Annotated in this window: 57 protein-coding genes and 1 pseudogene (2 of these 58 running past the window's edge); 21 read left to right on the forward strand and 37 right to left on the reverse strand. The window is 47.0% G+C overall.

The genetic code is table 11. The features are described 5' to 3' along the window. The 7 genes from B9D94_RS16415 to B9D94_RS31525 form a co-directional block, all read right to left on the reverse strand. A protein-coding gene (locus B9D94_RS16415) for a hypothetical protein (protein ID WP_172963957.1) crosses the window boundary here: on the reverse strand, window positions 1-365 show its 5' portion. The gene continues 136 nt to the left of window position 1, outside the view; the window shows 365 of its 501 coding nt (coding positions 1-365); the start codon lies at window positions 363-365; the stop codon falls past the left edge of the window. 140 nt (window positions 366-505) lie between these two features. Continuing rightward, window positions 506-1,030: a DUF1643 domain-containing protein gene (locus B9D94_RS16420; RefSeq protein WP_172963958.1), complete on the reverse strand. Its 525-nt coding sequence runs from the start codon at window positions 1,028-1,030 to the stop codon at window positions 506-508. 184 nt (window positions 1,031-1,214) lie between these two features. Further along, window positions 1,215-1,910: a GNAT family N-acetyltransferase gene (locus B9D94_RS16425; protein ID WP_148247520.1), complete on the reverse strand. Its 696-nt coding sequence runs from the start codon at window positions 1,908-1,910 to the stop codon at window positions 1,215-1,217. 217 nt (window positions 1,911-2,127) lie between these two features. Beyond that, the gene (locus tag B9D94_RS16430; protein WP_148247521.1) at window positions 2,128-3,027 is read right to left on the reverse strand and encodes a toll/interleukin-1 receptor domain-containing protein; all 900 of its coding nucleotides are present in this window, start codon (window positions 3,025-3,027) and stop codon (window positions 2,128-2,130) included. Between the two features lie 225 nt (window positions 3,028-3,252). Then, window positions 3,253-3,669, reverse strand: coding sequence for a GNAT family N-acetyltransferase (locus B9D94_RS16435; protein WP_063479326.1), 417 nt, complete (start codon window positions 3,667-3,669; stop codon window positions 3,253-3,255). Between the two features lie 130 nt (window positions 3,670-3,799). Further along, window positions 3,800-4,330 (reverse strand): phage lytic cycle repressor MrpR family protein, encoded by a 531-nt coding sequence (locus tag B9D94_RS31520; RefSeq protein ID WP_253805986.1) that lies wholly within the window; start codon window positions 4,328-4,330, stop codon window positions 3,800-3,802. Next, on the reverse strand, window positions 4,327-4,710 hold the full coding sequence (locus B9D94_RS31525) for a phage integrase N-terminal SAM-like domain-containing protein (RefSeq protein WP_367613777.1): 384 nt from the start codon (window positions 4,708-4,710) through the stop codon (window positions 4,327-4,329). The genes B9D94_RS31520 and B9D94_RS31525 overlap by 4 nt, the downstream gene beginning before the upstream one ends. 677 nt (window positions 4,711-5,387) lie before the next feature. On the opposite strand from B9D94_RS31525, the gene mraY reads away from it, so the two are divergent. After that, window positions 5,388-6,338 (forward strand): phospho-N-acetylmuramoyl-pentapeptide-transferase, encoded by a 951-nt coding sequence (mraY, locus tag B9D94_RS16445; protein ID WP_172963959.1) that lies wholly within the window; start codon window positions 5,388-5,390, stop codon window positions 6,336-6,338. A 150-nt stretch (window positions 6,339-6,488) separates the two neighbouring features. Here mraY and B9D94_RS16450 read toward each other — a convergent pair whose 3' ends face one another. Beyond that, window positions 6,489-12,353: an Ig-like domain-containing protein gene (locus B9D94_RS16450; RefSeq protein WP_148247522.1), complete on the reverse strand. Its 5,865-nt coding sequence runs from the start codon at window positions 12,351-12,353 to the stop codon at window positions 6,489-6,491. Window positions 12,354-12,693: 340 nt separating this feature from the next. Between B9D94_RS16450 and B9D94_RS16455 the strand changes: the two genes are divergently transcribed. The 4 genes from B9D94_RS16455 to B9D94_RS16470 are packed head-to-tail and all read left to right on the forward strand — an operon-like array spanning window position 12,694 to window position 14,788. Continuing rightward, entirely contained in the window at window positions 12,694-13,167 is a 474-nt protein-coding gene (locus B9D94_RS16455; RefSeq protein WP_051449125.1) for a GNAT family N-acetyltransferase, read from the forward strand. A 32-nt stretch (window positions 13,168-13,199) separates the two neighbouring features. Next, on the forward strand, window positions 13,200-13,709 hold the full coding sequence (locus tag B9D94_RS16460) for a phage tail protein (RefSeq protein ID WP_148247523.1): 510 nt from the start codon (window positions 13,200-13,202) through the stop codon (window positions 13,707-13,709). Window positions 13,710-13,737: 28 nt separating this feature from the next. Further along, window positions 13,738-14,235, forward strand: coding sequence for a phage tail protein (locus B9D94_RS16465; RefSeq protein WP_006209826.1), 498 nt, complete (start codon window positions 13,738-13,740; stop codon window positions 14,233-14,235). Window positions 14,236-14,251: 16 nt separating this feature from the next. Beyond that, a complete protein-coding gene (locus B9D94_RS16470) occupies window positions 14,252-14,788 on the forward strand; it encodes a phage tail protein (RefSeq protein WP_006209825.1) in 537 nt (178 codons plus the stop codon). 104 nt (window positions 14,789-14,892) lie between these two features. Here B9D94_RS16470 and B9D94_RS16475 read toward each other — a convergent pair whose 3' ends face one another. Both B9D94_RS16475 and B9D94_RS16480 read right to left on the reverse strand, forming a co-directional pair. Then, a complete protein-coding gene (locus B9D94_RS16475) occupies window positions 14,893-17,994 on the reverse strand; it encodes a hypothetical protein (protein WP_148247524.1) in 3,102 nt (1,033 codons plus the stop codon). A 245-nt stretch (window positions 17,995-18,239) separates the two neighbouring features. Next, window positions 18,240-18,554 (reverse strand): DUF1904 family protein, encoded by a 315-nt coding sequence (locus tag B9D94_RS16480; RefSeq protein ID WP_006209822.1) that lies wholly within the window; start codon window positions 18,552-18,554, stop codon window positions 18,240-18,242. A 242-nt stretch (window positions 18,555-18,796) separates the two neighbouring features. Here B9D94_RS16480 and B9D94_RS16485 point away from each other — a divergent pair, with 242 nt between their 5' ends. After that, complete coding sequence (locus tag B9D94_RS16485) at window positions 18,797-19,708, forward strand: aminoglycoside phosphotransferase family protein (RefSeq protein ID WP_148247525.1); 912 nt, start codon at window positions 18,797-18,799, stop codon at window positions 19,706-19,708. 117 nt (window positions 19,709-19,825) lie between these two features. On the opposite strand, the gene B9D94_RS16490 is transcribed toward B9D94_RS16485, so the two are convergent. After that, entirely contained in the window at window positions 19,826-20,239 is a 414-nt protein-coding gene (locus B9D94_RS16490; RefSeq protein WP_148247526.1) for a hypothetical protein, read from the reverse strand. Between the two features lie 261 nt (window positions 20,240-20,500). Between B9D94_RS16490 and B9D94_RS31530 the strand changes: the two genes are divergently transcribed. Beyond that, the gene (locus B9D94_RS31530; RefSeq protein ID WP_253805988.1) at window positions 20,501-20,671 is read left to right on the forward strand and encodes a hypothetical protein; all 171 of its coding nucleotides are present in this window, start codon (window positions 20,501-20,503) and stop codon (window positions 20,669-20,671) included. Window positions 20,672-21,012: 341 nt separating this feature from the next. On the opposite strand, the gene B9D94_RS16500 is transcribed toward B9D94_RS31530, so the two are convergent. The 5 genes from B9D94_RS16500 to B9D94_RS16520 all read right to left on the reverse strand — a co-directional run bounded on the left by B9D94_RS16500 (window position 21,013) and on the right by B9D94_RS16520 (window position 25,569). After that, window positions 21,013-21,555 carry a VanZ family protein gene (locus B9D94_RS16500; protein WP_076152452.1) on the reverse strand — a complete coding sequence of 181 codons (543 nt, stop codon included), beginning with the start codon at window positions 21,553-21,555 and terminating at the stop codon, window positions 21,013-21,015. Continuing rightward, window positions 21,552-22,472, reverse strand: a complete 921-nt coding sequence (locus B9D94_RS16505) for a M15 family metallopeptidase (RefSeq protein ID WP_148247527.1) — start codon at window positions 22,470-22,472, stop codon at window positions 21,552-21,554. The genes B9D94_RS16500 and B9D94_RS16505 overlap by 4 nt, the downstream gene beginning before the upstream one ends. A 611-nt stretch (window positions 22,473-23,083) precedes the next feature. Beyond that, window positions 23,084-23,908 carry a sugar phosphate isomerase/epimerase family protein gene (locus tag B9D94_RS16510; protein ID WP_063479308.1) on the reverse strand — a complete coding sequence of 275 codons (825 nt, stop codon included), beginning with the start codon at window positions 23,906-23,908 and terminating at the stop codon, window positions 23,084-23,086. A 79-nt stretch (window positions 23,909-23,987) separates the two neighbouring features. After that, entirely contained in the window at window positions 23,988-24,839 is an 852-nt protein-coding gene (locus B9D94_RS16515; RefSeq protein WP_148247528.1) for a GNAT family N-acetyltransferase, read from the reverse strand. 109 nt (window positions 24,840-24,948) lie between these two features. After that, a complete protein-coding gene (locus tag B9D94_RS16520) occupies window positions 24,949-25,569 on the reverse strand; it encodes a LysE/ArgO family amino acid transporter (protein WP_148247529.1) in 621 nt (206 codons plus the stop codon). Between the two features lie 134 nt (window positions 25,570-25,703). Here B9D94_RS16520 and B9D94_RS16525 point away from each other — a divergent pair, with 134 nt between their 5' ends. Further along, window positions 25,704-27,149, forward strand: coding sequence for a MocR-like pyridoxine biosynthesis transcription factor PdxR (locus B9D94_RS16525; RefSeq protein WP_148247530.1), 1,446 nt, complete (start codon window positions 25,704-25,706; stop codon window positions 27,147-27,149). 54 nt (window positions 27,150-27,203) lie between these two features. Here the strand turns inward: B9D94_RS16525 and B9D94_RS16530 are convergent, their stop codons facing one another. After that, window positions 27,204-27,431 carry a hypothetical protein gene (locus B9D94_RS16530; protein ID WP_253805989.1) on the reverse strand — a complete coding sequence of 76 codons (228 nt, stop codon included), beginning with the start codon at window positions 27,429-27,431 and terminating at the stop codon, window positions 27,204-27,206. Between the two features lie 79 nt (window positions 27,432-27,510). On the opposite strand from B9D94_RS16530, the gene B9D94_RS16535 reads away from it, so the two are divergent. Then, window positions 27,511-27,759, forward strand: a complete 249-nt coding sequence (locus tag B9D94_RS16535; protein ID WP_172963961.1) for a hypothetical protein — start codon at window positions 27,511-27,513, stop codon at window positions 27,757-27,759. Here the strand turns inward: B9D94_RS16535 and B9D94_RS16540 are convergent. Continuing rightward, a complete protein-coding gene (locus tag B9D94_RS16540) occupies window positions 27,756-28,121 on the reverse strand; it encodes a hypothetical protein (RefSeq protein WP_172963962.1) in 366 nt (121 codons plus the stop codon). The genes B9D94_RS16535 and B9D94_RS16540 overlap by 4 nt on opposite strands. Before the next feature lie 663 nt (window positions 28,122-28,784). On the opposite strand from B9D94_RS16540, the gene qoxA reads away from it, so the two are divergent. The 4 genes from qoxA (at window position 28,785) to qoxD (ending at window position 32,678) form a co-directional block, all read left to right on the forward strand. Then, on the forward strand, window positions 28,785-29,789 hold the full coding sequence (gene qoxA, locus B9D94_RS16545; protein ID WP_006209805.1) for a cytochrome aa3 quinol oxidase subunit II: 1,005 nt from the start codon (window positions 28,785-28,787) through the stop codon (window positions 29,787-29,789). 63 nt (window positions 29,790-29,852) lie between these two features. Then, window positions 29,853-31,796, forward strand: coding sequence for a cytochrome aa3 quinol oxidase subunit I (gene qoxB / locus B9D94_RS16550; protein ID WP_006209803.1), 1,944 nt, complete (start codon window positions 29,853-29,855; stop codon window positions 31,794-31,796). Beyond that, on the forward strand, window positions 31,793-32,389 hold the full coding sequence (qoxC, locus tag B9D94_RS16555) for a cytochrome aa3 quinol oxidase subunit III (RefSeq protein ID WP_006209802.1): 597 nt from the start codon (window positions 31,793-31,795) through the stop codon (window positions 32,387-32,389). The genes qoxB and qoxC overlap by 4 nt, the downstream gene beginning before the upstream one ends. A gap of 1 nt (window position 32,390) precedes the next feature. Next, a complete protein-coding gene (gene qoxD, locus B9D94_RS16560; RefSeq protein WP_006209801.1) occupies window positions 32,391-32,678 on the forward strand; it encodes a cytochrome aa3 quinol oxidase subunit IV in 288 nt (95 codons plus the stop codon). Window positions 32,679-32,880: 202 nt separating this feature from the next. On the opposite strand, the gene B9D94_RS16565 is transcribed toward qoxD, so the two are convergent. The 5 genes from B9D94_RS16565 to B9D94_RS16585 all read right to left on the reverse strand — a co-directional run bounded on the left by B9D94_RS16565 (window position 32,881) and on the right by B9D94_RS16585 (window position 39,286). Beyond that, window positions 32,881-34,044 (reverse strand): cell wall-binding repeat-containing protein, encoded by a 1,164-nt coding sequence (locus B9D94_RS16565; protein WP_228029937.1) that lies wholly within the window; start codon window positions 34,042-34,044, stop codon window positions 32,881-32,883. 80 nt (window positions 34,045-34,124) lie between these two features. Next, complete coding sequence (locus B9D94_RS16570; RefSeq protein ID WP_036638163.1) at window positions 34,125-35,375, reverse strand: DHH family phosphoesterase; 1,251 nt, start codon at window positions 35,373-35,375, stop codon at window positions 34,125-34,127. 282 nt (window positions 35,376-35,657) lie between these two features. Next, on the reverse strand, window positions 35,658-36,047 hold the full coding sequence (locus B9D94_RS16575) for a rhodanese-like domain-containing protein (RefSeq protein WP_036638162.1): 390 nt from the start codon (window positions 36,045-36,047) through the stop codon (window positions 35,658-35,660). 117 nt (window positions 36,048-36,164) lie between these two features. After that, window positions 36,165-37,160: a biotin synthase BioB gene (gene bioB / locus B9D94_RS16580; protein ID WP_148247534.1), complete on the reverse strand. Its 996-nt coding sequence runs from the start codon at window positions 37,158-37,160 to the stop codon at window positions 36,165-36,167. Between the two features lie 200 nt (window positions 37,161-37,360). Continuing rightward, complete coding sequence (locus B9D94_RS16585) at window positions 37,361-39,286, reverse strand: LTA synthase family protein (protein WP_148247535.1); 1,926 nt, start codon at window positions 39,284-39,286, stop codon at window positions 37,361-37,363. A gap of 177 nt (window positions 39,287-39,463) precedes the next feature. On the opposite strand from B9D94_RS16585, the gene B9D94_RS16590 reads away from it, so the two are divergent. After that, a complete protein-coding gene (locus tag B9D94_RS16590) occupies window positions 39,464-40,381 on the forward strand; it encodes an NAD-dependent epimerase/dehydratase family protein (protein ID WP_148247536.1) in 918 nt (305 codons plus the stop codon). Between the two features lie 106 nt (window positions 40,382-40,487). Here B9D94_RS16590 and B9D94_RS16595 read toward each other — a convergent pair whose 3' ends face one another. Beyond that, window positions 40,488-41,555, reverse strand: coding sequence for a glycosyltransferase family 4 protein (locus B9D94_RS16595; protein WP_148247537.1), 1,068 nt, complete (start codon window positions 41,553-41,555; stop codon window positions 40,488-40,490). Window positions 41,556-41,571: 16 nt separating this feature from the next. Beyond that, on the reverse strand, window positions 41,572-41,907 hold the full coding sequence (locus B9D94_RS16600; protein ID WP_148247538.1) for a hypothetical protein: 336 nt from the start codon (window positions 41,905-41,907) through the stop codon (window positions 41,572-41,574). A gap of 192 nt (window positions 41,908-42,099) precedes the next feature. On the opposite strand from B9D94_RS16600, the gene B9D94_RS16605 reads away from it, so the two are divergent. Further along, window positions 42,100-42,726: a DUF1796 family putative cysteine peptidase gene (locus B9D94_RS16605; protein WP_006209789.1), complete on the forward strand. Its 627-nt coding sequence runs from the start codon at window positions 42,100-42,102 to the stop codon at window positions 42,724-42,726. A gap of 94 nt (window positions 42,727-42,820) precedes the next feature. Here the strand turns inward: B9D94_RS16605 and B9D94_RS31025 are convergent, their stop codons facing one another. The 7 genes from B9D94_RS31025 to B9D94_RS16635 all read right to left on the reverse strand — a co-directional run bounded on the left by B9D94_RS31025 (window position 42,821) and on the right by B9D94_RS16635 (window position 48,558). Then, window positions 42,821-42,985: a hypothetical protein gene (locus B9D94_RS31025; RefSeq protein ID WP_160163988.1), complete on the reverse strand. Its 165-nt coding sequence runs from the start codon at window positions 42,983-42,985 to the stop codon at window positions 42,821-42,823. 16 nt (window positions 42,986-43,001) lie between these two features. Further along, on the reverse strand, window positions 43,002-44,231 hold the full coding sequence (locus B9D94_RS16610; protein ID WP_148247539.1) for a glycosyltransferase family 4 protein: 1,230 nt from the start codon (window positions 44,229-44,231) through the stop codon (window positions 43,002-43,004). An 11-nt stretch (window positions 44,232-44,242) separates the two neighbouring features. Beyond that, window positions 44,243-44,956, reverse strand: coding sequence for a glycosyltransferase family 2 protein (locus tag B9D94_RS16615; protein ID WP_006209787.1), 714 nt, complete (start codon window positions 44,954-44,956; stop codon window positions 44,243-44,245). Between the two features lie 222 nt (window positions 44,957-45,178). After that, on the reverse strand, window positions 45,179-45,505 hold the full coding sequence (locus B9D94_RS16620; protein WP_006209786.1) for an AzlD domain-containing protein: 327 nt from the start codon (window positions 45,503-45,505) through the stop codon (window positions 45,179-45,181). Further along, window positions 45,496-46,221, reverse strand: a complete 726-nt coding sequence (locus B9D94_RS16625; RefSeq protein ID WP_148247540.1) for an AzlC family ABC transporter permease — start codon at window positions 46,219-46,221, stop codon at window positions 45,496-45,498. Before B9D94_RS16625 ends, B9D94_RS16620 begins: the two co-directional genes overlap by 10 nt. 164 nt (window positions 46,222-46,385) lie before the next feature. Continuing rightward, a complete protein-coding gene (locus B9D94_RS16630; protein WP_006209784.1) occupies window positions 46,386-47,522 on the reverse strand; it encodes a zinc-dependent alcohol dehydrogenase in 1,137 nt (378 codons plus the stop codon). 118 nt (window positions 47,523-47,640) lie between these two features. Continuing rightward, window positions 47,641-48,558, reverse strand: coding sequence for a DMT family transporter (locus tag B9D94_RS16635; RefSeq protein ID WP_148247541.1), 918 nt, complete (start codon window positions 48,556-48,558; stop codon window positions 47,641-47,643). 79 nt (window positions 48,559-48,637) lie between these two features. Between B9D94_RS16635 and B9D94_RS16640 the strand changes: the two genes are divergently transcribed. Further along, complete coding sequence (locus tag B9D94_RS16640; protein ID WP_006209783.1) at window positions 48,638-49,990, forward strand: TrkH family potassium uptake protein; 1,353 nt, start codon at window positions 48,638-48,640, stop codon at window positions 49,988-49,990. A gap of 123 nt (window positions 49,991-50,113) precedes the next feature. On the opposite strand, the gene B9D94_RS16645 is transcribed toward B9D94_RS16640, so the two are convergent. Continuing rightward, window positions 50,114-50,389: a hypothetical protein gene (locus B9D94_RS16645; RefSeq protein ID WP_006209782.1), complete on the reverse strand. Its 276-nt coding sequence runs from the start codon at window positions 50,387-50,389 to the stop codon at window positions 50,114-50,116. Between the two features lie 143 nt (window positions 50,390-50,532). On the opposite strand from B9D94_RS16645, the gene B9D94_RS16650 reads away from it, so the two are divergent. From B9D94_RS16650 to B9D94_RS16660, 3 genes are all read left to right on the forward strand, one after another. Continuing rightward, window positions 50,533-51,765: an aminopeptidase gene (locus tag B9D94_RS16650; protein WP_006209781.1), complete on the forward strand. Its 1,233-nt coding sequence runs from the start codon at window positions 50,533-50,535 to the stop codon at window positions 51,763-51,765. A 166-nt stretch (window positions 51,766-51,931) separates the two neighbouring features. Continuing rightward, window positions 51,932-53,161: an aminopeptidase gene (locus tag B9D94_RS16655; protein WP_148247542.1), complete on the forward strand. Its 1,230-nt coding sequence runs from the start codon at window positions 51,932-51,934 to the stop codon at window positions 53,159-53,161. A 373-nt stretch (window positions 53,162-53,534) separates the two neighbouring features. Then, complete coding sequence (locus B9D94_RS16660) at window positions 53,535-53,900, forward strand: RNA polymerase sigma factor (protein ID WP_253805990.1); 366 nt, start codon at window positions 53,535-53,537, stop codon at window positions 53,898-53,900. On the opposite strand, the pseudogene B9D94_RS16665 reads toward B9D94_RS16660, so the two are convergent. Continuing rightward, window positions 53,854-54,741 (reverse strand): annotated as a pseudogene (locus B9D94_RS16665) (IS3 family transposase); the annotation flags it as partial. The gene B9D94_RS16660 and the pseudogene B9D94_RS16665 overlap by 47 nt on opposite strands. Then, window positions 54,681-55,034, reverse strand: a complete 354-nt coding sequence (locus B9D94_RS31925) for a transposase (protein WP_367613778.1) — start codon at window positions 55,032-55,034, stop codon at window positions 54,681-54,683. The gene B9D94_RS31925 and the pseudogene B9D94_RS16665, both read right to left, overlap by 61 nt. Before the next feature lie 88 nt (window positions 55,035-55,122). Here B9D94_RS31925 and B9D94_RS16670 point away from each other — a divergent pair, with 88 nt between their 5' ends. Next, window positions 55,123-55,428: an RNA polymerase sigma factor gene (locus B9D94_RS16670; protein WP_253805991.1), complete on the forward strand. Its 306-nt coding sequence runs from the start codon at window positions 55,123-55,125 to the stop codon at window positions 55,426-55,428. Continuing rightward, window positions 55,406-56,224, forward strand: a complete 819-nt coding sequence (locus tag B9D94_RS16675) for a DUF4367 domain-containing protein (RefSeq protein ID WP_148247543.1) — start codon at window positions 55,406-55,408, stop codon at window positions 56,222-56,224. Before B9D94_RS16670 ends, B9D94_RS16675 begins: the two co-directional genes overlap by 23 nt. Window positions 56,225-56,294: 70 nt before the next feature. Here the strand turns inward: B9D94_RS16675 and B9D94_RS16680 are convergent, their stop codons facing one another. Together B9D94_RS16680 and B9D94_RS16685 are read right to left on the reverse strand one after the other, a co-directional pair. Continuing rightward, complete coding sequence (locus tag B9D94_RS16680; protein WP_253805992.1) at window positions 56,295-56,924, reverse strand: hypothetical protein; 630 nt, start codon at window positions 56,922-56,924, stop codon at window positions 56,295-56,297. 30 nt (window positions 56,925-56,954) lie between these two features. Further along, window positions 56,955-57,671, reverse strand: partial view of a hemolysin family protein gene (locus B9D94_RS16685; protein ID WP_148247544.1) — the 3' portion only. The gene runs 603 nt beyond the window's last position; the window shows 717 of its 1,320 coding nt (coding positions 604-1,320); its start codon lies beyond the right edge, outside the window; its stop codon occupies window positions 56,955-56,957.

Here is a 57,671-nt window from a genome sequence, read left to right on the forward strand (position 1 = left end):
ATGTCTAATAATTTCAGTGTTTCTTCATCATCTCCAATAGCACTTCCCTGAATTAACAAGCTAGATATGTATGAAAACATTTGATCCTTTGTAATCTCATTTTTTAGATACTTCAACCTAATTTCATAAAGGATTATAAATAAAGGTGTTCTAAGTTCAAATTTGTTATAGATTAATTTCAGTAAAGAAAGGATTTCATCAAGACCTTTTTCCTGGGACAAAGATAATTCAATGAGTTCATATGGCACTTCATATTTTTCTAAACAATCATCAGCCCAATCGATTACTTGATCTCTTTTAATTAATCCAATAGCAAGTCCAAGATAATAATAAGCAGCACTTATTTTTAATTTTTTACTTTTCAAGAATTTCATCGCCCTTAGTAGAATTTCATCTAACGTTTCTGTATTCACGACGTCCGACGTAGTCGGATGTGTCCGGCTCCTGCCGGACCGAGGACGAATGTCCGATGCGAGAATATTATGTTATGTGATGTAGCGTACTTCTATGAGTAATCTACAAGTTTCAATTCACCTAATCTACTTGGATGTCTTCCCTTACGTTTTTGTTCATCGATAAAGCATTTAATTTGCTTCGGCTTTTCTTTTTTGTTTATGTTTTTGATAATTTTATGTACCTCACATTTTCTTTTTTTATATTTGTTCTCATCAGACCCCCATGCAATTATTAATAGATCGATATTTTTAAATGCTTTTGTAATCCACTTATCATTCCTTCTCCCCGTATTAGCTATCGTGCTAACAAGAGCTGAATGCTTTGGAGCAACAAAAGCAAATAAATTAACTACCCTTAAAGTTGTATAGCCCTTATCAAGAAGCATATTAAAAACTTTCATTATAGATAGATCTAATTTGTATTCATTAGCGTAACTAGGATTCAACATAATGATTGTTGCCGTTTTTTGACGTCCTTCAACTTTATCTACAGCACTCTTTTCTAAATAATATCTGTAGAATCTATTGGCGTCAGAGTAGATCGCTTTTGTTGTTATAGTTCCTATTGCTTTCATTTTTAAAATCTCCCTAAAAGATTTGTATTTCAATGCTATTTCACATAACGTTCCTGTATTCATGAACCCCAAAGGGGTTGTCTGCTGAAATCCATCTCTGAAATACATCTTGCAGACCAAGCTCCGTCAGGAGCGCAGCTTGAATATTATGTTAGACGAAGTACTTGACTTCTTCGATTTGCTTTCAAATTTTCATTTTGTTTACTTGTACTTCCATTAAAATAGATTTACTTCTTTCTTTTGTTACCCTCTTAAAACCACACCGTTTGTAATATCTTGATAGTCCACTTGAACTGTTAAAGTCTAACTGAGATTCTGAAAGCTTTGACTGCATTGGCTTAGCAATTAAGAAAACAATACCTTGAGCATTTCTTAATAAATACTTGAATGTATGGTTAATCAACTTTATTCCGATCTCTTCCCCTCTAAAATTAGGGTGAACATCTAACCGTTGTATATAGTATAAACTTCCAAAATGAAAATGTTCATTGTAAACATCTTCATCAACTATTTGATCTGCCCTTGCACCAATTATAGCGTGATCCCCATCTAGAACATCTAACCAATTAAACCATGATGTTTCCATCTCCTCTTTCCAATCATCTGGAAATTCAGTAATGTTTAAACTTGCAATTATTATTTGATTATCTTCTACATAGTATTTAGCTTTAATTTGATTCTCAATCTCCTCGGTTAAAGAGTATTCCAATTCAATAAGATCAAGTGGATATACAAGTTTTATAGAGTGATATATTGGAGTATATTCATCAAGCTTTATCTCTGGGAATTCGAACAGCCTACCATATGTCACCAATTTAACTTGAGGTGAAATTTCAATTTTCATTAATCCGTTTTCAAATGTTTCAAATTCAATATACATATCGTATTAATCTCCTTATTTTTCAAGTATTTCGGATAACGTTTGGGTATTCACGAACCGAGAGCCTTAAGTGACCGGAGGGAACGGGTCGTCAGACTTAGGCTCGCAGGACTTGTCCGCTGAAACTACTCCCCTGCCAAAATCTCCTGCGGGCCGAGGGCATTAGAACAACGCGTGAATACTTTGTTAGCCGATGTTCTTTTCTTCTTTGCACCACTTACAACTTATCTCCTTTGTACCAATTAAACTTATTAATGATCTCTTTTGCTGCTTCATGGATTTCATTACCTCTTGAAAATCGTTCAGTATGATAATAAGGCTTACCGGTTGGAGTACCATTTTCCGAATTAAAGTCATCTATAAATCTCCATACGTACTCATCACATACGTCAACCGAGTTGCCAATGTATGTATCGAAATCACTTACTTTAATGTTATTAGGATTTGATTCATTCTTAAAACTTACCATATAAGCATTACTTTCTCCAACTAACTTAATTGAGATAGATTTGCTTAAATACGCATTCTCCTGTTTAATAGAGCAATAAAAAGTTATGGAGTATTCATTGGCAGTACCACCAACCCACGCAGACCACTTGTAGTCATACGCTCTATCAACTAATGTTGTTACTAATTGTTCAAATTCTTTAATTTTATATTTTTTCCAATTAACTTTCTTGTTTTTTACAAACTTTCTCCAGTTATCTTGTGTTATTGCTTCTGTTTCTTCAATGCCAAATATAGTAGCTAATTCACTAAAACCACTTTCATAATCACTTCTGAAATCTGCAAATCTGCGATCTGATAAAAAATATGGTATCTGACATTCTCTATAAAAAATCGGCAAGACAAAAACTTTTTTTGTTTGCATTTGCTTTACCCATGCAGCCCCTAGCTCACTCTTAACCCACTCTGAATTAAGCGCCTCTGGTGATAATACTATCCCTAGAAATTCGTTCTCTCTAATTCCCTCTTCAATTTTCCATGTAATAGAATCACCGATTTTTATTTCCCACTTATCAAACCAAACATTAACACCTATTCTTTTTAAATCTCTTGCAAGTTTTTCTACAAATGGCTTGTCAATACTTGTATGACTAAGAAATATACTAGGCATTTTTATTTCTCCTTTTATTTGCAAGAATTTCGGCTAACGTTTGTGTGTTCCCGACGCCTCACCGACTTAAGCCTGAAGAGCGGCCGCGATGCGGTTAGTTGGTGCAGGTGTGTCTGACAGAATCCTCTTCTTCGAAATTCCTCGGGCAGACCAAGGTTCCGTAGGAACCGAAGTGGGAACATGGTGTTATGTGAAGTTCCTGACTTCCTGAATATACTTTCAAAATCATTCCTTATTCAATGTGCATTTAAATCGTTCTACTCCAGGATACTTCTCTCCTAAACTTGTAATGTTAAAACCGATCTTTCTGTAAAAGTTCACTGCATTCTTATCGGTTTCGGCTTCCATTCTTCTTATAAGATTCTCTTCCATAAATTCCATTATTAATTTCTTTCCTAATCCTTTTCTTCTATTGTTAGATTTTATTGCTATATGTTTTAATTCAATTTCATAATCTGTTTGATAAATAATTCCGATAAGTCCGACTAATTCATGATTTTCCATTCTTCCCAGTAATATTCTTGATTTATCATTCTTATATCGTTCATATTCTTGAATTACTCGGTTATTATCTGGATACATACATTCAGCTAGCAAATTCATTATTTCCTTTCGATCTTTATAGTCCATTAGGTTAATCATGGATTTCACCTGATTTCTATGAGTTTAGTTCTTTCAGGAATTTCACATAACATCTTTTTCACGAACTTCGCAAAATTATCATCTCTTGAGATGTTTACGAACTTCGTGAACACACCTTCAACAACCAAGTTTACGACTCCTCTTCCATTTGATCTAACGGACTTTTAATCCTTCTTATGTCCTTCACACTCACATGTGTGTACCTTTCGGTGGTGCGTACACTTTGATGACCGAGCAACTCTTGAATGAAGCGAATGTCAATTCCACCTTCCAATAGATGTGTGGCGAATGAATGGCGTAAGGCGTGAATACTAACCTTTTTCTGGATTCCAGAGGCAGCACGTGCTTGTTCGAACACTTTTTGAACAGTTCGTTCAGTCATATGGCGCTCTGGGTGTTGACCTGGGAACATCCACATCTCAGGCTTTTCTTGTTGTAAATACGGTTGAACAATATCAATAGCTGAATCGGATAACAGCGTAAGACGGTCCTTTCGACCTTTGCCTTGAGAAACTCGAAGTGTCTTTCGCTCGAAATCAATGTCTTGAGTTTTCAAACGGACCACTTCCCCTACCCGTAATCCTGAGGAATAGGTAAGGTATAGGATCGCACGATGTTTTAAATTATGGAGTGCTTTTAAGATTAACATCACTTCGTTCATCGATAACACATTCGGCAACTTCTTTTCTTTCTTAGGGCGAACATAGAGACGGTTTCCTCATGCAATAATACTTTATGAGCGTAGAATTTGATCGCGCTGAGCGCTTGATTAACATAGGAATGGGAACATTTCCTATGAAGCAAGTGCAAGGAATAACTCTGAATCATTTTCTCGTGATCCATCCCATTATTTTGCTGCTGTACAAAAGCATCAAATCGATGGACTTGACTACAATAAGCTTTTATCGTTTTTTTGCTATAACCTCGAAGCTGCAGTGCATGAACGAAAGACCTTTTTATCGACTCATTCCATGAATAGATTGGAATGTGATCCTGCATGTTAACTTCATTCTTAAACAAGCTGCACTCTTTCATCAACATGCTATCAACATGAATCTTCGTTCCTTCAAAAAGTGTATGCAACTGTCGAATGGATTCGGTACATTCTCACCCTCCCATTATAGCAGCAACCTAATTATTGGAAAGCAAAAAGAGCTCACAATCGCCGTAATCGACGTTGTAAGCTCCCGATACTTTCGGTGCTGTCCATCCTTTATGATCCAACCCCATTCAACTCAGTAATATTACATTTAGGGGTTTAAAATGCTTTTAGCCATTAAATAGATTAAACCATAATTAGAGTAGCCATGGCTACTTCATTTCTCACCTTACTTCAAACACGAAGATGCAGTGCAAGCGAAATCTTCGTACTGCACTTTCCGTGTAACATGATAACGAGTAGCGTAGCAAATCGATTTTGATGTTACACGCCGTCTTCGAATAACTCACAACTTAAGATATATATCCATCTGCGTTCAGTGGCATTCTTACCTAAAGAATAGAGTATACGTAATTGTTACTGCAGCTCCTCGTTTCACGAGACCATCTTGTGGTGGATCTTGAAGGGGGATCCCTACACTCCATGGGAAATGACGGCCATGGTATTACAATTGTCCATTGACGTACCCTACCAATTCTAGAAATCAGAAGGAATATTTGTCCATTTCATCGAAATACAATGTACTAATACGAAATCGATAGAAAGTGATGTGTATCTTATGAACGGAATTCTGGGCGTATCCGGACTATCATTCCTGCTGGTGACACTCTTTACGCCACTGCTCATCTGGGCATTACGCACCTTAAAGCTTACACAGCCGATACGGACCGAGCTGCCTCCCGATCATCAGGCCAAACGCGGGACGCCGTTAATGGCTGGGCTTATTCTGCTGGTTGGCGTGGCCATGTCACTGCAGTTTCATCCTGCGCCACTTACGGTTTTTTTGTGCTCATCCTTTCTCTTGTTCAGCTCCATCGGGTTTATGGATGATTTCAAAAAAGCAGCCTGGCAGGACCCCTCCGGTATTTCCGGACGCATGAAACTCGTGCTCCAGTTCCTGTTTACCGGTATACTGCTGTATGTGTTATTCCAGTCCTTCTCGCTGACAAGTGAGATCACGCTATTCCATGGATTTCAGCTTCATCTGCCTGTCAGCGTATACATCATCGTCATGCTATTATTCATTGTAGGGTCGGCTAATGCCATCAACTTTACCGATGGTTTGGACGGGCTGTTAATCAATGTGGCGATACCTACCTACTTTTTCTTCTTTCTGATCTCCGATAAACCCGAGGTGCAGATGTTCTCGCTGGTCATGATTGGCTGTCTGCTCGGCCTGCTGCTCTATAATATTTATCCTGCCCGAGCGTTCATGGGTGATACTGGATCACTGGCCATTGGCGGGTCCCTGTCGTTTCTGGCCGTCATTGAGAAGGTCGAAATTCTGATTCCGCTTCTGTTCTTCATCTATTTGGCTGAACAGCTTTCCGTCATTCTGCAGGTATGGTATTACAAGCGCACCAAGCTGCGGTTGTTCCGGATGACGCCTATCCACTACCACTTCAGTCTCAAGTATGGCTGGAGCGAGAACAAAATCGTGATGGTATTCGGGTTTGTTTCTTGGTTTATGGCTCTGTTCTGTTGGGTGCTTGTAAAGTATGCAATGTAGGGACTCTGAAATAGGGTGAACGTCGGTATAGCATATCGCCATCCGTGTATTGCGATTCATCAGAGACTTGGACAAAACCTCTAGGTTTTGAAGTAATTCACAAAACTAAAGGATCAGACCGCTAGGGCCTGATCCTTTAGTTTTCTTAAATTATTGAATCAAATCCGACTTCCTGAGTAATTTCTGAAGTAGTGTAGCAACTTCAGCACGAGTGATTTTGCTCTTTGGTTGAATGGTATTGGTTGTTCTACCATTTATAATATTCAGGTCTAAACCTGCGGCTATATGATCTCGAGCATAGCTTGAAATCGATGCTGCATCTTTATAGCCATCTAGCAGTCTGTTTACTCGCTCAGGAGATAAGTCAGGATTGATGCCCGTGATATTCATTGCTTTGGCAATGATAGTCATAGCTTGTTCTCGAGTAATCGTGTCCATGGGTGCGAACCGAGAACCACTATAACCCTCAATTAACTGATAATCATGAGCAGTTTGGATATAATCAGCAAACCAATCGGACTTATTTACATCCACAAACGAAATTTCGCCATTTACCGGCATCAAACCAAGTGCCCGTACAACCATAGCCACGAACTCTGCACGCGTAATATCCCTATTCGGTTCGAATAAATTCTGGCCCATCCCAGTAACAATCATTCGTGATCCCATGTCATTGATTGCATGCTGTGCCCAATGATCTGTCACATCAGCAAACTCGACTGGATGCCAGACCAAGGTGTACATACTATTGGTCAAGCTGTTAACCACTGCATAATAACGATTGTCTTTTTTCTGTACATATGTCGGTACATGATGAGTGGAACCATCCAATCCTACAACAATCCCTGTCGTGATTTGATTCGGATCCACTGTCTCTGGAATAGGAATAACCCGTTCAACATAACGAGTGAAGCGATTTAATTCTATTTTTGCACCGTTAAACTCAGCCATTAAGGTAAAATGAACAGGCTCCACTAAAAGTGAAACTCCTTTTCGATTCAACACACTTTGGGCAAGGCTTGTTTCTGATGATAGGGCTTTAGACATCATGATTTCAATCGTCACTTCAGATAACGAAGCATCTGCCCCAAGTTGGTCCGCTATAGCTACAATTGGGAATTGATCCGCATGTATTCTGTAAGAAGCCATTGGGGTAACCAGCTCCAATACGGCTGATTGATCTGCCATCCTTTTAACAACATTAGCTGTCAGCAGTCCCACAATGGAGTCAGATGAAACATCAACTGGAATAGTAACTACGGCATTCTTACCTTCTCTCTCTAACCACTCTATCAGTTTATCTGGGTCAGGAGTAATGGTTGTTATTTTTCGATGGTCAACGACCTTCGTTTCCAGCTTGCCGATATTCTCTGACTTGCCATTGATCATTACAGGCACACCACCTGGATCCGGTTGTGACGGATTCGGAGACGGTGTTCCGCTGCCTTGAGAACCACCAGCGCTACCGTTATTGCCTGAATTTCCTGGATTCTCCCCACCGCCTGAGCTGCTTGGAGGATTTACGGTCAACACCAGGTTAGCAGTTGCTATCTCTCCATTCCCATAAACAGCCGTTATTACTGAAGAATGGGTTCCTGCTGGTAAGCCTGTCACAGGACGTACCGTCCAACTGTCGATACTTTCACCTGCAGCTACAATTCCTCCATTCCCCTCAACGATAAATTTGCCGGGTTCACTGGATGTAAGACTGTTGATCGTAGTATCGACCATCCCTGTATTCCTGATGATCAATTTTTTTGCTGGAGGCTGTTCGTAACCAACTGTTACAGGCGTAAAGGAAGGTGCAACAATACTCAATACAGGCAAACTTTCTGATATATCCTCAAACTCAGCACTAATGGTTACATCCCCACTTGGCATGACAAAGCTTCCATCTGTGATGGGGAAGTCTGTGGAATTGAAAGTGTATTTCAGTGATCCAACTTTCAGTCTCTTACCAAAATCCGGTACAGTGTTCAAGCTGATAACACTACCTGCTGAAGCAACAGAAGGGGTAGCTGTTATATGGCCGCCATTCAAATGGCTTATCGTTACCGTATACACATCAATATCACTGACTACTGTAATCGTAGCGCTGCCGGACTTCGTGCTGTCCACGGTTGAAGTTGCCGTAACCGTATACTGGCCCGGGGCAGTGTTAGGAGCCACACTCACCAATCCATTCCCATCCACGGTCACATTGCCACTCGAGTCACTGCTGGTCCACGTTACTGTTTGGGCCGCGCCGCCGCTGACATTCACTGTTGCAGTCAGCTGTTCCGTTCCTCCCTGCACGACGGTTGCATTGGCCGGACTGACCGTCACGCTGTTTACCACTGGCGCCGCGGTGACTGTAATCGTGGCGCTGCCGGACTTCGTGCTGTCCACGGTCGAAGTTGCCGTAACCGTGTACTGGCCCGGCACGGTGTTAGAAGCCACACTCACCTTTCCGTTCCCATCCACGGTCACATTGCCACTCGAGTCACTACTGCTCCACGTTACCGTTTGCACCGCGCCGCCGCTGACATCCACCGTTGCAGTCAGCTGTTCCGTTCCTCCCTGCACTACGGTTGCACTGGCCGGGCTGACCGTCACGCTGTTTACCACTGGCGCCGCGGTGACTGTAATCGTGGCGCTGCCGGACTTCGTGCTGTCCACGGTTGAAGTTGCCGTAACCGTGTACTGGCCCGGAGTTGTGTTAGAAGCCACACTCACCATTCCATTCCCATCCACGGTCACATTGCCACTCGAGTCACTGCTACCCCACGTTACCGTTTGCGCCGCGCCGCCGCTGACATTCACCGTTGCAGTCAGCTGTTCCGTTCCTCCCTGCACCACAGTTGCATTGGCCGGAGAAACTGTCACGCTGTTTACCACTGGCGCCGCAGTGACTGTAATCGTAGCGCTGCCGGACTTCGTGTTGTCCACGGTTGAGGTTGCCGTAACCGTATACTGGCCCGGGGCAGTGTTAGGAGCCACACTCACCTTTCCATTCCCATCCACGGTCACATTGCCACTCGAGTCACTGCTGCTCCATGTTACCGTTTGGGCTGCGCCGCCGCTGACATCCACTGTTGCAGTCAGCTGTTCCGTTCCTCCCTGCACCACAGTTGCATTGGCCGGAGAAACCGTCACGCTGTTTACCACTGGCGCCGCGGTGACTGTAATCGTGGCGCTGCCGGACTTACTGCTGTCCACGGTTGATGTTGCCGTAACCGTATACTGGCCCGGCGCGGTGTTAGAAGCCACACTCACCAATCCATTTGCATCCACGGTCACATTGCCACTCGAGTCACTGCTGCTCCATGTTACCGTTTGGGCTGCACCGCCGCTGACATCCACCGTTGCAGTCAGCTGTTCCGTTCCTCCCTGCACCACAGTTGCATTGGCCGGAGAAACCGTCACGCTATTTACCACTGGCGCCGCGGTGACTGTAATCGTGGCGCTACCGGACTTACTGCTGTCCACGGTTGATGTTGCCGTAACCGTATACTGGCCCGGCGCGGTGTTAGAAGCCACACTCACCAATCCATTTGCATCCACGGTCACATTGCCGCTCGAGTCACTGCTGCTCCACGTTACCGTTTGCACCGCGCCGCCGCTGACATCCACTGTTGCAGTCAGCTGTTCCGTTCCTCCCTGCACCACAGTTGCACTGGCCGGGCTGACCGTCACGCTGTTTACCACTGGCGCCGCGGTGACTGTAATCGTGGCGCTGCCGAATTTACTGCTGTCCACGGTTGATGTTGCCGTAACCGTGTACTGGCCCGGGGTTGTGTTAGAAGCCACACTCACCTTTCCGTTCGTATCCACGGTCACATTCCCACTCGAGTCACTGCTGCTCCATGTTACTGTTTGGGCCGCGCCGCCGCTGACATTCACTGTTGCAGTCAGCTGTTCCGTTCCTCCCTGCACTACGGTTGCATTGGCCGGACTGACCGTCACGCTGTTTACCACTGGCGCCGCGGTGACTGTAATCGTGGCGCTGCCGGACTTACTGCTGTCCACGGTTGATGTTGCCGTAACCGTATACTGGCCCGGCGCGGTGTTAGAAGCCACACTCACCAATCCATTTGCATCCACGGTCACATTGCCGCTCGAGTCACTGCTGGTCCACGTTACTGTTTGCGCCGCGCCGCCGCTGACATCCACCGTTGCAGTCAGCTGTTCCGTTCCTCCCTGCACCACAGTTGCATTGGCCGGGCTAACCGTCACGCTGTTTACCACTGGCGCCGCGGTGACTGTAATCGTGGCGCTGCCGGACTTCGTGCTGTCCACGGTCGAAGTTGCCGTAACCGTGTACTGACCCGGCACGGTGTTAGGAGCCACACTCACCATTCCATTCCCATCCACGGTCACATTGCCACTCGAGTCACTGCTGCTCCATGTTACCGTTTGGGCTGCACCACCGCTGACATCCACCGTTGCAGTCAGCTGCTCCGTTCCTCCCTGCACGACGGTTGCATTGGCCGGAGAAACTGTCACGCTGTTTACCACTGCCGCCGCGGTGACTGTAATCGTAGCGCTGCCGGACTTCGTGCTGTCCACGGTCGAAGTTGCCGTAACCGTGTACTGGCCCGGCACGGTGTTAGAAGCCACACTCACCATTCCATTCCCATCCACGGTCACATTGCCACTCGAGTCACTGCTGCTCCATGTTACCGTTTGGGCTGCACCGCCGCTGACATCCACCGTTGCAGTCAGCTGCTCCGTTCCTCCCTGCACGACGGTTGCATTGGCCGGAGAAACTGTCACGCTGTTTACCACTGCCGCCGCGGTGACTGTAATCGTGGCACTGCTGGACTTCGTGCTGTCCACGGTCGAAGTTGCCGTAACCGTGTACTGGCCCGGCACGGTGTTAGAAGCCACACTCACCTTTCCGTTCCCATCCACGGTCACATTGCCACTCGAGTCACTGCTGCTCCATGTTACCGTTTGGGCTGCACCGCCGCTGACATCCACCGTTGCAGTCAGCTGTTCCGTTCCTCCCTGCACCACAGTTGCATTGGCCGGGCTGACCGTCACGCTGTTTACCACTGGGACAGGAGCTGATTTAATATGACCGTCATAAGTTAGATTGTCATAGCCTACGGCGACTGCTCGTCCTCCACCTATACCAATGTCAGCAAAATCAATGGACGAGGAAGCCTTACTCCATTCCTCAAGCCAATCAACTCCATTTCGTGAGCTTGCTACTCTTTCATTTGTGCTGACTGTATAAAATTTACCTGCGGCATAGGTCACTGAGGCTAGGCCCATTCCGTTGTAATTCAGAACCGTTGCCTTCGTCCAGGATATGCCATCATTAGACACGTAGGCCTGACCGGCTTCTCCTACCGCTACAAACACATGATTTCCGTACGCAATATCAAAAATCGCTTGGCCTCGATTCGTTGTGTAGACTTGCGCCCAACTTAATCCATCAGTCGATCGATAAATTTTGGTGGCTTCTCCATCCATATAGGTTGTGGCAATATACACCCCATCACCGTACGTTACCCTGTAGAAATTAGGGACTGAATTGTCGGTATACACCACTTCCGGTTTGCTATTTCCTATGAATGAATACAATTTGTCTTGTCCCGCTAATACATAACGATTGGTGTCCGCACTGTAAGCAATATCATTGATATGTGTGTTTTTTAACGTTGCATCCAAAGATGTCCAGGCTGTTACGGGATCATTGGTTTTATAAACCCCATCGGATCCAGTAAGATACCAAGTTGAATTCAGAAATTTGACATTAGAAGGTTCTAATGTCATCCCAAGATTACGATTATCCCATGTCACAGCATCAGTAGACACATGATAGTCTAGATAATAACCCAGCGACATCCATTTACCATTGCCGTACTCCACAAATGTCTGCAGACTACCCGGTACGTGATGCACATTACTCCAATTAGCAGCGTTAACTTTGGAAGAGAAAATCCCACCGCTAATAGAACTAAAAAGCAACATGCCTGCCAACGAACTCTGAATGAAACGATTCAACCCTCTTTTTCTTGAAAACATACCCGCCCCCCATATTTAAGTGTATTTGGCTAGTTCACTCATTGCCTTATTCATTTCCCGATGATGGCTTTGTGAATGAAGGAAATGGAAATTACTTTCATCATAAACGAGACTCTCATTAAGGTAAATATAAAATTAGGGACTTTTCTCACAATGTAAAGACTTTTAGCCCACTTCAATCTACCTTTCATATTCTAATTCCATAATCTCAGAAACATAATTCGCCATTATTCGATATAAAATCACAAAATTTTAATGACAGCCCCTTTCCCATCTGTTATAAACAAATTATGACAACGATGTTGCAGCCCCTACTCTTAAATAAGGGAGAAAATAAACATTGATTGATACAGTTGCAGCAAGACCTGAAGATGAGATCTTTTTGTTTCAATTGTATTCATTGACTCGAGCAGACGAATTACAAAATTGGGGCTGGGGAGTAGAAGAGCAGGAGCAGTTTTTGCGTATGCAATGGAGAGCTCAAACCATGTCTTATGCTTCTTCTTACCCAGATGCCATTCGTATGATCGTCCGTTACAATGGTGCGCCTGTCGGTCAAATATATGTGCTTGATCAGGGAGCAAGATGGGTGCTAATTGATATTTCTCTTCTTCCGGAGTACCGCAATCAAGGCATAGGGACTCGTTTGATCATGGATTTACAACATCGGGCAACTCATGCCAATGCAGCTGTTCGTTTAAGCGTACTTCCTATGAACAGGGCATTGAGTTTGTACCAGAAGCTTGAGTTTGTTCCTGTACACAGCGAGGGTATTCATCAGGTAATGGAATGGCGTGCTTCAAAAACAAAGTAGGTCTGAATCATAATTTGGCGAGGTGAGAACAAATGAGTGAAGCTTTTTTAGGTGAAATTCGTATGTTTGCGGGAAATTTTGCCCCTCAAGGGTGGGCATTGTGTAATGGACAAATACTATCTATTGCTGGAAATGAAGCTCTATACACCCTACTCGGTACGCTTTATGGCGGAGATGGCCAGAACACCTTTGCCTTGCCCGACTTACAGGGCAGAGTTGCCGTTCATCCAAGTACTGCGTATGCAAGGGGACAAAAAGCAGGGGCTCAGGAGGTTACACTAAATTCAAATCAACTTCCGGCACATACGCATCAGGTATACACAGCCTCGGACTCCTCCACGATCTCCTCGACTCCAACGAATGCAACATGGGCTGATTCACCACGCAAAATATATTCCACTGCAACCGGAGTCAGCACAGTGAATATGAATAACACCGCCGTATATTCAACTGGTGGAAATCAGCCTCATAACAACATGATGCCTTCGACTGTCATCTCGTTCATTATCTCTCTAGAAGGCACTTTCCCGCCTCGACCTTAAAACAAAATACAATTCAGGAGGTAAGCGCATGTCAGAACCTTTTTTGGGCGAGATTCGATTGTTCGCCAATAACTACGCCCCCAGAAACTGGGCTTTTTGTGAAGGACAAATACTGTCGATTAACAGCAATCCGGCCCTTTTCTCTTTGCTCGGCACCGTCTACGGGGGAAATGGAGTTTCTACTTTTGCACTTCCTGATTACCGTGGCCGAGTCCCCATTCATGTTTCCCAAACCATCCCGCTGGGCTCTGCCCAAGGTGAAGCTTCACATACGCTAACATCTAATGAGATGCCAATACATACTCACCAAGCCGTTGCTTCTCAAACCAATCCGACGATGGCATCTCCTCTGAACAATGTATGGGCCGCTGTTCCAAACTCATTTGGATCGTCAGTAGGGCAAAATCCAATGAATTCAGGAAGTCTCTCCACAGCGGGTGGCTCACAAGCCCATAACAATATGCAGCCTTACACGGTTTTGAATTACGCTATTGCGATTGAGGGAATTTTTCCTTCTCGCAACTAATAAGGAGGACAATACTATGGCTGAGGCATATATCGGAGAGATCCGAATTTTTGCAGGCAATTTCGCGCCGAAAGGCTGGGCTTTATGTAATGGGCAGTTATTGTCAATAGCCCAAAACACAGCGCTATTCTCTGTGCTGGGCATCCAGTATGGAGGTGATGGGAGGAGCACCTTTGCATTGCCAAATTTAATGGGTTCAGCTGTAATACATCAAGGGACGGGAACGGGTTTGTCGCCGCGGCATGTTGGGGAGAAACTTGGTGAGCCGACGGTCACATTAACACAAACGGAGATTCCCGCTCATACGCACACGCCTCAAGGCATTGTTGCAACTGGGAATCAGAATTCACCTAAAGATGCTTACTGGGCCCAAGCTCCCAAACCTATACCGACTGCACCGCAACCTCCGTTGTATAACAACACTGCTGACACACAGATGGCACCTTTGGCTGTGGGGGTAGCTGGTTCTTCCTTACCTCATAATAATATGCAGCCTTTTATCGCCCAAAATTTTATCATTTGTTTGCAAGGCGAATTTCCTTCTCGTGGCTAAGCTTTAAAGCATTCAATAGATTCAAAAAAGAGGCGTCCATTATGGGCGCCTCTTACATTACAGATCCGTCAGTAGGGATTCAATTGAACAGACGGTTGCAAACTCTACAGTTCTATAACAACCGAATCTGCTTGCACAACTTCAGTTCCATTACCCGGAAGGCCAAACATTTCATGATCCGCAAACGCCTCGGAAATCGGTTTCTTCGCTGCAAAGGAGCTCAATTTTCCGGTGGGGGCCTTTGGAGTGGTATACGCCTCCGCCTTTCCTGCCAAAGTCATTACGATCTTTGTCACCTGACTGAGATCTACGCCTTCGTTAAGCGTAAAACCTCGTCGATCCTCAAGTGGGACCTCAATTGACCAAATCGACAATAAGCCTGGCATAATTCGGCTATTCCCATCACCCACTGCTCCGCCGGACAAATTGCCAATGTACTCTTTAGGTTCTCCAGCATCGCCCGCATCTTCACTTGGTGTCACTTCATATTCAAAGAAACCGTGGCTTTTGTTATGGACAAAGTCAAAACGCTCGCCATACGAATCCAGGAACGTGGAGTGACCGGAGTGTGTATACTCAATGTGAATGCTGCCCGCCGAATGCCGGGCACCCGGCAACTGAATATGACAGTCACTGACCATCATATGAGCTTTGCCTGCAATCTTCTCCCTGATGAGTTTGTTCTCCAGTGTCAAAGGGAAAAAGGCTGTTCGATGGTCTCTGAGTGCTTCGAATTGCTCTGGAAAGGATGCTTCATTCAAAATGAAAGTTACGTTTTTAAACGGCTGCACCGGATTCTCCGATGCGTTCAGCGCATTTTTCAGTTTAATGGTCATATCAGCATGGATACGGGCGAGCTCTGCCACATGACTATCCCGGATAAACGGGAAAAAGTCCTTACTAAGCACCATATAGCGGTACGCTTGGTATTCCTGATACAGAAAATCGGTCAATGCCAATTTCAAACCGTTGTAGAGATCGAGAATATACGTATGGAACAGCGGCAGGCCAGCATCCACCTCATCACCCATCGCCTGCCGGATCCGTTCTTGATCTGCACGGCGCTGTTCCATTTCGGCAAACCATTTTGCCTCTTCAAGATGTTTTGCTTTCACCGATTGTATTTTGCCTTGATATTCTTCGACAACGTTTAGATATTGATTGAAGGCTTTGCGATATCCCTCGACCTTCTCCTCCGGCATCTGCTTATAGATCGGCTTCAGCATGTTTTCGAACTTTTCGCGCGACATCGTAAGCATGGATGAACGATAGCCAAAGGAATCACGCGCCGCATTCATCTGACCGATCAAATCATATAGCTCTGCTCCATCCTTTAATACCGCTAAACCAGAAGAAACGACCGTGGTCACATTTTTGATGGATTTGGAAAGCTCCGCTTCCTTCTTCTTCTTTTCTTTTTCCACCGTTTTTGTGTTTTTGAATGGATCATCAATGACAATGGATTTGCCTGTATTCCAATAATTACTGACCGCCGAAGCGATAGCTCCCCCTGTTTTGAGCGCCGATATGGCCGGAGTTACGTTAGTGACCAGTGCCACACCGTTAACCACCAGATCAAATGTAGCTTTCAGGGAATCCAGGGCGAGCTTCTTCCTGAGCGCTTGTACAAATTCTTCCGCTACTTTCTGGAGATGCTTCTCATTAGACAATATGCTTTCATACAGCTTGTCTGCTTCCGATTCCAAGCGCTCCCGTTCGATGATCGATTTTTGCCTTTGATCATCCAAATCGTTGATCCGGTTTACTGCAATGGATATGGTGTCCTTTAATATTTTCACGCGGCCCCTTTGATCGTTTTCAGCCTTTACATATTCATGATATAAGGTTTCAGCTTGTTGAGCAGCCGTAATTAGATTACCACCAAGATCTTGGTACTTATCTAAAGGCATTAACGGCGTCCAGTTCCAGGGATGGCTGAAATAATCAAGTCCCTGTCCCAACTGTGAAAGGAGAATAATGGACTTGTTGCGTAGTGCCAGCCATTGAATGGACGCATCCAGCATGCTGCCTTGAAAAGCCGAATAATCGCTCAAAGCTCGAACCACGTCAAACCAGGCCTCATCCGGAGTTGTACGCTGCAGCCAATCCAGCAGACTCGCGGATTCTTCGAGCTTCTCCTCACTCCCCGTCAAATAGGCCAATCCAGCCTTATGCAAAGTCAGCATTTGGCGTTCAAGTGAAGCACCTAAGGCCGTTTCCAAATCAATCGGAGAGAATTCTTTGTACAATTCTGTTTTACTTAGCTTCGATCCATAAAATTGATCATATTGTATCTGCACCACGGTGGATTTGGCGGGTTCGCCATTAGCCGCATTAGTTGCGATAAGCCCAGATTTGCCGTCCATGCCGTCCTTCCCGCCAGCATCCCTCTTATTGCTTACCCGGGTGACGGAAGAGGTTCTCCCAACGGTAACAGTCTCTAGCTTATAGCCGCCTATCCCACCCGGAGCTCCCGCTCCCGCTTTTCCCGGTAAGGTAGGTGCCCCGGCGATCCCGACTTGATTTTCCATTGTAATCCTGTGTTCTCCGCTGGAAACCACGTATCCGACAAAAATACATCCGGCATCTCCTCCATTCCCTGAATGACCGGCATGACCGCCGTTACCTCCATCGCCACCGTTACCACCCGGTGTCGAATAATCATTCGCGTAAAACCAGTGCTTCTCGGCGTCTCTTCCATCCTCACCCCGCCGGCCATCCATGCCGTCTCCTCCGTCTTGGCCACGACCTCCGTTGCTGCCATTAGCCACGAGCCTTAATTCCCCTTTTAGATCAAAACGTTCCGCAGCCAGCACCATATGTCCGCCGGACATCCCTGCTCCTCCATCGAGGCCATCCATACCATCTCCACCACGATCCCCATTCTTGATCGCCTTCATTCCCGGATCAGCCTTGGGTTCCTGTACAAAGTCCTGATCCGAAGGGACAGGGGCTCCTGACGTACTAATCGACACATTCCCATCAGAAGAAATGATTCTTGCATTCAGCGTCAGATTACGCCCGGGCAAACTTAACGACCCGATAAGATGAATAGTATCGGCCTGAATCCAATAGTGAGCCGATGAATCGGATAAATAATCCTGCGTTAAATTTAAATCGGTAGCCGTTAGATAGATGTACCCCTCTTTTTTGCCTCGCTGGACACCGGAATATAACGACTGGCTTGTTCTTTCCATAACTTCCATCTGTGGTGGGTCTCCTCCCTAAGTCTCATAAATTGTGTGACAATCCCCCTTCTTTAGGTCCATAAATTCCACAAGATAAACTTCGGAATGGTGATAATTGTCACTATATACCTAATTGTAAGGGGATTTTATCCATAAATATATATTTTTTTCGATGGCTTAACCTCGCAACTTGCATCAAAAAAACAAGGAAACTGCAGCAGTCTCCTTGTTTGGGGTGTACTCATTTTCTATTGTTATTCCTTTTATTCTAATGGCCTTCCTTCTTTATAATAAAGATTCCGATTTAGAATCACAAAGAAAATATGTACGTTTCGGTACCCGTGCTCCGACAGTATGCCATGAATGCTGGCTGCCACCGCATCGTGAACCTCCTGCGCTCTCTGGAACATCAGAATTTCCACGGATAATGGCGTATTCGTAATGATCTGATAAGGAAGAAGCTCGATCTTCACAATCTCTTGCGGAATTTGAACAATACCCGCGAATTCGTCAACAACCTTAGGTGTTATTTCTTCAAGAAATACATCTGGAAAACCTTTAAAGCGTAAATATGGCACTCTAATCCCTTCATTTCGTCAATTTATTGTCTTATAGATGTCTTCTGAGTGACTTTTGTCTCTATCCCTACTATACAATAATGTTATTGTGAAAGGAATCACTATGATTCAGATCCACTCATCGCCTGGTAAAGTTCAGCTATAGCTATCATATAAGTTGCCATGTAAAGATCGAACCTATAGACTGGATGAGTGTAAGCGTTCAATCTACAATCTAACTAAATAAGGAGTTGAAGTTGAGCATGGGTCGTAATCTATGGGATGCAGAATGGGAAGTTACAGAACCGTTAGTGCAGCAGCTGTTAAACCTCCAATTTCCCCACCTAGCCTCTCTGCCGATCCGGGAAATCGGGAACGGATGGGATAACACCGTATATCGTGTAGGCGATGAGTATGTATTTCGCTTTCCCAGACGACAGGTAGCCGTTGATTTATTGAGAACCGAAGCAAGAATTCTACCTAAGCTGGCAGGCTATATTACAGTGCCTTATGCCAAGCCCCTCTTCTTCGGGAAAGAGAGCACCCACTATCCAGCTCCCTTTCTCGGTTACTCCTATATACCGGGTAAATTTCCGATTGGAATATCGGACGATGCACGCGTGCAGTCTGCAGCTGCTCTGGCCAAGTTCCTGAAGAACCTGCACGTTTTCCCTGTGGAAGTCGCACAGCAAGAAGGCATATTGTTTGACCAGCGAAATCTGACGGACCTGGCTGGACGCAAAGAGAGAATGCTGGATTTTCTATCCCGGTTTAACCTTTATATCACGCAAGAGGAACTAGACGAAATCGCAAACTATTTGCAAGGGATCACCCTGGAACGAGTGGAACACCGACAGGTTCTCCTCCATGGCGATCTGCATTTTAAGAACATGTTAGTGGACGATTCAGGCATACTTGCGGGCATTATCGATTGGGGCGACGTGAACATCGGACATCCGGCCTGTGACCTCAGCATCGCGTACAGTTACTTGCCTCCAGCCTCAAGACAGGCTTTTTATGAAATCTATGGTGAAGTGGACGATGAAACGAAGATTCTCGCACGAATGATTGCGGTATACATACCTATGCTACTATTTATGCAGGCTGTGGACGATAAGGATGAAGCCATTGCAGAGGAGGCCAAATCGATTATTCAACGTGCTCTGGCCGATTGATCGATAGTTAGCCGGAACGGCATTCGGTCCCATGCTTAATTCGCAAAAACACGTCGCATAAGAAAGAAGCTTGAACCCCTTCAAGCTTCTTGATCACGGATCTACGAATCGCCGTTATTATATTTTTAACATCCCCATTAATGGCATAATGGTTTTAATGACATTCATTCCCAATTTAATGTGAGGCACGATCTGTCCCAAAAATCCAAAACCTCCACCACCGCCTCCGGCTGCAACAGCCTCTCCTTCCACTGCTCCTTCAGCTACCGGTCCGCTTGGCGGACCTCCGAACAAGGCACTCAAAAAGCCGGAAATTTGCGCTTTATCCCCGCTGCGGGCAATCGAAGCCGGCATCTTGTTGTTGGCGCGGAGCCCTGATAGAGTTACTGCCTGACCTTCGATCTGACTCAGTTCACCAATATAATAACTGCCGTCTTTGAGAACGACCACAACCGGTTGACCTACCCAATGCTGTGACGCAGGTACAGATTTGGGGACAGTCCTGGATTTCCTTACGCGTTTTGAAGACATACGATTATCACCTCGCTTTCCATTCTCATGATTATGACATCATATGCAAATTTGCCTTTTTTTCTTGTGCCTTTATAGGATAGATATATAAATAGATCAAAAACCTAGTTTTACCAAGCTGAATCACTCTGAGTTCCCCTCATATCGAAGCTTTCCTATATAAACGATTCATATTTCGCCTCTGAAAATATTTTGTCACTGTGGCTTTTTGCCTCCCTCCGGTGTCTAATTTACTGTAAGGTCAAGAGGAGGTTCTTACCCATGTCTAGAGCTCATGACAAACTCCCTATTTATCCGGATGATCAGGGAACCAAGCGAACATTTGAGGATACGTATGATGAGTACCGCCAGCGGATTCGCCAATCCATCTCCCTTGATTTTACCAGATATGTTGATATTCGAATCGATATTGGCGCGGCACTCAGGCTGTAGGCGAAACGGATGCACCTGATTGGTTTATGGGCACGTTTGATAACAATACGTTAAAAATCGTCTCGCCCTTGAATCCTGGACCCGAGCATAGGCTCCATACCCAATGGGCGGAAGCCATGTACAATCAACTAAAATAGCATAAAAAGAGCAGTCACGTCATGGGACTGCTCTTTTTTGATAATTGGTACAACTTGTGACACTCGATCTTCATGCACCACCGCAACAGCTCTCTGAACCATAACTGTTCCCTGCGACTCCCAATCAACATGTTTACTATCATTAAAATTGCTCGCGTTATAGTTTCCAATATAAATCCAAGTCACTCATGGATTACGTCTAATTTATGGTTTGGACTTGTTCACCGTATGGAGATCGCCCGGCGTTCCAGCAGAGAATACCGACAGACCTGCATAGATCGACCGGAAGATCACATACAGTCCGTATCCAAGCACACCGCCGGCCGTATTGAGAATTAAATCGTCTACGTCGAAACTACCCATGGAAAACACAATTTGCGAGCATTCCAGTCCCAGGCTTAACCCCAGGGAAATCAGGAACGAACCGAAGAACCCGAGGAATTTGCTTCTGATCATTAAACCAATCCATATGCCATTCGGCATAAATATAGCGATATTACCAAAGAGGTTCATGACATCGTGCGGGCTCGGCAGCCGCTTCATATTTTGATTAATCGATTCAAAAGGCGTAAAGTTGGCAAACTGCAATCGCGCCTGCATATATTCGGGATTATCCATCGCCCGTTGCAGCTGCTGCCACAGAAATGAGATATCCACGGAACCGAATTTGAACAAGATCACCTTGACCAGCACGTATAAATATACGACATACAGCCCTAGAATGATCCATTTATACGGCTGCTTCATTTCCCATCATCCTGACTGAGGTTCACCGTTACAATGACTCCATCGATATTGTTTCCAGATACCTCATACTCGCTTCCTGCCGGAATCTCAAGCGCAATGTCTTTCGTTGTGACGGGCACATACGTTATTTCGTACTTTTTCCCTTCAACGGTTGTTTTGTAGCTGGATGAATTCTTCAGATAATCGAGATATTCCTCCAATGTCAAACCCAGATCGTTCATGATCATGCTGTGCGGCAGTCCTACATAACGAAAATGCCATGGTTCGTACTGGATGCCTGTAATCTCGGTCTTATCCGGGGGATATCTCAAAATAAATCCAAACTCCCACGCATGCTTCTGCAGCCATTTTCCTTCGGGCGCCTGATCGATCGACATCTGCGTCGATCCGATATCCATGGATAAACCAAGGTTATGTTCGCTGTAGCCGGGAGGCAAGGCATAATCCGAACCCTTTTCACGGTAAAGCACCTCCTGCTCTTCGGTGTCCCGGTACCCGCTGCTGATCATGAAATGATGGACTCCGTCTTCACCGGCCGCATCAACCATCTCACGGAATTGCAGCGCAACGCTGCGCGATAACCGGATCGTGTTGTCCAGAAGCACATAACCATTCATCAAATCTTGTTCCTGAAACAACTTCACGATATCCGTCGGAACCGCTCCCTCATCAAGCGGATGTTCCTTGTTAACCAATACCAGATTTCCCCGGGTCACCTGCTCAGCTGTCACATGGATTGTTTGAGTCTCTATATTGGAATCGTTCTCGTCGGAGTGGTTGTCACTTCGAGTGGCGGAATCGGCATTCGCTTCTTGCCCATCTTTGTTCTTCGCATCATTCGCATTAGGGGCGTCCGTTAGAATGGACTCACACCCGACCAGCAGGAATATAACAAGCAATATCAAACCCTTCTTCAACTTCAACATCTCCCTCTAACTTTGTCTATCTAGCTTAAAAAATATAGTTTAAGGAAAAGTAGAGAAAAGTTAAAGTTTTTCTTAAGTAATGTGAGCTTCACAAGCCTCTTTTCCTTTGATAAGGCTGAAGCGGATAGTTTTACTAGGTAACTATTTTGGGAAAACAACCATTATCAACCTCCTCACTCGCTTCTATGAGATTGATTCGGGCCTTGTCACGATGGATGGCATGGAAATGCGGCATAAACTGTACAACAACCCGTTTAAACGGAGCAAGTAAGTCGACTTCAGAGTATCCTCATGCTGTCGGGAGCCGTGAACACAGCAAAGCCGATTCTAAATGGAATCGGCTTTTGGTGATGCCCTAGGCAGGTAGATTATGACTTATGTTCTCGTTCGACCTCCCGCTGAATCTAACGGACCAGACCGCTGCTATAGAGGCCAAAAGAGCACCTTTTACAATCTAACGGACACCCATAACGTTATACGGCGTTATAAACGCGATATCTCCCACTATTCCAATAAATAACGCCCCTCATGTCCGCTGCGTGTTTCAACTCCATTTTTTCCTGCCATATAACGCCCCCTCGGTCCGCCAGCAATCAAGCCTTTCAAGGTTTGCATCTTACCTCATCCACCCTGCTGGCAAGACTCACGATTCGTTTAACGGCACCAATCATCCATTCCATCTCCACATACTGGTTTCCCGGCGCATTGTATTCCACACCCCAGTAACCACGGTATCCACCTGCAAGCAAACTCCGTACCTTGTCCTCCGCATCAGGAAGGAGCACCGTCCTCGCATCAAAATGTGTATGTACCGCCCATGGCGCAACCATCTCATCCCCCGCAGTCTCATCTGCTTTCCATCTGCCAAGATGAAGCAAAAAGCCGAATGCCGGATGATCGACCTCTTCCGCAATCCGTTTCATTTCTCGCGGCAAGAGGGACGCGCCCATATGATTTTCAGGACCGATGAGATACCCCCGTTCCGCAGCACGATCCGCATATTCTTGATAGCGCTTGACGGTATATTCGAATTGTTCGTCCGACATCGGTTCCGATTCCTGATAACTGCCGCCTGTGTCGATCCGCACCGTTTCAGCCCCTAAGATTTCAGCTGCATCCAGATGAACAAGCGCATTTTCATACAGTTTCTGACGGATGTCCGGGTCGGGATCCCATAGATGTGCTCCATCTACAGCAAAATTAACCACCCTCATCTCTTTCTCATCGAGCGCTTCTCTAATTTTACGAATGTAGCTCTCATCAGCAAGTTTGTATACGGGGTCGCTCCGATCGATAAAAAAACCATTCCACAGATCAACCGCATCCATACGATACCGGTACTTCACCGTCTCCAGATAACCGAACACATCCATCTTTCCCTCTAGGAACGTATTGAAAAAAGAATAACCGCCAATCGAAATCTTCATCGCCATACCTCCTTCATCAAAGTTGGACTCAAGCTACCCCTAGTTTACCGTACTTCCAAACCATACCATATATGAATTCTTACTTGAGGGTGTATTTCAAATGGTGATATTCCCCTCCTGAGAGGAAGCCTTTATTCTTATACAATTGCTCAGCTCGATTTCCCGAAGTGACAAAGAGGCGCAGCAGGGGGTGCTGCGGCTCCAGAACGGTTAATGCCCTCTCCAGCATCGCGCCTGCCAAACCTTTGCCTCGATGCTCAGCTGTTACTGCAATGCTGTAGACAAGGGGCAACCCTTCCCATAAGGAAATCAAACATACACCTGCCATTTCTTCAGATGCTCGATCATATATTAGAGAGGATGCCTGCAGCAGCTTGGGATCTATTTGATCAAAATAATGGACTGTATCATTCATATAGACTTCGACTTCCCGTTCGTCCGGACCATTGGCATAAGCTTTCCTAAACACTTCAACCAGTTCAGAGATATCTTTTCTTGCAGGTACTCTCGCAATATAGTTAACATCGAAGGATGCTTCAAGCTGTTCGGTCGGCCGGATCATGCACTGCCTGGATTCAACCTGTACAAAATCCGCTTCCCGAAAAGCAAACTCCTGTTCATCAAGGACATTGTATGCATGAAGATCATGCTCCTCCAAACTCCAAGATTGAAAGGCATGGTTCTTGACCTCTCTGATCAGTTCAGAGGTAATGGAATACGGCGGTATTCCGAATACTAGTCCGATAGATTCGTCGTTCAAATAAACTCCCGCGGCTTTGTCATCGCCTGAAAGTACCCAGTAGCCATCGTCCGAATCCGATAGAATCTTGGCAAACTCCGCCCAGCTCGGTCTAAACCAGATATTTTTGTAATAGGTAGCAAAATATTTCGAGAACGCCGTAGGGTCAGCCTTTACCAACCTGTATTCCATAACCCACCGTCCTTATTCCTTTTTTTTGATAAATCATGACTAGAATTAGGCTCATTATAAAAGTTACGAGATGCCAAGGACAAAGGAATAAACGTCTTTAGAGAAAAAATCACAGCCCGCCCATCAAACCAACCCCCAGATAAACCGCTGTTCCCCACATAATCAATGCCGAAATCTTGTTCATCACGGGTAACAGCTTACCCGACGAATCCAGTCTCCCCGCCGACCTGCCGGCAATACCAAGGCCCAGGAACCACAGCCAGGATACAATAATGCATGCAATGGCAAATATGGCCTTGTCCGTACCTGAATATTGCAGCGAGCTTGTGCCTATAACCCCCATCGTGTCCAGCACGGCATGCGGATTCAGCAGTGATACGGATATGGCAAAAACAATTTGCTTTTTCGTCGTAAACGAACGAGCAGCTTCCTGTTGCTGCTCCGAAGGTTTTGTCTTCCATGTTACGAATCCCATGTAAACCAGGAATCCGATCCCGAAGGAAAACAACACCATTCGGATCCAGTCATATTCCAGAACGATCACGGATACGCCCAAAATGGCTAAGGAAATAAGCAGCGTGTCGCACAGAGCCGCCGTGATGATAACGGGCAGCGCCTTAGCGAAGCGAGGCTGAACCGCTCCCTGATTAAATACGAACACATTTTGCACACCTAATGGAAGAATAAGACCTAGTGCCAGGATGAACCCATGAAGGATAACGCCTATCATATGAAACCTAACCTCCTGCGGATATTTTCACCATTGTAAGGGTCGATCCCAGCAACGTCTCCAACCAATTGGTTGGCACGAAACCCAACCAATGAATTATAATGAACAAAATACGTGGCGAAAGCGAGTTTCCTATGACAGAAGAATGGAAATTAAACAAGACCTCCGACATACCGCTGCATCAGCAGATCTACAATTACATGAAGAACAGAATTATGAACGGGGAATGGCCTGTCGGGACCCGGATTCCGACGCAGAGAGACCTTGCTGCCAAATTTGAGGTAAACCGAAGCACCATCGTTTATGCATTGGGCGAGCTTGCCGCGGACGGCTTGATTCAATCCAAGGTTGGACAAGGGACGGTCATCGCCAACAATACCTGGAGTTTATTAGCCGCCACGCCTCCGCCAGATTGGAATCAGTATGTGAAATCCGGCTCCTACCAGCCAAACATCCATATGATCCAGCAGATCAACCGTTCGGAAACCGATCCGGATATAATCCGGCTCGGTACAGGAGAGCTCTCGCCGGAGCTGCTTCCCACTGGCCAGATGCGGGAGATCTTCAGCGGCAGCATGGCCAGCAAACTCTCTTTGGGATATTCCGAGCCGAAGGGGAGCCTCTACTTAAGAGAAATCATTAGTGACTATCTGAAAAAGAAAGGAATTCATACCACCCCGTCATCCATTCTGATCATCTCCGGTGGACTGCAGGGATTGCAGCTCATCTCATTAGGCTTGCTGTACCAGGGCTCCGCCATCTTTGTAGAGAACCCCTCTTATCTGAACTCGATTCATGTGTTTCAGTCTGCAGGCATGTTTCTGCATGGGATTCCTATGGATCAGCACGGCATTAGAACGGAATCGATCGGGAGACTTAAGCGCCAACACAATGCTGCCCTGCTCTACACGATTCCTACCTTTCATAATCCGACCGGAACGCTGATGTCTTCCAGGCGGCGAACGGAGCTGCTTCAAATATGTGCAAGGGAAAGGCTGCCCATCATAGAGGATGATGTGTACGGGGATTTGTGGTTTGATGCTCCCTCTCCGCCGTCTCTGAAAGCGCTGGACCAGCAGGGGCTTGTGCTCTACATGGGAAGTATGTCCAAGACGCTTGGCCCCGGCCTTCGCATCGGCTGGATTGTGGGTCCCGAGCCGGTAATCGACCGGCTGTCCGATATCAAAATGCAAACCGACTACGGATCCAGCGCACTTTCCCAGCACGCAGTCGCAGAGTGGTTGTCGAGCGGGATGTATGAGTTGCATCTCATGCAGATCCGAGCGGAGCTCAGGAGTCGCAGAGATTTTACGCTCGATATTCTCAAGCAATATTTCCACGATATTGCCCAGTGGAACATACCGCAAGGCGGGTTCTACATCTGGCTTCACGTCACCAAACCTATCTCCATACGTCCTTTATTTGAACAAGCCCTGAAGGAGGGCATCCTGTTGAACCCCGGTAATATCTATGACCGCAGCGACCAGCAGCATCTTCGTCTTTCCTATGCCTATGCCTCCTGCAATCAACTGGAGAGCGGACTCATCAAGCTGGCCGAGCTTATCCGTCTCCATACATAACCATAAGAAAAGGCCCCCTTCCATGGTCATTAACCATGGGAGAAGGCCCTGTATTCACCTGAACGAATTCGTGATTGTGCCTGACGGCATATAGACCCCGCTGATCAGGGGCATGATCGGAATGATTGACGGAAACAGTGTATTAAACTGCTCCGGGGATTGCAGGATACCAACCATGAGCATAGATAAGGCTACGATCGTCAGCGTATAAATCACAACGACCATCAACAGCAAGCTGTAGCCGTCACCTAAATCGAACCCGAAGCCATAACGGAATATCATAAATACCACCATAATTTGCAAAATGCCTATCAAAGAGCTGTACACCAAGCATGCGTAAAGGGGGCATCTGTAAATACGATTGTACATGTTCACGAAACTGCGTTTCATCGGGTGCGGCAGCTGCCGCAGCCTGAAGCTGCAGTTCTCGATTATAGACTGTCCGGACGTGCTGTTCGGCCAGTTGGACAAACCGGTTATCCACGGCTGCAACGATTCTGTAATCGTTACGTATCAGCTTGACGGCGAGATCAGCTCGCCCCTCGCGTACCTTCGTCCTTGCGGCTTTTTCGTCCTGCATTCTGAATTCAAACGAATCGCTTTGATTTAATAATTCAATCCACTTTGAATTCGATTCATCCGGCGTTTCATATTACGATATTCGCTGAGCAGCGTTTCATTCCGAACCGAAGACTCTTCATAACGGGCCCAGACGGTACGGAATAAAGCAAGCCCAATTGCGAGAATAACCGAATATCGAACCAGGAACGGCGATGGAAAGCCGGGGTAGCCTAACAAATCCAGCATGATGGCACCGACAACCAGAACGATACCAATGACGCAGGCCTGAATGGCCGGAAGCCGATAGGCCGCTTTTCCCGCAATAATGGAAAAAACCAGGAGAATATAGGGATTAAAAGCATCTGTGCCGATCGGCCACAGCGAGGCAACGAGCAGTGTGACAAATAGCATTGCAGGCCTTGCCCGGCATAACAGCGCTATAAAATAAGCTGTGAAGAAAATAGAGCTGCTCCCCAATCTCCAAGGCAACGGGTCAGAATTAACATGTTGAACCTCAGGCAGGAAGGCACATACCCAGCTTGATATTAGAAATAAGAACCATATCCAGAACGATCGCACATCATCCCCTCACTTTCGGCCAACGAGTTGAAGGCTTCCAGCAAAAAAACCGGTTCCAATTTTTAGTTATATCATAGCACAGGAACATACATGCCTCTTGGTTAAATAGGTATCCTGGAAACGTAAAATCGCTCCTTTTATCATTGTGAAAAAACATACATACACCTCTAAACCCTTATAAATACTAGGATTTATGCTGTCTCCAGATTGGCTATTAAAGGCAAAAACCAGCCCGGAATTGTGACGAAACTGGTAACACTCGTGAATATTTGAACAAAGTATGAACTGCGCTTAAACCGCACCACTACAATGATTTGCCTCACACACCAATCCTTTTGTAACAAATTGAACACATAAAATTACACACATTGACACGAATGTGGATTTATATGTAAATTATACAATTTTATGTGTTTTGCAAAGCCAATCAGAACTTTCTACTATAGATGTGTTAGAAACATTTGAACGAAGCCGTTTCAAGGAAAGGGGTACATCATGAACAAAAGAGGGCCGTTATTTGCATTGTTATTAAGCTTCACCTTGCTCTTATCGGGATGCAGCTCACTCACGGTATTGGATCCGAAAGGACCGGCTGCCAGAACCCTATCCGATACAATCATATTCTCCATTCTCATGATGGTCGGAATATTGGCCGTAGTTTATGCGCTTTATATCTTCATGCTCACCAAATATCGAGCGAAGAAATCCAACGAAGGTTACGAACCGCCACATGAAGAGGGCAATAAATGGCTGGAAATATTATGGACCGCCATTCCGATCCTGATTGTTGCCGTCCTCTCGGTTGTGACCGTCAAAACGACGGTGGCCGTGGAGAATGTGCCGGAAGGCTATGAAAACCAAGAGCCGCTAGTCATCTACGCTTCCTCTTCGAACTGGAAATGGCACTTCAGCTATCCGGAAGAAGGAATCGAAACGGTGAATTACGTTAACATTCCAACACATCGCCCGATTGAATTCCGTCTTTACTCATTCGGTACAATCTCAAGCTTCTGGATCCCTCAGCTCCATGGCCAGAAATATGCGATGAGCGACATGATTACGAAGCTTAACATGGTTGCGGACGAACCGGGCTCCATGATGGGCCGTAACGCGAACTTCAACGGCGAAGGCTTCGCACACATGGAGTTCGAGGCGCTTGCAATGTCTTCGACCGAGTATGACAAGTGGGTTCAAGATGTCAAGGAAACTGCTCCTGAGCTGAAGGAAGATGAGTTTAAGAAGCTGCTGGAAACCGCGCATGTCGGTCGAATGAGCTTCTCCAACACGCACCTTGAATTCAGCCCGCCGCCTTCCGAAGATCATCACCATGGCGGTGATGTCAATGGCAATGAGGAGCATCAGGACCATAAAGACGTCCACCCGGATCCTGCTACAACGGAAGAAACGGAATTTGACAGCGAAACGAACGTGGATCCGAACGAGCCGCTGCCGAACTTCCCGGCTGAAGAAAGCCCAAATCATCAACATGATGGACATTAAATCGGTGAGTGAAACGTTGTTCACCCGATCTACTTCATACATCCAGAAAGGAGCTAGGCTCTTATGAAATGGGACGAATTTTTCGTTACCGGTGATCCGTTAATTTACGGCGCCATGGTGAGTATTGTTCTCGTCTCGCTTGCAATCCTCTTCGGCTTGACCTATTACAAGAAGTGGGGATATATGTGGCGGGAATGGCTGACCACCGTGGATCACAAAAAAATTGGCGTTATGTATATCATCTGTGCCTTGATCATGCTGTTCCGCGGCGGCGTTGACGCCTTGATGATGCGTGCGCAGACCGCTGCACCGGAAATGAAATTTCTGACGGGTCAGCACTATAATGAAGTATTTACAACTCACGGAGTCATTATGATTCTCTTTATGGCCATGCCGTTTATCTTCGGTCTGATGAATGTTATCATTCCGCTCCAGATCGGTGCCCGTGACGTAGCATTCCCTAAACTGAACGCAATCAGCTTCTGGCTATTCTTCGCCGGTGCGATGCTGTTCAACATCTCCTTTGTCATTGGAGGCTCGCCGGATGCCGGCTGGTCCGCCTATTTCCCGCTGGCCAGTATCGAGTTCAGTCCGACGGTTGGCAACAACTATTACTCTCTGGCGCTGCAGATATCAGGGATTGGTACGCTCCTTACAGGCGTTAACTTTATCGTAACGATCCTGAAGATGCGTGCACCAGGTATGACACTCATGCGCATGCCAATGTTCACATGGTCCGTGCTGATCACTTGTGTCATCATTATCTTTGCTTTCCCGGTACTTACGATTGCGCTATTGCTTATGATGTTCGACCGCGTGTTTGGTTCACAATTCTTCACGATGTCCAACGGCGGTATGGATATGCTCTGGGCCAACCTGTTCTGGGTATGGGGTCACCCTGAGGTATATATCGTTATTCTGCCTGCATTCGGGATATTCAGTGAGATTATATCGACCTTCTCCAAGAAGAACCTGTATGGTTACGGTTCCATGGTCTTCAGTATGGTTATCATCTCAGCTCTGTCCTTCCTGGTCTGGGCCCACCATTTCTATACGATGGGTCAAGGCGCTATGGTCAACGGCTTCTTCTCGATCACAACGATGGCGATTGCCGTGCCGACCGGGGTCAAAATATTCAACTGGCTCTTTACGCTGAGGAAAGGCCGAATAAGCTTTACGACACCGATGCTCTATTCACTGGCATTTATTCCGATCTTTACGATCGGCGGTGTTACCGGCGTTATGCTGGCGATGGCCAGTGCCGACTATCAGTATCATAATACGATGTTCCTGGTTGCCCACTTCCACTATGTGCTCATTCCAGGTGCCGTATTTGCCGTCATTGCCGGTTTCCATTACTGGTTCCCTAAAGTGTTCGGCTTCCGTCTGAATGAAAAACTTGGCAAAATTGCCTTCTGGTTCATTGCCATTTCGTTTAACGTTACCTTCTTCCCGATGTTCTTCCTGGGACTGATGGGTATGACTCGCCGGACGTACACGTACTCAGCTGAAACCGGCTTTGGCCCGCTGAATATGCTGTCGATGGTAGGTGCGGTCGGTCTGGCAATCGGATTTGTTATTCTCGTATATAACATCTACTGGAGTACACGTTACGAGCCGCGCGACAAAACAGGCGATCCATGGGATGCACGCGCTCTGGAATGGTCAACGCCAAGCCCGGTTCCTGTATATAACTTTGCTGTCACACCACAAGTAAAAGGCCGTGATGCCTACTGGTTCTCGAAGAAAAACAACGAACCGCTCTCAGATGAGAAAATCACGAAGATTCACATGCCTAGCAACACCGGAAAACCATTTATACTGGGTATTGCCTTCTTCTTCCTCGGCTTCTTCCTGGTATTCAGCTGGTGGATTCCATCCATCGTGGCTGGTGTCGCGGTGCTGATTATAATGGCTACCATGTCCTTTGACCGTGATCACGGATATTACATTCCGGTTGAAGAGATTGTTCAAACCGAACAGAAACTGCGGGGTGATACGGTATGAAAATAGATGCCACTCAGCCGCTGGAATATGGAACAGAGGAAAACCGCAATCGTATCTTCGGATTCTGGCTGTTCCTCGGAGCTGAAATTGCGCTCTTTGCTACCTTGTTTACCGTCTACTTCGTTCTCGTTAACCGCTTCGCCAGCGGTCCGAGCGGAGCGGAAATCTTTGAAATAACACCGGTTCTACTTGAGACCTTCCTGCTCTTAACGAGCAGCTTCACCATCGGATTGGCTGTTCATGCGATGCGTCTGGGTCTGAAAAAGCAGATGATGATCTTTATGGTCATCACCCTGCTGCTGGGTGCAGGATTCCTTGGTATCGAGATCTTTGAATTCTTCACTTATGTGCATGAAGGAGTTACACTCTCTACCAGCGCATTTGCGTCCAGCCTGTTTACACTGCTTGGGACTCACGGAGCTCACGTTACCTTTGGTCTCCTGTGGGGAACTGCCATTCTGATTCAACTTAAAAAGCATGGATTGGATCATTCCACAGCCAACAAGTCCTTTATCTTCTCGCTCTACTGGCACTTCCTGGACGTTGTGTGGATCTTCATATTCAGCTTTGTATACCTGAAAGGACTGATGTGACATGATTAAGCAGCTGTTTCCTATTAAGCATGTAGCGGGTTATATATCGTCTCTCGTCCTTTCAGCTGTTGCACTCGTGGTTCTGTTGGATATGCCGACAGCTTCGAAATTTGCCATCCTGCTGGTCACCGCGATACTGCAGGCTGCCGTTCAGCTCATGCTGTTCATGCACGTTGGCGAAAGTGATGACAAGAAATCCGTTTATATCAACATTGCGTTCGCTCTGTTTGTTGGACTTGTCACGATCTTCGGAACGCTCTTCATCTTCGTATGGGGATGGTATGCATAACAACCGGCAATAGCCGAGCTACAGATTAACCGATGAACGTATCGCATTGCGCGAACGCTTCATCCACATAGAAGGGGCCGTCCCAAAAGTCACTTGACTCTGGGAGGCCCCTTTGTGTTTTATAAAGACGCTGCGGAATGAAGCATTCCTTCAAACGCGGTTGCCCCCGAATACCCTGAATTCATCTTTAAGGAAGGAATCGCTATGGGGCAGCGTTCTCCAGAATTTCATCGATCTCGCTCTGAAGTTTGGTCGTCAGGGTTTTCTCATCTCCAATAATCCAGGCATGATTATAGGGTGCTTCCATTGGCGAATTGTCATACGCTTGCTGTATTGACTCTACGTACTTCACGATGGAACGGGGAACCCCGTCCCGCTCCGTATATAACAGCGGTGCATGTTTACCCATATGGGACAATGGCGCAGCCGCAATGGACAAGATAGGAGAATCCGGGATGGAGAAGGAGAGGCTGTAGCCCGGTGAGCGTATCCCCCATCCGAACCCCGTTCCGGGATCATGGTACTGTGCGAAGTGAATGGCATTCTCGTATGGATCATCCCCGGCGATTCGAATCACGTTGCCATATTGCCGGAGATTTTCCTCCACGCTGTGGGATACCACCTTCTCCGGGCCGATGATATAGATATGTGCCTGCCCATTTCGCTTCTGAAGCGCCTTCACCGTATCTTCAGGCACGTCCTTCTCACTGACAAACAGTAGTGTCTCCGGCATATGCGCAATCCAGCTTACCGCAGGCAGCGTATAATTCGGGCGCTCCATCGATCCAATGATGACGGAGGTTGGAACGGATCCCGTTACCTTTGCTGCGTATTCGTCAATAGCAGCTGCTGCTTCTGCCGGCTCCGTTGCATCTATGTGGTCGACCTTATAGTCGAGTCCGTTCAGATCCTTCATAACCTTTTCCGATATCGGGCCGACCGTGATAATGTCAATCCCTTTGTTATTCTCCGCTCCCCTTGGCTTCAAGCGGCGCAGCTCCTCCAGCGTTTCCTTGGGAATCCCCTCCTCTTCCACAAACAACAGCGGCCCCTGGCTCAGCTGAGTCAGATCGGCACTGACAGCGGCTATGGGCCACTGGGCCGAATCCACCAGAATAACGCTCTGCGGGCGACTGTGCTCATTCGTGGACAGCCACAGCGTTTTGGAGGTCAGTACCGCCGCACTTACTGGATCAGACGTATTCAATCGGATGGTATTCTTGGTAGCTGACCAAGGCACAGGGGTATCCTTCAGCAGCTCTTTGCTGTGAACAGCGGATGGAATCGAGGGCTCCGAATGATTCACAGTCTGACTCCAAGCGAGAATGCCTGCCGTAAGAAGGGCAAGGGCCCAGCCGGCGATCATTTTCTTCACCGTACATTCCTCCTGTCTGCACACAACGTAACACGCATGCATCTCTGCTATCCTTCATGCGGATTTAGGGGTCACATATCTTCCATTAACTTCTCTTCATCCAAATCCGGCGGCAAACCAGGACGTTCATGGGAACGATTCCGCATCCATTGTTCCTTCAGCATCTTCACAAACACATCGTCCCGGGATAGCCAGACACCATACTGGCGCTTCATGTGCCGCTCTGCCTCGTCAAACGAACGGAATGTAAACGGCAGCGGATCGCCGTTCCACTCCACCACCCATTCTCCTGCGCGGGCATATACAAACAGCATATCCTCGCCCCAGCTTTCGTACAGAACACCGGACTCGGTACCTTTAATGTTGAACTGATTCCGTGAGGCATCTAAACGGATCGGTTCAAGTTCAAACGGATCGGCCGCAAACAGCTGATATACTTCCTCCGTTATCGTGCATCCCGATGCTTTAGCATGACCTCCTCCGCCGTACCGAATTGCAATTTCGGATACATCCACATGATCATGAATCGTCCGCAGGCTCATTTTCCTCCCGCCCATATTCAATATGGCGATATAATCAAGATGAGGATAGACGGATCCCAGCTCACTGGCAAGCTCGGAATGATAGGACTCGGCGTATACGATACCTACGCAGTATTCATCAACGAAGGTTTGAATAATTTCACGCTGCTTGCGGCGGATATAACGCTCGATTTTATCCTCTTCCATGTCCAGAATTTTCTCTTCAAATTCATCGAAGAAAAAGCCCTCCGATTCACGAAGACGCTGGATCATCTTGCTCTCAAACTCATCAACGGCCAGCATATAGAACAGATCATTCAACCGTTTCGCCTGAATCTTCTGATGTTCTTCCCATTCCCATGTATCATAGAGCCGGACAAGCTCCACGAATTGATCCATCCCTTCGCTCCTGCTCAGATGTCCATGCTCAATCAAATATTCATAAAATAATGAGGTTGCCGAGGCCGCTCTGCCGTCTCGATGCGTCACAACCACCTGTCCCCATATGTAATCATTCAAATGAAGGGCAGTTTTATGGTGATCGATAAGCTGAACCTGTCCTCCTTCTTCCACAAACACGTTTAATTCCTTCTCGATGTCGGGAGCAACCGATAAATCCGTAATAAACAGCACGTCGTACGGATGCTCCTGAACGGAGGTCCGGTTTAAATACCTTGCGACTTGCTGATTCAATCCGTGAATGGTGTTATATCGGACATCAATTCCTTCGCCGAAGGCGCATTTGGCTATGATGCCGCAGCCGATGCCATCCAGATCATTATGGCTGTACAGATGATACATAGGTGATTTCCTCCCTAGAAGGTGGAATGGACAAGCGGTACATACCTTTTCACCCCTACGATTCCCTAAAATCTTCCGTTTTATCCCCCTGCTGCTGTTCTGAACCATCAGAATTGGACAAAAAAAGAAGAAGTGGACAGAGCACCACTTCTTCTTGAATATAGAAGAGATTATGCCTGTTGAACAGGTCTTGGTCCTTTGGATGCCATAACCTCATGCTCTTTTCCTTACGCAGCATAACAAAAAATCCGATCAGCAAGAGGTCTGCCGATCGGATTTTTTTCAGTTCATGGATGCGCGTTGCAGGGAATTGCAAGCCGTGCAATCCTCCTGCAAATAGAATATTGAAGTGAAACCCGCCTTCTTGAGCTTGCGCGCCGCCAGAAAGCCGGCTGAGCGCTTCGGTGTTACGATGACTACGGAATCATCTGGTTTAAGTTCCTGATCCCAAACATAAGACAGTCTTCCAAGGGAGATGTTAATGGTCTCTTTCCACGGATTTGCCATAAACTCGGACACATCGCGAACATCGAGCAATTTGAGTTCAGGGCATTCCTTTTGTGCAAGACGAAGATCGCTGCACTTCATGAACCGCAAGCCTGTTATAGGTACATACCTCCGGTAGTATAGAACGAATAGGAAAACCATAAAGACGGCTAATGCGATCAGCACGTAGCATTCCCCCATCAAAGTCATGTGCATCATCTTGATGCATGGTGGGTGAACCAAACAAAATCTTACCCCCACGGGTATATAGTATGTGCTGTCTGAATAAAAGTCAATACATGATTACAATGCACACTCTTCTATTTCAAAACCCAAGTCTTCAATCAATCCCCAGTCTGCCGTATGAGCCTGCCCTTCTGTCGTCAAATAATCACCAATGAATATGGAATTCGCTGCATAAAGACCGAGCGGCTGCAAGGAGCGCAGATTAACCTCGCGCCCGCCCGCGATCCGGATCTCCTTCGTCGGATTAACAAATCTCATCATAGCCAGAATCTTCAAACACATCATGGGTGTCAGTTCCTTGCGTCCTTCAAGGGGAGTTCCGTCGATTGCGTTCAGAAAATTGCACGGAATGGAATCCGCCCCGACCGATTTTAGAGCAAACGCAATCTCCACCCGTTCTTCCAGGCTCTCTCCCATTCCAAAAATGGCTCCGGAGCATGGGGACATGCCGGAAGTGCCTGCCTGCCTCACCGTGTCCAGTCGATCATCATATGTATGCGTGGTTGTAATATGTTCATAGTTATCTTTAGAAGTATTCAGATTATGGTTATATCGATGCACCCCGGCATCCGCAAGCTTCTGAGCATGCACCTCATTCAAAAAACCCAAGCAGCAGCAGACCTTCAGACTGGTCGTCTGCGTAATCTCCTTCACCGCTTCAATGACATGCTCAATCTCCCGGTTGGAAGGGCGGCGCCCAGAAGCAACGATGCAATAGGTTCCGGCCTTTCGGCGAATCGATTCACGGGCACCTTCAAGAATCTTTTCTTTGGTAAGCCATGCGTACTTTTCAATCGGTGCTTCTGATACGATGGACTGGGAGCAGTACCCGCAATCTTCAGGGCACAGACCGGATTTGGCATTCACAATCATATTCAGCTTAACCTTATTGCCATAATACTCCCGCCGGATGCGATACGCAGCCTGCATAACAGACAGCAGTTCCTGATCCTCGCTCTGCAGAATAGCCCGTGCTTCCTCCGGAGTTACTTCGTACCCTTGTATAACTTGATCTGATAATTTCAGCCAATCACGATGAATTTGAGTAATCATATGATTAGGTCCCCTCTCCGTTATCATTGTCAACCAATAATTATCAATTATAGGTTGACAATATGAGTAATAATATCACAGATCCCGGAACACAACAATCAAGATGGAAGCCTCTCCTCATGTAAAAAAAGGACGGCTTCGCCAGCCCGTCACAGGGCTGATGAAACAATCCTCTACCTCGTTATCCATTCTGATTCGTATCAGGGTGCCCGCTTAGGCAGCATCTTCACATACTCATCAGACAGCTTCATTAATTGGAGAATATAATCATAATCGCTGCGGTAAGGCGTAATATCCGCAACCGGCTCCAGCGTTTTCAAAGAAACCGCCGTTCCATCCTCAAATCCATCCCCGGGTACAAACAGGATCTCATTGTTGAAGAAAGATCCCGTTGGCAAATAGTAACGCATGCCAATCACGTTGCGATCTACATTCAGCAAGTCCTGCCCGAAGGCTGTAAAGCCCTCTTGATCAAGCGATATGCCCAGCAGGTTCGCCACGGTTGGCAGAATATCGACTTGTCCGCCTACCTGATCTATGACCTGACCTTCATCCATGCCGGGAACATGCATGATAAGCGGGATGTTAAACCGGCTGACCCGCTCATGGTAAGGAATACCCAGCGTTGAAGAAATGAGATTGGCATCCGCTTCAGCCGGATTGATACCGAAGTGATCCCCATACACAACCAGCACGGTGTCATCCCACACTCCATTTTGCTGCAGACGGTCAACCAGCGTTCCCAGCGCATAATCGGAGTAGTTCACCGACTTCAGGTAATTGCCAAGATGAGTTCCTTCCAGCTCTGCAGGCAGCGTCATCTTCGCGAATTCATCCTTGACGTTGTATGGAGAATGATTCGACACCGTAATGTAGTGGGCATAGGTCGGCTTGTTCTGCTGCTCATTCTCCAGCAGCTTCTCGACCCCTACGCGGAACAACTCTTCATCCGAAGGCCCGAATTCATTATAATAATCATTCGTGAAATAGGGCTTGTCATAGTAATGCTGAAAATCAAGTGCCGGATACATTTTGCTTCGATCCCAGAACTTCACGTCATTCACATGAAAAGTGCCGGTATCATACCCATGCTCGTTCAGGGTCCTTGGCAGTCCCGGCAGCTCCTTGTTCCCGAACCCGGTAGACATCGCCGTCGTACCCGTCGGATAAATCGAAGTATTCACTGCAAATTCGGCGTCTGATGTATTGCCTTGTCCAATCTGCTGAAAGACATGCGGGAAATAAAAGCCGCTATCGGCAAGCTGATTCATTACCGGCGTCAGCTCTTGCCCGTTCAGAGATTGACCAATCGGGAAGTTCTGAAGAGACTCCATCTGAACGATGATCAGATTTTTACCCTTGGCCGCACCGAAATAATCCGGCTTGTCCTTCACCTGCTTAACGTATGGATAGGTCGCTTGCAGCTGCTGGGCTCTCAGTATAGTATCCTGCAAGTTCCCTTCCGCCAGCGCGCGATTCTCCTGTGAGTTCCGCACAACAGCGGACACCTGGTAATTCATGAATCCCATTTGCTCTGCTCGAACGATTTCATTCTCGATTCCCCATTCCTTTCGAATGATGAATCCGGACAACACGACCGCTATGATAAGGACAGCGACCATTGAAAGTCGCCATTTCATACCTAGTCCCCGCGAAGCATAAAATGCCGAGTAAGAACGTTCTCCACCGAAATGAAGTCCTCTTCTTGCACGTGAACGGACTTTTTTGACCGCCCATATGATCAAGAGCACGACCAAATCCAGAAAGAACAGAAAGTGCTCCGGCTCAAGCAGCGCTGTTATGCTGGCTCTTACCTGGTTCACCTGACCAATGCCCGCGAGCGCGGTATACGTTGGTATGGAACCGAAGTGAACGTTGTAAACAGCGGAAGCAAACATCATGAAAGACAGGACCACATTCAGGACGATGTATACCGTTTTCTTGCCTCTTAACGGCAGAATCAGCTCCACTAAGCTGATCAGTGCCAGCACTGACAGCGCATCGGTAAGAACCTTCCCCCAGGCAACCCCGTTAAATAGAAATACCCTTAGCAGGATCAGTTTCAATAAGAGCGTTATAAACACGAGTGTACTTAACTTCAACCTTCGCTCAAGGCTACGTTCCATGCTGCATTCCCTCTTTTTGTAAATGTAGTGTTAATTGACAGCTTTCATTATAACAGGAATGTAAACGCCAATCTAATCCGCCCATTCCTCGGCTACCCCCGTCAATTGTCCAATGCATGAACCCCCAGTGTCACGTAGGATAAAGCATCCCAATCAAAAGGCTGGAGGGTATAATCCATGAAGATGGTTGTGACCGGCGGAGCGGGCTTTATCGGCTCTCATCTGGTGAATGGACTCGTGAACCAAGGCTATGAGGTCCATGTTATTGATAATCTGACAACCGGAGACCCAGGTCGCCTTCATAGCGAGGCAATTTTGCATGTGGCCGACGTGAACAGTCAGCAGACAACAGCGTATATCTCCGTGCTTAAACCGGACGTCGTATTTCATCTGGCGGCCCAGGCCGATGTGCAGCGATCGATCAAAGAGCCTCCGCTGGATGCGGATGCCAATATCATGGGCACCATAAACATACTTGAAGCTTGCCGTAAGGCAGGCGTACGTAAAATTGTATTTGCTTCAACTTCAGGCGTATACGGGGATTTGGAGAAACCTCAACTGACAGAGGATGATCCGGTCTCGCCCATCTCGTTCTACGCACAATCGAAGATTACAGGCGAACAGTATATTCGTCTCTATCACCAATTCTTCGGACTGAAGTACACCATCCTTCGGTTTGGGAATGTCTACGGTCCAGGCCAGACCGCTAAGGGTGAAGGCGGCGTAGTGGCGGTATTTGGAAATCGTCTTCGCCAAGGCATTCCCCTTCAGATCTATGGCGACGGTGAGCAAACCCGGGATTTCATTTATGTAAAAGATGTCGTGGAAGCCAATCTCGCTTCCATCCATCAAGGCGATCAGCATGTGCTCCATGTAAGCACTGGCAGCGGCCGTACCATCAACACGCTTGTCGATATCATCGGCAGGCTGCATCCTGATCCTATCGATGTAAATTATATGCCTGTAAAGAACGGGGACATTCTGCACAGCTGCCTGAACAACGACAGGACCCGGGAGCTCTTGGCGTGGAATCCGTTATATAGTCTGGAACAAGGGATTGCAGAAACCTACCGTCACTGGCTGCGTACATCCTAGGGCAGCAAGCGACTTTTGCATTCATACGAAAAACAGCCTTATTCCCTTGCAAGCAGGGGCAATTAGGCTGTTTTTCGTGCATTTTTGGCGCATGCGGCTTGAAGGATCACATGCCAATCGATTGAAGCAGACCCGCAAAATGGATCGCATAGCTATGCGGGTTGAAATTCTGTTCGACGTGTCCCTTGGCGTGACTTCGAATCTGTTCGCGCAGGGAACGATCATTCATTAGCACCAGCGCTTCGGCAACAGCATGCTGAATATCTCCCAGCACATAGAACTTGCCTGTCAAATTGTGATACACCGATGTCGATACCCCATCCGAATCGGTTGTCAGCACGGGACAGCGGCAGCTCATCGCTTCAAGAACCGAATACGGCGCGCCTTCCACCTTCGAGGTGCAGCATAGGAATCCGCCGGAATCGCCAATGACGGAATAATAGTAGGGCATCTCGGCATGCGGTACGTTGGATCGAAGAGTTAACCGCTCCGACAGATCCAGCTCTTCAATGAGTGCAAGAAACTGTTCACGCTCTAGCGGCTGACTGAGTTGAATATCCTCGAACATCCACATTTGCAGATCCGGTACATGCTGTTTAAGCTGATGACCGATATGAAGAAATTCGCGCCAGTTCTTGTTATCCTCAATCCGCCCTAGCCATGCCATAATTGGGCTTGCAGACCTTGGATAGGGTCTGTACGTGAACTCCTGGCTGTCAAAGCAATTATTGAAATTAAACTGCGGCTTATGCGGATACAGCTCCTGGAATAACGCAGCAATATGAGGGGTGTTGGGATTCAGCAGCGCAGCGGCATGCTCGTTGACGTACGGCGCTGCCTGTGTAAGCTGCGCATGCGCAACACTCTTAGGTCCATAACCCTGGATTTCCAGCACGAATTTCCCTTTGAAGCCCAGCATTCGAAGCCGCGGGAAGCTCGCATGATCTGTTGTCACGACAATGACGTCAAAGGCGTTGGAATCCAGAATATGCTTGATTTCAATATCATTGCGGGTTACATAGATCGGGAAATCAGCGGCATTCTGCATGCCGGATCCCCAGGCATAATACAGACAATGCGCCTCGATCCCGGCAAGTCGAAGTGCACGGCATCGCTGTCTGTTTAATGTTTCAACGCCCCCGCTTGGCACGTAGTAGACGAACAGCACCTTCATGTCGTACCCCTCCCCATTATTCGATGGCTTGAAAATCAGAATTTGAGTAGACGGCTACAAGCTGTCCCTGGTTCTTGGCATGGACGGTAATCAGCGTGGAGTGAGTGTAGTTAATGTTGGTCACGAGCAGCAGGCTGAATGCGGTATTATGGTTCGTGATATTGGGCACATAGACCGTCGAACCTGCCCCGACATGAACGAGGCCAACATAATAGACCCCGTACAGGTGATATCCGTGAATAAGGACATCAAATTCTTCTGCCCCTGCATTGGTTATCGTGAGATCCACGGACTGTATATATCGCGCATCAATATGGCCGTACTCCACTGCATCTAAACGATAGATGGACATTTCATTCCCTCCCAGGCAATTGCAGCATCATTAATATCAGGTTATGTAACTACTTCTGATCAGGTAAGGGCATATCCATAGTGACGATCATCCAATTGTGTATTTCTTGACTCCACGGTCCAAGCCGCTTCTTACGGATTCGCATTTAATAGTATGTGGAAGTGATCCGAAAGAAAGGGACGGTGACCATAGATGTTGAGCCTGCAGGATATCAAGGGACCCTATCATGCCATATTCAGTCTGGGAAATAATTGTTTGCCGGGCATTGAGCTAAGAGAACACGGGCTGCGCAAATTTGCCGGGCCAATCGATTGGATGGGCACCCCGGTGCTGCCCCAAATTTCAAGGATGCTTCGCAACCGGTTTCAAGGCATGCTGGTTTATCCGAACCTCCACACGGTTAGCCAGGCCAATGATGAGCTGTACAATGTATGGGATCGAGAGTACGATCTATATCTGAATCATGATTTTTACGTGGTTAACAACTTCCCTCCCCATCTGGCAGCTTATCCTGAGATCAAGGTAAAATATGACCGGAGGATCGCCAGATTTCTGCAGACACTGGAAAGCGGAGGGCGAATCCTCTTTATTCGGACCGATTCCAGCTATGAAGATATCAAGGAGCTGGTAGATTCCCTGCAGCAGATCTGTGTCGGGCCTTTTCATGTGCTTGCTGTCAATCATGAGCCCGTGAAAGAGATCGAAATGGCGGACTGGAACATAGAGCATGTGTGTGCTGTGAAAATGCCGGACATTGATATCTGGATCAGCAACCGTTATCGCTGGACCTATTTGTTCCAAGGCATGTATTTGACCTAAATGAACGAAACTTCGATATGGATGTCGAGCCAGCTCAAGTACAGCGAAATGGCAGGCCAAGATAATCCCTTGGCCTGCCATTTTACATCAGGATTTAAATGTACGTTACGGGCTCATCGGGCAGCTTGTAATCTTTCGGCAGCGATTGAAGAATCCGATTCCATACCACATAGTCGACCAGAATCTCCGGGTTTGAGATCTGGTTGACAAAAATTCGGTTGTACAAATCGCTCATCACGGAAAATGCTTGCTGATTCATGGGCTCCCCCCCTTTTTCATACAGATGATTTCTGAGCTATAGCACCGTAATATACGTTCAGCGTCCTTTGGACCATCAGATCCATGGACCAATGATCTTGAGCGAATGCCTTCGCATTCTGACCAAGAAATTTTCGGTAATCCTCCCGCTCCAACAGCAGACTCAGCTGTTTTGCCGTACTTACCGCATCCCCAACCGGTGCGATCAAACCTGTGTAACCGTGAGTCACCATTTCCGGCAACCCTCCGGCCGTGGATACAACGCTTGGCAGACCTGCCATTTGTGCTTCCATGACCGAGAAGGGCTGGTTATCCTGAATGCAAGTGTGTGCAAAAATATCCGCTTGCGCCAGTAAGCCGGGGACATTGTTGTGCTCGCCAAGAAAAAACACGTCATGCTGAAGTGAGGCTCTTACCGTCTGCTCCTCCAGTTGCCCCCGCATACCGCCATCCCCGACGATCCAGCAAACCCAATCGCTTCGCATCTGCTTCAGAACGGCCAGGGAATCGAGCAGGACATGGACCCCCTTCACGTATACCAATCGGGCAGGACAGATAATCACCTTCTTGCCCGGCGGCCGCCGGAGTGGTGTTCCGGCATTATATTTTGCTTGAAAGGCCGCAGCATCGAGCCCATACTGAAACACCGTAATTCGATGGTCGGGTACACCGCAATCGGTCATGAGAATGTTCTTGGACCAATGGTTGGCTGCAATGGTCAGATCCGAAGACATGGCAGCATGATATTCAAGCGCAGGAAAATAGCGCCACGCCGGGCTTCTTTCATCGACACCTTTCGAGGGGTTGTTGCGGAAGTGATCCATCATTTCTCGCGCCACAGAGCCATGTACGTGGGATACGAGCGGTGTCCGCCCCGGTTTCACCCGGCCCAAGGAACGTGTCGAGAAGCTATCCTGCGTATGGATAATATCGTACTGCTGCAGCCCGAAATAAGCAGCAGCCAGCTCCATGCAATAACGCTCAAGCTCGTAATGGCGGATTGCATAATGCTGATTCAATCCCGGAGCCGTTTGCGAGTTAAGCTTTGACTCCAGCATAGGAAGCAATGCTTCCTTGGCCAGTTCCTTCCCCCGATTGACAATATGGATTTTTTTGTAATCCGGACTGTTACCGAGCAGATCCACTTCATGACCTAATTGTTCCAAACGGTTCTTGAGCTGCTCCATGAAGTTCCATACTCCGCCGACATGAGGGATTAACCAGTGAGTTGCTAGCAGTATTTTCATGGTATCCCCCATTAACCGCCATGCTGAGCCAAGTGCTCAAGTACGTGACGATAATTATTTTTTACCATCTCATATTCCCGGGCAATCGTTGCTTTATGCCGAATGGTGCCCATCTGGGAATGCACACGGTACATCGTAAGCATATCTGGCAGAAATCCGAACGAAGCCCCGTTCATCAACAGCCGAATCCAGAGATCGTAATCATGTGTGTAGGGAAGCTGCGCATTGAACAGCCCTACCCTGTGAAGCCAGTCTTTCTTCATAATGACAGTGCATCCATTAATCGGATTGGAATAGACCAGTTGACGGGCCAAATCCGCATTGTTCGCCATTGGAATCCCTTCGTACGGTCTTGTCACCCGATTGTGCTCATTAATGACTGAGAAACCAGTGAAACTGATGTCGAGACCCCTGCTCAGCATAAACGCCATCTGTCTTTCAATCTTCTGAGGAACAAAACGATCGTCTGAACTGAGCCAGGCGATATATTGGCCCGAAGCATGCAAAATGGCATGATTCAATGCGCTGGCTGTACCGCCATTACTCTTGCCCATATAGTAGATTCTGTTCTTATAGGGTGCGATCAGATTGGAATATTGCGTTGACCCATCATCCACCACAATGATTTCCACAGCAGGGTACGTTTGTTGTACCGCACTTTCCAAAGCTTGCTGTATATACTGGCAGTTATAGAAAGGTATGACTATCGTAACCGTCGGCATCATCCCCTGTCTCCTCCTTCTGCCTATCTTGATATGTGATCTCAATACACATCATGGGTTAGTACACCATATGCATTGTTTACGCATTCCGCACGGACCCCTGTCCCCTGACATTTGACCAAATAACAGGCAGACGGCACATGAAGCAGGGAAATTTGACAACCAAAATAAGCTGTCCCCCGCCGGTTGGCTAGAGAGCAGCTTATAAACCATGCTTCACTTAATTCAAATCAATATGCGCAGCCCAATCAAAGTCAGAATACCCACAATGACCGTAGCAAACAGACTTTTCGTTAGAAAAGCCGTAAGGAAGGCGGGAACAGCCGCAATCAGCTCAAGCAAGTGACCGGCAGGGTCGACGCGCCCGTCCGATACGAGCAGTTCCTGGGCCAACAGGGCGCCCATGACTGCGATTGGCACATGATCCAGCCATCTTATCATCATATCCGGAATCCGCAGCTTGCTGAGAATCATAAGCGGCAGAACTCTTGGAATAAGGGTAACCACCGCACAGCCGATAATCAGAGCTGCAATATGCCATCTTATTTCCATCGTTCCATCACCATCCCCGCTGTAGCCGCAACCAGGATAGCGGCAATGACTGCTGCGCTTCCCGGCATCATCGTGCTGAAGGCCACTACTGCAATGACCGCAATGATAACGACCATGAAGTCCAATTTATATTTTTTGCGGCTGAGCCATTGCAGTGCCAGCAGCCCGATAAACATACCCGGCAAAGCAAAATCCAGACCAAACTGCTCCGGGTCCGGTATCCACTCGCCGACGAGCCCCCCTGCAACGTTAGCCGAACACCAGAACAGATAGGCTGTAATATTTAAGCCCACCATCCATTGATAACCCAGTCTTTTCTGCTCGGTCGCCTTGGCGGCAGCAACACCGAATGTCTCGTCAGTCAGCAGGGAGCCGATAAAGAAACTCTTTCCGGTGGAGAGACCTTTAAAGTACGGGGCGATCGCTGCGCTTAACAGCAGATGCCTGGCATTCACGAAGAAAATCGTGATGATGATCGAGATCACCGGGCTTGCTGCCGCCAGCATTCCTGCCGCGATAAATTGACCGGAGCCGGCATAGAGCAGGAGCGAGATTAACGCGATTTCGAGCAGGCTGAAGCCTGCAGTCCGCTCAACTACACCTGCAGCAAAGCCTATGCTCAAATAGCCTAGCAGGGTAGGAATACAATCCTTAAAGCCTTGAAGATACGAATTTCCCTCCATATGCGAAGGAAGCTGTTCTGACTTGGTGTCCATCTTGGTCCGATTCCTCTCTTACTCTCCGATTCTACTTTTAATTACTATGAATACATCCTCCTTCCTTGTCAACGCCAAATATGCCATTTATCCATAAAAAAAGCGCCCCGGAAGTGCAACAAATCTTCCGGAACGCACAATGTGATGATTGAATTTTCAAGCGGTCAGGGCTTCAAAATGATTTTAATACAGCCATCCTTCCGCTCATTGAAGATGTCATAGCCATGGGCAGCCTTCTCCATCGGTAACCGGTGCGTGATGATATCCGAAGGATCGACCGTCCCCTCCTTCAGCATTTGATACAGCTTGGGCATATAATGAATGACGGGCGCCAGTCCCATTTTTAACGTAATATTCCTTTCGAACAGCTCGCCGAGCGGAAATGCATTATAGACAAGCCCATATACGCCGGTCAGCTGGATCGTCCCGAACTTGCGAACCATCCTGACGGCCATGTTGAAAGCTCCCAGAGAGCCGCCCTGCAGCCTAAGCATGCTGCCCAGCATTTCGATAGGGGTTCTTTTGGCATCCAGCCCCACACAATCAATGACAACATCGGCTCCACCATGTGTGATTTCTCTAATATATTCTTCAATTTCGGGTATTTTTTCGAAATTATAGGTTTCCACCTGGTTAGTTCGTTTTGCATGCGCCAGCCTGTAATCTACATGATCAATTGCAATGACCCGTTTCGCTCCCTTTAACCAGGCAAACTTCTGCGTTAACAGCCCGATCGGACCGCAGCCTAGAACAACCACCGTGTCGCCAGGCTTGACTCCCCCGTTCTCTACACTCCAGATGGCTGTTGGCAGCGCATCGGAGAGCATGAGCAATTTTTCATCCTCCATATCGGCATCCTCCGGAATAATAAAGGGCATAAAATTTCCGTATGGAACACGCATCAGCTCCGCTTGGGCTCCCTGGAAACCGCCGTATGCATCACTATATCCAAAAAAACCTCCGGTATCCTTGGCATCATTAGCATAGTCGCACTGGCTCTCCATCTGATTCTGGCAGAACAAGCATTTGCCGCAAGAGATGATAAAGGGAATAATGACACGGTCCCCAACCTTGACTCTGTTTACCTCAGGGCCAGCTTCCACCACAACTCCCATGGGCTCATGGCCGATAATGTAATCATCATGAAGCTGCTTCATCTCACCGTTATATAAATGCAGATCAGAACCGCAGATAGCTGTCGTTGTGACTCGGATCAGTATATCGTCGCTGCGGTGCAGGGCCGGATCCTTCATCTCTTTCACTTTGATACGATGTCTGCCTTGATAGGTGACTGCTTTCACGCACATATGCTCCTTTACAATCCAAAATCCATTTCTTACAGGATTTGGGGTGATTGATACCTTCAGTGTGCGCTAATTGCGGGCTAACTACTCGGCCATAGAAAAAATTAATCTAGCTCTATCCGAGCCCTTCGGGTTGTACCTCCACAGCCCCCTTTTTCGGTTTTCCGACCTTCAGGAACAACACCAGCCCTAACAGTACAAGGGCACCCCCTCCTGCCTGCAGGGTGCTCATCGATTCATTCAACAGAAGGAAAGCGAGCAAACTCGCCCCCACAGGCTCACCCAGAACGCTCATCGATACGGTTGAGGCCGAGGCATATTTCATAAGCCAATTAAACAACAGATGACCGAATACGGTCGGCACGACTGCCAATAGAGCAAATATTCCCCACTCACGCGCCGAATACCCTGCCAGCGGAATATGCATGCCCACGTTATAGACAGCCAGAATTACAGCAGCTACCACAAAAACAAGCCAGCTGTACAGAAAGGACGGAAGCCGTCTGAGCAGTAATTGCCCAAGCAGCATATGTGCAGCAACAGCTGCCGTTCCCAGCAAAGACATCACATCACCGGTCAAATGCCCCGCACTCCCGCTGAGTCCGCTGCTGCCAATGAGCAGGAACACCCCAAGGAACGCGATTGCCATGCCGCCGATTGCGGCGAGTGATGTTTTTTCCTTAAACCAGAAGTAGGCACCAATCATCACGAATACGGGCTGCAGAGCCAGGATGATGGTAGAGCTTGCAACGCTTGTCCATGTTAAAGAGCCCATCCATAACAAAAAGTGCAATGCCAGCATGGCTCCTGACAGGATCAGCAGCAGCACTTCAGAGCGCTTCAATGACCTCGCAGCGGGCAGATATTTTCCTGCAAACGGCAGCATGATCAGAACGGTAATAACGAGTCTGTACATGGCTTGAACAGAGACCGGACTGCTGGACCATTTCACAAAAATGGATGAGAAAGATATCGCAATAATGCCGATAAATAAAGGAATAAATACGGGAATAGGCGGTTTCTCTGAATTCATGATGGTTAAATGATTCACCTTTCGTGTTATATTAGAGAAATGATTTTAAAATTAAAACTTTCGGAAAAGGAAAATTAGCATGAAAAAGAAAGACCTGCGCAATCAAATGACCCCGCCCAAGTTTCTGGCGATCGGCTTTGCATCGATCACGCTGGTGGGGACGATCCTGCTAAAGCTTCCCATCGCCACAGCTGACGGGACCTCCACACCACTGATTGATGCGCTCTTCACAGCGGTTTCCGCCATCAGCGTGACCGGATTAACCGTTGTGGATACGGGAACCCATTGGTCCGTTTTTGGACAAATTGTCATGCTCATGCTGGTTCAGCTGGGCGGATTAGGCTTTATGACCTCTGCCACCTGGATTGCATTGATGTTCAATCGCAGAATCTCGCTGCGGGAACGCATCATTCTTCAGGAAGCGATGGGACAATACCAAATTCAAGGCATTGTGGACCTCATTCGAAGAGTCCTCGTATATACGCTGATTATAGAGGGCATAGGCGCTCTGCTGCTGACATTCAGGTTCTCTGCCATCATGCCGCTCTCGGATGCAGCTTACTTTGGCACATTCCAAAGCATATCCATATTCAACAATGCTGGCTTTGATCTGTTTGGCCAAATCCATGGGCCATTCTCCGGGTTTTCCACTTATGTAGAGGATCCTTATGTCAATATTATCATTGCTGTCTTGATTTTCCTTGGGGGAATCGGCTTCATTGTTATCTTTGATCTTATCGAGTACCCGAAAACCAAAAAAATATCGCTTCACTCCAAGGTTGTTCTGACGGTGACCTCTCTGCTGATCGTCATTGGAGCTGTCATGATCTTTCTATTGGAGCACAGCAATCCCAAGACATTAGGCCCGCTCTCGTACCCGGTCAAGATTATGGCCTCCATCTTCCAATCGATTACCCCGCGTTCCGGCGGCGTCAGCACCCTGGACATCGCGAGTCTGGAGCAGTCGTCACAGTTCTTTATGATCCTCCTGATGTTCATCGGGGCTGCGCCTGGATCCACAGGAGGCGGGATCAAGGTGACGACCTTCGCGGTCCTGATTGGTGCAGTGGTTACCATGATCCAGGGAAAACGCGATGTTGTTCTCTACCGCAACAGAATCTCGCAATCCCTGGTCTACCGCTCCATTACGCTGACGATACTGTCACTGCTGCTGTTAGTGGGGGCTTCCATGTTCCTGTCCGTGACGGAATCGGGTGAATTCTTAAGAATTCTGTTCGAAGCCGTCTCCGCCTTCGGAACAGCCGGCTTATCCATGGGTCTCACAACCGAATTGTCGCCGATTGGCAAGATCACTATCGCCTTGCTGATGTTCCTGGGCCGTCTCGGTCCGCTTACGCTGGCTTACGCGCTTAGCCGCAAAAGCAACAAAGAACTGTACCGTCACCCGGAGGGACGGATTACGATCGGCTAAACCGTGTGCATTCCCTCTTATTGCCGGCACATATAAACAAACCGTACGCTCCCTCATCTGCCGGGAGTGCACGGTTTGTTTCATTTTCATCTCATGTTGAGTAGTATCCGATTGAATCGGCTCTTATTCTCCGAACTCGCTGGCATCAATCGCAGCATCCAGCAAATCATCAAACAACTCGTCATCGGTTTCGATCCGCTCATCAAGCTGCATAAACTGCTCCTCGATTCCCGGCTCGCCTGCGAAATTCAGGCTGTAATCCCAGTCCCGGCCGTTCTTGCTCAGGAATGTGATCTCGTACGATGCTGCATGTCCATCTATAGAAAATACGGTATACCCCACGAATTGATTGCTCTCATCCCGTTTCATATCCGCACGCTCGATTCGGACTTGTGACACGTTTCCACTCTCCTTCGTTTCGTTGTGAACAACTCACAACACTCAGTATATCACTTTTAATTGCCGCTGATTATTGTTTTTCTTATGCAACTTGATCTAGTATAATATGGTGGAAAAGAATAAATTTCATTGGAGGGTTCCAAATGTCCGATTTCAATACATCCTTGGACAAATATGCCGAGTTGGCTGTAAAGGTTGGAGTTAACATACAGGAAGGACAAACCTTGGTGGTTCATGCCCCTGTTGACACTGCCGAGTTCACTCGCTTGATCGCCAAGAAGGCCTATGAAGCAGGTGCCCGCCTGGTGAAAATTCTATGGACTGATGAAACTGTCACCAGACTTCAATTCGAAAAAGCAGCGGATGATGTGTTTACGGAAGCACCAAAGTGGTATGCCGGGGAAATGACTGAATTGGTGGAGAACGGTGCAGCTATCCTCCACGTCCTTGCGGAGAATCCGGATCTGCTCAGCGGCATTGATTCCGAACGCATCGGAAACTTCTACAAGGCCCGCGGAGAAGCGCTGAAGCAATATCGCGCCTATCAGCAGTCTGACAAGTTCAGCTGGTGCCTGATTGCAGTACCTTCAGCGCCATGGGCTGCCAAGGTATTTCCGGATGCACCGGAATCGGAGCAGGTCAGCAAGCTGTGGGATGCGATTTTCCACACGGTGCGCGTGGATCAGGATAATCCGGTTGAGGCTTGGAACCAGCATCTTGAGGTGCTTGAAGCGAAATCTTCCGTGCTGAACGCCAAGAAATACAAGAAGCTCCACTACATTGCGCCAGGAACGGACCTTACCATTGAACTGCCTGAAGGCCATATCTGGGCGCAGGGTGACAGCATCAACGAACGCGGCCATTCGTTTGTGGCTAATATGCCAACAGAAGAAGTATTTACTGCACCGCTCAAAACGGGGGTTAACGGTACCGTCCACAGCACGAAGCCTTTGAGTTACGCTGGCAATATCGTGGACAACTTCTCTCTTACGTTTGAAGCCGGTAAAGTAGTCAGCTTCACAGCAGAGCAAGGGTACGAGACCCTTGAGCGTCTCCTGAACATGGATGATGGTGCCCGCTATCTTGGTGAGGTGGCGCTTGTGCCGCATCAATCTCCGATCTCCGAATCCAACATTCTGTATTACAATACGTTGTTTGACGAGAATGCTTCCAACCACCTTGCGCTTGGCAGTGCCTATGCCTTCTGCATAGAGGGTGGTAAAGAGATGAATCAGGAGCAATTGATTCAAAGCGGTCTCAATACCAGCGTGACGCATGTGGACTTCATGATCGGCTCCGGCGAAATGGATATTTACGGAGTTACGGCAGAGGGTAAGGAAGAACCGGTATTCCTTAAAGGAAACTGGGCATTTTAAGAATATCGTGATCAAAGCAGCTATTTCATGCGAAGTAGCTGCTTTTCTTAAACTTTTCCTGCCTTTAATTGACCTGAGGTTGATTTACAAACGGAAAAATTGTGCGATAATCAAGAAAGCGCATGAAGCTACTTAAAGATAGTATAAAAGGAATGGAGGTCCTTGTATGTCAAGCTTTGAGCAAAAATTGGAGCGTTACGCCGAGCTCGCTGTCAAAGTCGGTGCCAATGTGCAGCCGGGGCAAACTCTTGTCGTTAACGCCATGATCGATGCTGCGCCGCTTGTGCGCCTCATCGTGAAGAAGGCCTATGAAATCGGTGCCAAACAAGTGAAAGTCAACTATAGCGATGAGATCGTCAGCCGAATACGTTACGAGTTGGCTCCGGATGAAGCATTTCTGGAACCGCCGAAATACTACGCGGAGGAAGTAACGGAGCTCGCTGAGCAAGGAGCCGCATTCTTGACGGTCCTCTCCTCGAACCCTGATCTGCTCAGCGGAATTGATCCTGAGCGTATCTCCAACCATCAACGTACATATGGCGCTGCGATGTCGAAGTACCGTCAATATCAGCAAGCCGATAAAATGAGCTGGACAGGCGTTGCCTTTGCTTCTCCGGATTGGGCGGCCAAGGTGTTCCCTGATGTTCCGAAGGAGCTGCAGGTGGACAAAATGTGGGATGCGATCTTTCATGCGGTACGCGCAGATCTGGATGACCCCATCAGCGCGTGGGAGGCGCATATTGATACGCTCCAGCAGAAATCCGACGAGCTTAATGCCAAGAAATATCATAAGCTTCGCTTTACCTCACCTGGAACGGACCTCACGATTGAACTGCCAGAAGGCCATATTTGGACCCAAGCGGGCAGCCATAATGAGCAAGGCGAACGCTTCGTTGCCAACATTCCAACGGAGGAAGTGTTCACGGCTCCTCTTAAAACCGGCGTGAATGGCACGGTTCGCAGCACAAAGCCTTTGAGTTATGGAGGAAATATTATAGACAATTTCTCGATTACGTTCGAGGACGGTCGCATTGTCGATTTTTCTGCCGAGCAAGGTGAAGATACGTTATCGCGTCTCGTCTCCATGGATGAGGGCTCCCATTATCTTGGCGAAGTGGCCCTTGTTCCCTACCGTTCCCCGATTTCGGAAAGCGGCATCCTGTATTACAATACGCTGTTTGATGAGAATGCCTCCTGCCACCTGGCTATCGGCAGTGCATACGCCTTCAACCTCGAGGGCGGCAAAACCATGACGTCTGATCAGCTGCAAGCCAGCGGACTGAACACCAGCATTACCCATGTGGATTTCATGATGGGCTCCAAGGAGCTGAACATCACAGGAATCACGCATGATGGCACCGAAGAGCCTGTATTCATCGATGGCAACTGGGCGTAAGCCGCACTAGCCATCATTCAAATACCTCACTCGATCTTACAGGACGTCCTCCAACAGAGGGCGTCCTGTTTTTCCAGTCTTTTTTATCTGCCGACACGCTTCTCCTCCATGCAATGATGCATCCTATTTCGATTAATATCCTTAGATTACCGAACATATCATGAAGAGATGGGCGCACTCTTGAGATATCCCAAACCTACTCGAGAATGACGATTTGTTTAAGAGTCGAATTCCTGAGGAATACGTTGTTACATACTTCTCCAACATCAATCACCAGAGTCTGCTGTTATTTGAAATTGTAGGGCTTTTTTATCTGATATGTTGTAAAATGATGAGAGAAATAGGATGGTTACACCAGAGAGGGGAATATCGCGTGTCCAACCGATTACAGCTCCTCCTTGCAGCAGATTTCGCTGATTTGAGCGAACCTATTCAGGAAGAAATTTACTATGAATTTTATGATCTTGTATATGGACAAATATTGTATGTCGTACGGGATCATGCTGCTGTTGAGGATATCATTCAGGAGTCCTTTATAAAAGTGATTACAAGCAAGCCTAACTTCGAAATGGAAAGCAAGATGCGGGGATGGCTGCGCGTCGTCGCTAAAAACTCAACCATGAATTATTTAAGAAAAAATAAAAAATACCGTAACCTGGTCATACCCCTGTCAAGTAGACAGGTGAAAAAGACTAAGCAGCCAGCGCGTGTCGGTACTCAATCGGCGCGCGCTGTTTAAGTTTTGCCTGAAAACGCTGGTAGTTGTAAAAGTAGATATAATCTTCAACGGCTTGATGTAACTCTTCTTCTGATTTACACTGAAGGAGGTACAACTTTTCTGTTTTGAGATGCGAAAAAAAGGATTCGATGCATGCATTATCTAGGCAGGTTGCTTTGCGAGAGTGGCTGCCTTTAATGCTGAATTCTTCTAACCGTGTGTTGTACGCCTGAGACGTGTATTGGAAGCCCTGATCCGAATGGAGCACGGCTTCTGAGACGTCTTTTTTTCTTATCCACTGCTCGACGGTATCGAGTACAAGTTCCAAATCGTTACGTCTAGAAATCTGCCAAGCTACAATCTCATTATTAAACAAATCTTGAATCACGGACAAATAATAAAAGTGTGTTCCGTCAGAGATATAGGTAATATCCGTCACCATTTTTTGTCCCGGGGCAGTAGCATGAAATTGCCGTTTGAGTCGGTTAGGGTACACCACGGATGGTGTATAACTAGATAATTTTCGTTTCTTTCGAATCACAGACTGAATCGACAGCTCTTTCATCAAACGCCATACCTTTTTGTGATTCACACGGTAACCAGCTTCCCACAAAGCCGTTACCATTCGAGGATAACCGAAATATGGATGAGCCAAGTGAGTAGCCATCATGTGTTCTTTGATCTCTTGATCCAGGCCTTCTTTTTGGCTACTACGATAAAGGCGCATTGACCGCCACTTGTAGTAACTGGCTCTAGGCACTCCCACAACAGCTAACAACCTTGTAACGCCGTGTTGGTCCCTCAATTCTTCGATGATTTCATAGTTTTGCTGTCGACTAAGGCTGTCTCCTTTAACAGATTGGGATACCGCTTTTTTAAATAATCTACCTGCGCTTTTAGATAATCTCGTTCTTCTTCGATACTTGAGAACGTCGTGCGAGGGCGTCCTTTCATGGGACTACCAGAGCCTTTACGCGTATCGAATACCTCTCCATCTCGATATTTTCTCACCCACGTTTTAAGTTGTGTACAACTTCGTATTCCCAGCTTGTCTGCTACAGCTTGATAGCTCATAGATCCCTCGAGGTAGCATTGAACTGCTCTTAATTTGAACTCCTCCGTATACGATTGAAAAACTTGTCCCTTTTTAGCCATAAAAATACCCCCTCCAAGTTCGCTCGATTCTCATGATAACATGAGGCTTTTTTCGAGTGTCTACTTTGAGGGGATAATACCAAACCAAGTGGATGTTGATAGTGTTTTTATTAATGAAGAGGACGTAGCGGTCTCCTCCGCGAACGTGGAACACCAGGTGGAGTCGAATATGCTGGAGGAATCCATTGAGCAGTACCTCGACAAACTCAAGCCTGAATACAGGTTATTGATTGAATATCGGTGGAAGCACAGTCTGACGTACAGGGAAATCGCCGAGCTGCTGAATACACGCGAAGAGATCGTCAAGCAGCGCTTGTTCCGAGCGAGAGAATCCGTAAAGAAAATGCTGTATAGAGAGTGGGGTGAATTGGATGAGCAACGAAAAATACGATGATTGGTTTGATGAGGCCTTTGACGAAGCCTTTGATCGTGCAGCTTCATGTTCCTCACTCCCCACTGACAACGAATCGAAACGTCAATCTTGGCAGCAAGTCAAATTACAAGTCGAGAAGTTAAACAAACGAAAACAACAACGACGCAGATTACAGTTTTCCGGTATCGTTGCTGCATCCATGTTAATTGGGGCTTTAATATTCTCTCAACCAACAGTTACACAAGCCGTGTCGCCCATTTACCAACAAATCGTGGATTGGGGCAACGGCATAACGGGCCAGATATTCGGTAAGAAAGAGCCCGTCGATCTAAGCAAAGCTCTTACTGCCCCGCCACCGGATGCAACACCTATACCAAATAACGCTGATCCAGTACCACCAGCCGAATTGGTCGAAACTGAGGATATTCCATTTGCTGATTCTGATGAATCCCTCATTGAGTCACAAAAGCGTGTATTATTCAAGATACCTCAAATTGGGTATATCCCGAAAGGCTTTGAGTTCTATGAGGCAACAGGAATCGCGGAAAGTGAGACTGCGCCGCTCTTGGATCTGCATCTTCATTACAAAAATACAGATGAAAAGGTATTTTACATTGATCTCATTGACATGTCGTCCGAAAGGTCCATCGGCCTTGGAGGGAAAGTGACAGAGACACTGACACTGAAATCAGGAGCTGTGGCCTACCTGACCGAAACGAATCTCCGTTTTTTGCATGACAATGACAAGATATTGGTAAATATCAGTGGATTATTCTCAAGAGATGAATTAATTAAGATAGCAAACAGCATACATTGAAACAAAATGCACAGATAAACTAAAGAAGCGCACTTCAGAAAAGTGCGCTTCTTTGTTTTATATACCGGAATTATTGCTCTGCTAATATAGAATTCGTATAATAAGTCGCCTCTTCATATGTACCATTCTCATTAATCCAGTGAATGGTCTTGCCCCGGTAATAATAACCTGTCTGAACACTGAAGTTTTTAATACCGCTGAGGGAAGTTTTGTTTGAACCGTTTTCATAAGCACTTCCAGTATCTATCCAAGCCGACCCGGTCCATCTCTGTAGGACAAAATTAATACCAATTGTATCTACAGCTTGTCCTGCTCCTGTAAATCCGTTAAGGCTTACCTGGGTACTATTTACCTTGCTAATTGTAGAATAATAGTTAATCAGGTACTTGTTGGCTAAGAGGTTAAAAGAAGAATTCAGATTCATTTCTACTGGTGGCGGTGTAGTTAAGGCACCTGGTGCAATGTCAGTAGCGGAATCCGCGTAAGCCCCTCCCGCCAGAGATAAGCTTAATAGAACACTGACTGCAAGAGTTGAAGCTATACGTTTAGAACTGCGTACTTTTGACATAACATCACCTTTCTTTCTATTTATTAGGAACATCCATATTTTAACACGTGATGTCAGCACAAAAGTATCTAATTCTTCACGGTTTGATATAATTTTTGAAACTTTTCTGCAAATAAAAAGAAGCAACGACATATTTTGTCGTCGCTTCTTCTAATATCCAGTTCACGCGCCCGCTTCTTCCTGAAGCAGCTGCTGCTCTTGCCTGATCAGACGAATGCGCGAGATTCGTTTATTCTCGGTCTCCTCAATCACAAAGTGATAGTCCTCATACAAGATAGACTGACCTTTATGCGGGAGCAGCACCTCAAGACGTGAGGACAGCCATCCACCGATGGTATCATAGTCTTCTGTATCCACATTCAGACCAAATTGGTCATTAATTTCATCAATCAGCATCAATCCATCAATGGAGTATTCATCCTCCCCCACCTTCTCAATTCCCGGACGCTCTTCGTCAAACTCATCTTGAATTTCTCCGACGATTTCTTCCATGATGTCCTCCAGCGTTACAAGGCCTGAAGTCCCGCCGTATTCATCGATCAGAATGGCAATTTGCGTCTTGCTCCGCTGCATTCTTCGCAGCAGCTCGCTGATCTTGATGGATTCAGGAACAGCAATAATCGGGCGAATCAGGGAAAGCTGGTCACGGACGTAACCGCGCATTAGATCCTTGATGTGAATAAAGCCAATGATATGATCCTTGTCTTCGTCACAAATCGGATAACGGGTTCGCATCCCCTCGCTTGCAATTTTCAGATTTTCTTCCAATGAAAGATTATTGTATAAACAGATCATCTCTGTCCTTGGGATCATGATCTCCCGAGCTGTGGTATCGGCAAATTCAAAAACGTTGTCCACCAATACCATGTCCGTATTATC

Source organism: Paenibacillus sp. Cedars (assembly GCF_003184205.1).
GTDB lineage: Bacteria > Bacillota > Bacilli > Paenibacillales > Paenibacillaceae > Paenibacillus_AQ > Paenibacillus_AQ glucanolyticus.

Coding starts and splice junctions, on each gene's coding strand:
- B9D94_RS16520 (WP_148247529.1), bottom strand. CDS start 25,569: ATGATAGGCGTTATCCTTCATGGGTTCATCCTGGCACTAGGTCTTATT.
- B9D94_RS16515 (WP_148247528.1), bottom strand. CDS start 24,839: ATGGAATACAGGTTGGTAAAGGCTGACCCTACGGCGTTCTCGAAATAT.
- B9D94_RS16600 (WP_148247538.1), bottom strand. CDS start 41,907: ATGTCCATCTATCGTTTAGATGCAGTGGAGTACGGCCATATTGATGCG.
- B9D94_RS16420 (WP_172963958.1), bottom strand. CDS start 1,030: ATGAAAGCAATAGGAACTATAACAACAAAAGCGATCTACTCTGACGCC.
- B9D94_RS31530 (WP_253805988.1), top strand. CDS start 20,501: ATGTCTAGAGCTCATGACAAACTCCCTATTTATCCGGATGATCAGGGA.
- B9D94_RS16475 (WP_148247524.1), bottom strand. CDS start 17,994: ATGGAAGTTATGGAAAGAACAAGCCAGTCGTTATATTCCGGTGTCCAG.
- B9D94_RS16460 (WP_148247523.1), top strand. CDS start 13,200: ATGAGTGAAGCTTTTTTAGGTGAAATTCGTATGTTTGCGGGAAATTTT.
- B9D94_RS16620 (WP_006209786.1), bottom strand. CDS start 45,505: ATGGAAATAAGATGGCATATTGCAGCTCTGATTATCGGCTGTGCGGTG.
- qoxB (WP_006209803.1), top strand. CDS start 29,853: ATGAAATGGGACGAATTTTTCGTTACCGGTGATCCGTTAATTTACGGC.
- mraY (WP_172963959.1), top strand. CDS start 5,388: ATGAACGGAATTCTGGGCGTATCCGGACTATCATTCCTGCTGGTGACA.
- B9D94_RS16500 (WP_076152452.1), bottom strand. CDS start 21,555: ATGAAGCAGCCGTATAAATGGATCATTCTAGGGCTGTATGTCGTATAT.
- B9D94_RS16570 (WP_036638163.1), bottom strand. CDS start 35,375: ATGTATCATCTGTACAGCCATAATGATCTGGATGGCATCGGCTGCGGC.
- B9D94_RS16655 (WP_148247542.1), top strand. CDS start 51,932: ATGTCAAGCTTTGAGCAAAAATTGGAGCGTTACGCCGAGCTCGCTGTC.
- B9D94_RS16435 (WP_063479326.1), bottom strand. CDS start 3,669: ATGATTAACCTAATGGACTATAAAGATCGAAAGGAAATAATGAATTTG.
- B9D94_RS16635 (WP_148247541.1), bottom strand. CDS start 48,558: ATGAATTCAGAGAAACCGCCTATTCCCGTATTTATTCCTTTATTTATC.
- B9D94_RS16675 (WP_148247543.1), top strand. CDS start 55,406: ATGAGCAACGAAAAATACGATGATTGGTTTGATGAGGCCTTTGACGAA.
- B9D94_RS16490 (WP_148247526.1), bottom strand. CDS start 20,239: ATGTCTTCAAAACGCGTAAGGAAATCCAGGACTGTCCCCAAATCTGTA.
- B9D94_RS16510 (WP_063479308.1), bottom strand. CDS start 23,908: ATGAAGATTTCGATTGGCGGTTATTCTTTTTTCAATACGTTCCTAGAG.
- B9D94_RS16470 (WP_006209825.1), top strand. CDS start 14,252: ATGGCTGAGGCATATATCGGAGAGATCCGAATTTTTGCAGGCAATTTC.
- B9D94_RS16615 (WP_006209787.1), bottom strand. CDS start 44,956: ATGATGCCGACGGTTACGATAGTCATACCTTTCTATAACTGCCAGTAT.
- B9D94_RS16605 (WP_006209789.1), top strand. CDS start 42,100: ATGTTGAGCCTGCAGGATATCAAGGGACCCTATCATGCCATATTCAGT.
- B9D94_RS16530 (WP_253805989.1), bottom strand. CDS start 27,431: ATGATATTCCGTTATGGCTTCGGGTTCGATTTAGGTGACGGCTACAGC.
- B9D94_RS16590 (WP_148247536.1), top strand. CDS start 39,464: ATGAAGATGGTTGTGACCGGCGGAGCGGGCTTTATCGGCTCTCATCTG.
- B9D94_RS16540 (WP_172963962.1), bottom strand. CDS start 28,121: ATGCTATTTGTCACACTGCTCGTTGCCTCGCTGTGGCCGATCGGCACA.
- B9D94_RS16625 (WP_148247540.1), bottom strand. CDS start 46,221: ATGGACACCAAGTCAGAACAGCTTCCTTCGCATATGGAGGGAAATTCG.
- qoxC (WP_006209802.1), top strand. CDS start 31,793: ATGAAAATAGATGCCACTCAGCCGCTGGAATATGGAACAGAGGAAAAC.
- B9D94_RS16640 (WP_006209783.1), top strand. CDS start 48,638: ATGAAAAAGAAAGACCTGCGCAATCAAATGACCCCGCCCAAGTTTCTG.
- B9D94_RS16450 (WP_148247522.1), bottom strand. CDS start 12,353: ATGTTTTCAAGAAAAAGAGGGTTGAATCGTTTCATTCAGAGTTCGTTG.
- B9D94_RS16430 (WP_148247521.1), bottom strand. CDS start 3,027: ATGCCTAGTATATTTCTTAGTCATACAAGTATTGACAAGCCATTTGTA.
- B9D94_RS16565 (WP_228029937.1), bottom strand. CDS start 34,044: ATGATCGCCGGCTGGGCCCTTGCCCTTCTTACGGCAGGCATTCTCGCT.
- B9D94_RS31520 (WP_253805986.1), bottom strand. CDS start 4,330: ATGAACGAAGTGATGTTAATCTTAAAAGCACTCCATAATTTAAAACAT.
- qoxD (WP_006209801.1), top strand. CDS start 32,391: ATGATTAAGCAGCTGTTTCCTATTAAGCATGTAGCGGGTTATATATCG.
- B9D94_RS31925 (WP_367613778.1), bottom strand. CDS start 55,034: ATGGCTAAAAAGGGACAAGTTTTTCAATCGTATACGGAGGAGTTCAAA.
- qoxA (WP_006209805.1), top strand. CDS start 28,785: ATGAACAAAAGAGGGCCGTTATTTGCATTGTTATTAAGCTTCACCTTG.
- B9D94_RS16485 (WP_148247525.1), top strand. CDS start 18,797: ATGGGTCGTAATCTATGGGATGCAGAATGGGAAGTTACAGAACCGTTA.
- B9D94_RS16650 (WP_006209781.1), top strand. CDS start 50,533: ATGTCCGATTTCAATACATCCTTGGACAAATATGCCGAGTTGGCTGTA.
- B9D94_RS31025 (WP_160163988.1), bottom strand. CDS start 42,985: ATGAATCAGCAAGCATTTTCCGTGATGAGCGATTTGTACAACCGAATT.
- B9D94_RS16680 (WP_253805992.1), bottom strand. CDS start 56,924: ATGTCGTTGCTTCTTTTTATTTGCAGAAAAGTTTCAAAAATTATATCA.
- B9D94_RS16465 (WP_006209826.1), top strand. CDS start 13,738: ATGTCAGAACCTTTTTTGGGCGAGATTCGATTGTTCGCCAATAACTAC.
- B9D94_RS16610 (WP_148247539.1), bottom strand. CDS start 44,231: ATGAAAATACTGCTAGCAACTCACTGGTTAATCCCTCATGTCGGCGGA.
- B9D94_RS16595 (WP_148247537.1), bottom strand. CDS start 41,555: ATGAAGGTGCTGTTCGTCTACTACGTGCCAAGCGGGGGCGTTGAAACA.
- bioB (WP_148247534.1), bottom strand. CDS start 37,160: ATGATTACTCAAATTCATCGTGATTGGCTGAAATTATCAGATCAAGTT.
- B9D94_RS16425 (WP_148247520.1), bottom strand. CDS start 1,910: ATGTATATTGAATTTGAAACATTTGAAAACGGATTAATGAAAATTGAA.
- B9D94_RS16585 (WP_148247535.1), bottom strand. CDS start 39,286: ATGGAACGTAGCCTTGAGCGAAGGTTGAAGTTAAGTACACTCGTGTTT.
- B9D94_RS31525 (WP_367613777.1), bottom strand. CDS start 4,710: ATGTTGATGAAAGAGTGCAGCTTGTTTAAGAATGAAGTTAACATGCAG.
- B9D94_RS16525 (WP_148247530.1), top strand. CDS start 25,704: ATGACAGAAGAATGGAAATTAAACAAGACCTCCGACATACCGCTGCAT.